Source organism: Streptomyces sp. ISL-43, assembly GCF_018614195.1.
Classification (GTDB): Bacteria; Actinomycetota; Actinomycetes; order Streptomycetales; family Streptomycetaceae; genus Streptomyces.
Map to the genome: position 1 here is coordinate 1 of NZ_JAGGOT010000031.1, position 57671 is coordinate 57671.

The 57671-nt window shown below is 73.3% G+C and carries 46 protein-coding genes (1 of these 46 running past the window's edge); 27 read left to right on the top strand and 19 right to left on the bottom strand.

All coding sequences use genetic code 11. The annotated features are described in order from the left end of the window. Nucleotides 1–425: 425 nt before the first annotated feature. Both J7F03_RS18000 and J7F03_RS18005 read left to right on the top strand, forming a co-directional pair. On the top strand, nucleotides 426–1034 hold the full coding sequence (locus tag J7F03_RS18000) for a cysteine hydrolase family protein (protein WP_251072105.1): 609 nt from the start codon (nucleotides 426–428) through the stop codon (nucleotides 1032–1034). 162 nt (nucleotides 1035–1196) lie between these two features. Beyond that, nucleotides 1197–3839 carry a helix-turn-helix transcriptional regulator gene (locus tag J7F03_RS18005; protein WP_214950586.1) on the top strand — a complete coding sequence of 881 codons (2643 nt, stop codon included), beginning with the start codon at nucleotides 1197–1199 and terminating at the stop codon, nucleotides 3837–3839. An 86-nt stretch (nucleotides 3840–3925) separates the two neighbouring features. On the opposite strand, the gene J7F03_RS18010 is transcribed toward J7F03_RS18005, so the two are convergent. Continuing rightward, nucleotides 3926–5206 carry a hypothetical protein gene (locus tag J7F03_RS18010; RefSeq protein ID WP_214950587.1) on the bottom strand — a complete coding sequence of 427 codons (1281 nt, stop codon included), beginning with the start codon at nucleotides 5204–5206 and terminating at the stop codon, nucleotides 3926–3928. 170 nt (nucleotides 5207–5376) lie between these two features. Here J7F03_RS18010 and J7F03_RS18015 point away from each other — a divergent pair, with 170 nt between their 5' ends. From J7F03_RS18015 to J7F03_RS18095, 17 genes are all read left to right on the top strand, one after another. Then, the gene (locus J7F03_RS18015; protein WP_214950588.1) at nucleotides 5377–6075 is read left to right on the top strand and encodes a response regulator transcription factor; all 699 of its coding nucleotides are present in this window, start codon (nucleotides 5377–5379) and stop codon (nucleotides 6073–6075) included. A 186-nt stretch (nucleotides 6076–6261) separates the two neighbouring features. Then, nucleotides 6262–10299, top strand: a complete 4038-nt coding sequence (locus J7F03_RS42360) for a DUF11 domain-containing protein (RefSeq protein ID WP_214950589.1) — start codon at nucleotides 6262–6264, stop codon at nucleotides 10297–10299. Between the two features lie 7 nt (nucleotides 10300–10306). Further along, on the top strand, nucleotides 10307–10990 hold the full coding sequence (locus tag J7F03_RS18025; protein ID WP_214950590.1) for a DUF4255 domain-containing protein: 684 nt from the start codon (nucleotides 10307–10309) through the stop codon (nucleotides 10988–10990). Then, the gene (locus J7F03_RS18030) at nucleotides 10990–12981 is read left to right on the top strand and encodes an ATP-binding protein (protein ID WP_214950592.1); all 1992 of its coding nucleotides are present in this window, start codon (nucleotides 10990–10992) and stop codon (nucleotides 12979–12981) included. The genes J7F03_RS18025 and J7F03_RS18030 overlap by 1 nt, the downstream gene beginning before the upstream one ends. A 312-nt stretch (nucleotides 12982–13293) precedes the next feature. After that, nucleotides 13294–14880, top strand: a complete 1587-nt coding sequence (locus J7F03_RS18035; protein ID WP_214950594.1) for a phage tail sheath subtilisin-like domain-containing protein — start codon at nucleotides 13294–13296, stop codon at nucleotides 14878–14880. 36 nt (nucleotides 14881–14916) lie between these two features. After that, entirely contained in the window at nucleotides 14917–15360 is a 444-nt protein-coding gene (locus tag J7F03_RS18040) for a phage tail protein (RefSeq protein ID WP_214950596.1), read from the top strand. A gap of 7 nt (nucleotides 15361–15367) precedes the next feature. After that, nucleotides 15368–15823, top strand: coding sequence for a hypothetical protein (locus tag J7F03_RS18045; RefSeq protein ID WP_214950597.1), 456 nt, complete (start codon nucleotides 15368–15370; stop codon nucleotides 15821–15823). Further along, entirely contained in the window at nucleotides 15820–15975 is a 156-nt protein-coding gene (locus J7F03_RS18050; RefSeq protein ID WP_214950598.1) for a DUF6760 family protein, read from the top strand. Before J7F03_RS18045 ends, J7F03_RS18050 begins: the two co-directional genes overlap by 4 nt. Nucleotides 15976–16125: 150 nt before the next feature. Continuing rightward, a complete protein-coding gene (locus tag J7F03_RS18055; RefSeq protein ID WP_214950599.1) occupies nucleotides 16126–18798 on the top strand; it encodes a hypothetical protein in 2673 nt (890 codons plus the stop codon). Nucleotides 18799–18824: 26 nt separating this feature from the next. Further along, nucleotides 18825–19259: a phage tail protein gene (locus J7F03_RS18060; protein WP_214950600.1), complete on the top strand. Its 435-nt coding sequence runs from the start codon at nucleotides 18825–18827 to the stop codon at nucleotides 19257–19259. Nucleotides 19260–19274: 15 nt separating this feature from the next. Beyond that, on the top strand, nucleotides 19275–20036 hold the full coding sequence (locus J7F03_RS18065) for a LysM peptidoglycan-binding domain-containing protein (RefSeq protein ID WP_214950601.1): 762 nt from the start codon (nucleotides 19275–19277) through the stop codon (nucleotides 20034–20036). A 3-nt stretch (nucleotides 20037–20039) separates the two neighbouring features. Then, complete coding sequence (locus J7F03_RS18070) at nucleotides 20040–21899, top strand: VgrG-related protein (RefSeq protein WP_214950602.1); 1860 nt, start codon at nucleotides 20040–20042, stop codon at nucleotides 21897–21899. A 50-nt stretch (nucleotides 21900–21949) separates the two neighbouring features. After that, the gene (locus tag J7F03_RS18075) at nucleotides 21950–22231 is read left to right on the top strand and encodes a PAAR domain-containing protein (RefSeq protein ID WP_214950604.1); all 282 of its coding nucleotides are present in this window, start codon (nucleotides 21950–21952) and stop codon (nucleotides 22229–22231) included. 7 nt (nucleotides 22232–22238) lie between these two features. Beyond that, nucleotides 22239–22667, top strand: a complete 429-nt coding sequence (locus tag J7F03_RS18080; RefSeq protein ID WP_214950607.1) for a GPW/gp25 family protein — start codon at nucleotides 22239–22241, stop codon at nucleotides 22665–22667. After that, nucleotides 22667–24673: a putative baseplate assembly protein gene (locus J7F03_RS18085; RefSeq protein ID WP_214950609.1), complete on the top strand. Its 2007-nt coding sequence runs from the start codon at nucleotides 22667–22669 to the stop codon at nucleotides 24671–24673. The genes J7F03_RS18080 and J7F03_RS18085 overlap by 1 nt, the downstream gene beginning before the upstream one ends. Further along, entirely contained in the window at nucleotides 24670–25182 is a 513-nt protein-coding gene (locus J7F03_RS18090; RefSeq protein ID WP_214950611.1) for a phage tail protein, read from the top strand. Before J7F03_RS18085 ends, J7F03_RS18090 begins: the two co-directional genes overlap by 4 nt. Nucleotides 25183–25254: 72 nt before the next feature. Further along, complete coding sequence (locus tag J7F03_RS18095; RefSeq protein WP_214950613.1) at nucleotides 25255–26955, top strand: BTAD domain-containing putative transcriptional regulator; 1701 nt, start codon at nucleotides 25255–25257, stop codon at nucleotides 26953–26955. A 36-nt stretch (nucleotides 26956–26991) separates the two neighbouring features. Here the strand turns inward: J7F03_RS18095 and J7F03_RS18100 are convergent, their stop codons facing one another. Beyond that, on the bottom strand, nucleotides 26992–27816 hold the full coding sequence (locus J7F03_RS18100) for a hypothetical protein (protein WP_214950614.1): 825 nt from the start codon (nucleotides 27814–27816) through the stop codon (nucleotides 26992–26994). A gap of 449 nt (nucleotides 27817–28265) precedes the next feature. Further along, nucleotides 28266–29414, bottom strand: a complete 1149-nt coding sequence (locus tag J7F03_RS18105; RefSeq protein WP_214950615.1) for a glycerate kinase — start codon at nucleotides 29412–29414, stop codon at nucleotides 28266–28268. 144 nt (nucleotides 29415–29558) lie between these two features. On the opposite strand from J7F03_RS18105, the gene J7F03_RS18110 reads away from it, so the two are divergent. After that, on the top strand, nucleotides 29559–31283 hold the full coding sequence (locus J7F03_RS18110; protein ID WP_214950616.1) for a BCCT family transporter: 1725 nt from the start codon (nucleotides 29559–29561) through the stop codon (nucleotides 31281–31283). Between the two features lie 83 nt (nucleotides 31284–31366). Here J7F03_RS18110 and J7F03_RS18115 read toward each other — a convergent pair whose 3' ends face one another. Together J7F03_RS18115 and J7F03_RS18120 are read right to left on the bottom strand one after the other, a co-directional pair. Further along, nucleotides 31367–33775, bottom strand: coding sequence for a hypothetical protein (locus J7F03_RS18115; RefSeq protein ID WP_214950617.1), 2409 nt, complete (start codon nucleotides 33773–33775; stop codon nucleotides 31367–31369). 45 nt (nucleotides 33776–33820) lie between these two features. Continuing rightward, nucleotides 33821–34837, bottom strand: a complete 1017-nt coding sequence (locus tag J7F03_RS18120) for a glycosyltransferase family 2 protein (protein ID WP_214950618.1) — start codon at nucleotides 34835–34837, stop codon at nucleotides 33821–33823. 250 nt (nucleotides 34838–35087) lie between these two features. Between J7F03_RS18120 and J7F03_RS18125 the strand changes: the two genes are divergently transcribed. Next, the gene (locus J7F03_RS18125) at nucleotides 35088–35585 is read left to right on the top strand and encodes an NUDIX hydrolase (RefSeq protein ID WP_214950619.1); all 498 of its coding nucleotides are present in this window, start codon (nucleotides 35088–35090) and stop codon (nucleotides 35583–35585) included. Between the two features lie 54 nt (nucleotides 35586–35639). Continuing rightward, nucleotides 35640–36068, top strand: coding sequence for a hypothetical protein (locus J7F03_RS18130; protein ID WP_214950620.1), 429 nt, complete (start codon nucleotides 35640–35642; stop codon nucleotides 36066–36068). Nucleotides 36069–36095: 27 nt separating this feature from the next. Here J7F03_RS18130 and J7F03_RS18135 read toward each other — a convergent pair whose 3' ends face one another. From J7F03_RS18135 to J7F03_RS18185, 11 genes are all read right to left on the bottom strand, one after another. Beyond that, on the bottom strand, nucleotides 36096–36602 hold the full coding sequence (locus J7F03_RS18135; RefSeq protein ID WP_214950622.1) for a methylated-DNA--[protein]-cysteine S-methyltransferase: 507 nt from the start codon (nucleotides 36600–36602) through the stop codon (nucleotides 36096–36098). Nucleotides 36603–36624: 22 nt separating this feature from the next. Continuing rightward, on the bottom strand, nucleotides 36625–38109 hold the full coding sequence (locus J7F03_RS18140; RefSeq protein ID WP_214950624.1) for an AlkA N-terminal domain-containing protein: 1485 nt from the start codon (nucleotides 38107–38109) through the stop codon (nucleotides 36625–36627). 207 nt (nucleotides 38110–38316) lie between these two features. After that, nucleotides 38317–39138 carry a CDP-diacylglycerol--serine O-phosphatidyltransferase gene (pssA, locus tag J7F03_RS18145; protein WP_214950734.1) on the bottom strand — a complete coding sequence of 274 codons (822 nt, stop codon included), beginning with the start codon at nucleotides 39136–39138 and terminating at the stop codon, nucleotides 38317–38319. 25 nt (nucleotides 39139–39163) lie between these two features. Next, on the bottom strand, nucleotides 39164–39820 hold the full coding sequence (locus J7F03_RS18150) for a phosphatidylserine decarboxylase (RefSeq protein ID WP_214950626.1): 657 nt from the start codon (nucleotides 39818–39820) through the stop codon (nucleotides 39164–39166). Between the two features lie 185 nt (nucleotides 39821–40005). Next, nucleotides 40006–41211 (bottom strand): acyl-CoA dehydrogenase family protein, encoded by a 1206-nt coding sequence (locus J7F03_RS18155; protein ID WP_214950628.1) that lies wholly within the window; start codon nucleotides 41209–41211, stop codon nucleotides 40006–40008. A 4-nt stretch (nucleotides 41212–41215) separates the two neighbouring features. After that, on the bottom strand, nucleotides 41216–41728 hold the full coding sequence (locus tag J7F03_RS18160; protein WP_053681718.1) for a MaoC family dehydratase: 513 nt from the start codon (nucleotides 41726–41728) through the stop codon (nucleotides 41216–41218). 5 nt (nucleotides 41729–41733) lie between these two features. Then, nucleotides 41734–42708, bottom strand: a complete 975-nt coding sequence (locus J7F03_RS18165; protein ID WP_214950631.1) for a CoA ester lyase — start codon at nucleotides 42706–42708, stop codon at nucleotides 41734–41736. Then, nucleotides 42705–44816, bottom strand: coding sequence for a protein meaA (locus J7F03_RS18170; RefSeq protein WP_251072106.1), 2112 nt, complete (start codon nucleotides 44814–44816; stop codon nucleotides 42705–42707). The genes J7F03_RS18165 and J7F03_RS18170 overlap by 4 nt, the downstream gene beginning before the upstream one ends. Before the next feature lie 84 nt (nucleotides 44817–44900). Then, a complete protein-coding gene (gene ccrA, locus J7F03_RS18175; RefSeq protein WP_214950633.1) occupies nucleotides 44901–46238 on the bottom strand; it encodes a crotonyl-CoA carboxylase/reductase in 1338 nt (445 codons plus the stop codon). A 398-nt stretch (nucleotides 46239–46636) separates the two neighbouring features. Continuing rightward, nucleotides 46637–47467 carry a TetR family transcriptional regulator gene (locus J7F03_RS18180; protein WP_214950635.1) on the bottom strand — a complete coding sequence of 277 codons (831 nt, stop codon included), beginning with the start codon at nucleotides 47465–47467 and terminating at the stop codon, nucleotides 46637–46639. Nucleotides 47468–47633: 166 nt separating this feature from the next. Further along, a complete protein-coding gene (locus tag J7F03_RS18185; RefSeq protein WP_214950637.1) occupies nucleotides 47634–49457 on the bottom strand; it encodes a 3-hydroxyacyl-CoA dehydrogenase family protein in 1824 nt (607 codons plus the stop codon). Nucleotides 49458–49870: 413 nt separating this feature from the next. Between J7F03_RS18185 and J7F03_RS18190 the strand changes: the two genes are divergently transcribed. Beyond that, complete coding sequence (locus J7F03_RS18190) at nucleotides 49871–50431, top strand: HEAT repeat domain-containing protein (RefSeq protein ID WP_214950639.1); 561 nt, start codon at nucleotides 49871–49873, stop codon at nucleotides 50429–50431. Here J7F03_RS18190 and J7F03_RS18195 read toward each other — a convergent pair. The 3 genes from J7F03_RS18195 to J7F03_RS18205 all read right to left on the bottom strand — a co-directional run bounded on the left by J7F03_RS18195 (nucleotide 50428) and on the right by J7F03_RS18205 (nucleotide 53661). Beyond that, nucleotides 50428–50847, bottom strand: coding sequence for a RidA family protein (locus tag J7F03_RS18195; RefSeq protein ID WP_214950640.1), 420 nt, complete (start codon nucleotides 50845–50847; stop codon nucleotides 50428–50430). The two genes, J7F03_RS18190 and J7F03_RS18195, sit on opposite strands and share 4 nt — an antisense overlap. 38 nt (nucleotides 50848–50885) lie before the next feature. After that, nucleotides 50886–52472, bottom strand: coding sequence for an alpha/beta hydrolase (locus tag J7F03_RS18200; RefSeq protein WP_214950641.1), 1587 nt, complete (start codon nucleotides 52470–52472; stop codon nucleotides 50886–50888). A gap of 124 nt (nucleotides 52473–52596) precedes the next feature. Next, on the bottom strand, nucleotides 52597–53661 hold the full coding sequence (locus tag J7F03_RS18205; RefSeq protein WP_214950642.1) for an Rv2578c family radical SAM protein: 1065 nt from the start codon (nucleotides 53659–53661) through the stop codon (nucleotides 52597–52599). Nucleotides 53662–53845: 184 nt separating this feature from the next. On the opposite strand from J7F03_RS18205, the gene J7F03_RS18210 reads away from it, so the two are divergent. From J7F03_RS18210 to J7F03_RS18225, 4 genes are all read left to right on the top strand, one after another. Continuing rightward, a complete protein-coding gene (locus J7F03_RS18210) occupies nucleotides 53846–54289 on the top strand; it encodes an SRPBCC family protein (protein ID WP_214950643.1) in 444 nt (147 codons plus the stop codon). 260 nt (nucleotides 54290–54549) lie between these two features. After that, nucleotides 54550–55383 carry a M55 family metallopeptidase gene (locus tag J7F03_RS18215; protein WP_214950644.1) on the top strand — a complete coding sequence of 278 codons (834 nt, stop codon included), beginning with the start codon at nucleotides 54550–54552 and terminating at the stop codon, nucleotides 55381–55383. 1 nt (nucleotide 55384) lies between these two features. After that, nucleotides 55385–56725 (top strand): M20/M25/M40 family metallo-hydrolase, encoded by a 1341-nt coding sequence (locus J7F03_RS18220; protein WP_374104360.1) that lies wholly within the window; start codon nucleotides 55385–55387, stop codon nucleotides 56723–56725. Next, nucleotides 56725–57671, top strand: the 5' end (the start) of a protein-coding gene (locus tag J7F03_RS18225; protein WP_214950648.1) for a prolyl oligopeptidase family serine peptidase. The gene runs 1114 nt beyond the window's last position; 947 of the gene's 2061 nt are visible here — the first part of the coding sequence; it begins with the start codon at nucleotides 56725–56727; its stop codon lies off the right edge, out of view. Before J7F03_RS18220 ends, J7F03_RS18225 begins: the two co-directional genes overlap by 1 nt.

Genomic DNA, 57671 nt, shown 5'->3' on the forward strand with positions numbered 1-57671 from the left:
CCCCAGACCTCGGTGATGACGGCGAGGTCGAAGGCGCGGATGCCGGGCTGTACGACGATCGCGACGCGGTGCATGGCGGTGAGTCTGCCACGGCCGTCCCGGCGGTCAAGGGGGCTGTGGGGGGCTGTGGGACGGCGGCGGGGGTTCCGGCGGAGGAGGCTTCGGGGGTACGTCCGGGGTCTGTGGGGGGCTTGTGGGGGCTCCTGGGGGTTGCGCGTGGCCCGCGGGGCTGCCGGGAGGGTGGGGAGCGGGGTTCGGCGGGGGTGTGCGAAGGGTCTTCGCCGCGGGTGTGCGCGGGGCTCCGCCGGGGGTGCGCGAGGGGTGTGCGGCGGGGGCTTGCGAGGACTGCCGGATCGGCAGGATCCCATCGGTTCGGGTCCCGGCCGCCGCTGTCGCGAAGGCCTCGCGTCGCAGAGGATCGAGTCATGACGAACACGATCGAGATCACCCCGAACAGTGCCCTGCTGGTCATCGACGTCCAGAAGGGCTTCGACGACGCGGCCCTCTGGGGACCGCGCGACAACCCGGCCGCCGAAGCCAACATTGCGGCGCTGATGGACACTTGGCAGGAGTCGGGCCGCCCGGTAGTGGTGGTCCGGCACGTCTCCCGGGCCGGTATGGTCTTCGCGCCGGACCAGCCCGGACACGCCCTCAAGGAGTTCGTCGCCGAGCGGTCGGAGCGGGCGGCCCTGCACATCACCAAGTCCGTGAACTCCGCCTTCTACGGAACCCCGGACCTCGCCGACTGGCTCACCGCCCAGGACATCGGGCAGCTCGTGGTCGCCGGGATCCAGACCAACATGTGCGTCGAGACCACGGCCCGGATGGCGGGCAACCTGGGCTACGACGTCCTCGTACCGCTCGACGCCACGCACACCTTCGACCTGGCCGCCGGACCCGGCCCGGACGCGCCGCGGCTGACGGCCGAGCAGCTCGTCACCGCCACCGCCGTCAACCTCCAGGGCGGCCGCTTCGCCCGGGTCGTCACCACCGCTCAGCTCGTCGACGCGGCCCGGGCCCAGGTCACCGCGTAGTACCGCGGCCGGTCGGTGAGGATCGGTTCGCTGGTGAGGGGGGTCGTGGGTGCGGTCTGCCCCGGCGGACTCCTCGTACACCTGGCCGACGAGTCCCACTGGGGCGGCGGGATTCGGTCGTCGGGGTCTCGGGAGCGGGGGCGGCGGTCCTACCATCGACGCATGGTGGTCTCCTGGCCCTTCCACGGGCGAGCCGCGGAACTGGACCGGGCGCACCGGGCGTTGACCGGGCGCGAGGCGGCGGTTCATAGCGCCACGAACCGCGCTCCCGGCGGGTGGGCGGCGGCGGGCCCGCGCGGAGTGCTGCTGGTCGGTGCGGCCGGGGCCGGGAAGTCCTGGCTCATCGCCGAAGTGCGCCGCACCCTGCCCGAACTGCTCGTCGCCGAGGGCTCGGAGGCAGCCCGGAGCACACCCTTCGGGGCGCTCGCACCGCTCCTGCCGGAGCGGATGGCCCCCGACGGCAACCGGTGGCGCTGGGCGGCCGACGCCCTGGCCGGCGCGGCGATCTGCGTGGACGACGCCCACCTGCTCGACCCCCTGTCCGCCACACTGCTGCGACGCCTCGTGCACGACGGCGAGGTGCGGCTGCTGGCCGCCGTACGCACCGGATCCGGGACGCCCGAAGGGCTGCGCAGGCTCACCGAGGACCGGCTGCTGGGACGCCTGGAACTGCCGTCCTTCACCTCGGCCGAGACGGCGGCCCTGCTCACGGCAGCCCTCGGCCCGGTGGCCGAGCGGACGGCCGCCCGGCTGCACGAACGGACCCGGGGAAACCCGCTGCTCTTACGGGAGTTGGTGCTCGCGTCCATCGACAGCGGCGAACTGCGCCTGGAGGACGGAACGTGGGGGGCGGCGCCCGGGCAGCTCCCCGGCCCGCCCCCCGACCGCGTCGCCGACCTCGTCGAGAACCGCGTCGGCGGCTACGGCCAGGACCGGCCCGAGCTGCGCGAGGTAATCGAACTGGTCTCTTTCGGCCAGCCGTTGGAGATCTCCCTGCTGCTCGGCATGGCGGACCCGGCGCTCGTGGAAGAGGCCGAGGCGCGCGGACTGCTCGCCGTCGCCGACGAAGGGCGGCGCACCTACGTCCGCACCGCCCACCCGCTGTACGCCGAAGTGGCCGCCGCGCGGTGCCCCCGGGTCCGTGCCCGGCGCCACCACCGGGCGCTGGTACGGGCGGTGGAGGCCGCCGGCGCCCGCCGCGGCGGGGACACGCTGCGGCTCGCGCAGTGGCGGCTGGCCGCCGGGATGACCGAGGACCCGGCCCCGCTGCTGGCCGGGGCCCGGGACGCCTGGGCGGCGTACGACACCGCGGCGGCCGTACGGCTCGCCGAGGCGGCCCGCGACTGCGGCGGCGGCACGGAGGCGGCGCTGCTCCTCGCCGAGGCCCTGAGCTGGGCGGAACGCTATGACGAAGCCGAGCGGGTGCTCGGCGAATGCGCCGGTTCGCCGATGAGCGACCTCCAGCGCGTCCGGCACGCCGTGCTGCGCGCCCACGGGCTCAGCTGGGGGCTGCGCAGTTTCGCCGCGGCCGAGCGGGTGCTGATCGAAGCCGAGTCGGCGGTCGCCGAGCCCGCGCTGCGGTGGGAGGCCGGCGCCCGCCGGGTCGCACTGGTCGGCGCCCAGGGCGACTTCGGGGCCGCGCTGGAGCTGGCCGCGGGACTCCTCGCGGAACGCGCGGACACGCGGCGGACCGGAGCGCTGCTGACGACGACCGCCGTGGCGCACGCCTACACGGGCCGGCCCGAGGAGGCCCGGAGCGAGGTCCGGCGGGCCGCGGAACTCCTCGGCCGGGAACCGGCGGAGGTGCTGCCCCTGCGACTGGCCGAATTCGCCGCCGAGTTCTGGGCGGGCCGGCTCGACGGCGCCGACCGGGCCGCCGACGCCTTCGCGGAGCTGCTGCTGCGGTGCGGCGACTGGCCGGTGGCGGAGCGCTCCGTGGACGCCCTGTACGGGGCGGTCCTGCTCTGGCGCGGCCGGCCGGGCCCCGCCCTGACCCGCTTCCGGGCGGGCATCGCCGCACGCGGCCCCGGGTACTACGACACCTCCCACCTCGGCGGCGCCGCGCACGCGGCCGCGCTCGCCGGGGACGCGGCCCGGGCAGAGGCCTACCTCGCGGCCGCCGACCGGGGCGCGGCCGCCGCCCCCGTGGTCTTCGACCACTGGACGGAACTCGCCCGGCCCTGGGTGGCGGCGGCCGGGGGCCGCCTGACGCAGGCGGTGGAGCTGGCGCGGAGCGTCGCCGAAGGGGCGCGGGCGGGGGGCCTCGCGGGCTTCGAGCTGCTCGCCCTGCATGACGTGGCCCGCCTCGGCGGGGTCGCCGGGGCCCGTGCGGTCGCGGACCGGATGCGGGAGGCGGCCTCGGCGCACGAGGGCGCGCTGGCCACGGCGTGCGCCGCGCACGTGGCGGCGCTCGCCTCCCGCTCGGGGCCGGGACTGTGGGAAGCGGCAAGGGAGTTCGAGGTCCTGGGCTACGGGCTCTTCGCGGCCGAGGCGGCGGCCGGCGCGGCGCAGGTCGCCGTGGACGCCGTCGCCGCCCGGGCCGCGGCGGCCCGGGCGCACGCGCTGGCCGCGCGCTGCACGGGGCTCTCGGCGGGTGCCGTCCCGGCCCTGGCGGGTCTGGCGGTCCCCGCGCTCACTCCGAGGGAGCGTGAGATCGCGGCGCTGGCGGCGCAGGGACTGGCCTCGCGGGCGATCGCGGGCCGGCTGAGCGTGTCGCCACGGACCGTGGACAACCACCTGACCAGCATCTACGCGAAGCTGGGCATCCCCGGACGCTCGAACTTGGCGGCGGTCCTGGCGCCGTAGGGGCCGTCGTGCCGGTCAGGCCGGGCTCGCGGCGCCCCGCCGCGTTCCCTTCGGTCGACGGGGCGGGGCGCCGCGCCGGCCCCGCGCTACTCCAGCGTGCCGCTCAGCAGCGCGGACGCCGAGCACTTCGTCGGGGCCGCCGCCGCCGGGGGCTTGCCGATCGTGCGGCAGGCCAGGGTGATCGTGATCTCCTGCTTCGGGCCCGCCAGGAGGGCCGACGCCCAGTGGAAGTCCTGTTCGCGGAAGTTCTCCAGCGCGGGGGCCAGCAAGGGCTTCCCGCCCACCGAGAAGGTCACCGTGCCCGCGTCGCCCTGGGGGTTCTCCAGGATCAGGTCGGTCAGACGCAGCACCTTGTCGTCCGGGACGGTGTACGTCGCCGACTTGGTGGCGCCGGCGCCCGCCTCCGCCGTCAGGCGGGTCGAGAACAGGTTCGCCTGGGCCTGGGGGGCCGGGCCCGTGCCCGGGGAGGCGCCCGGGGAGGCGCCCGGATCGGGGGACGGTTTCGCGGCGCCCCCGGCGCCCCCGCCCGCCGCGGCCTTTTCCGCCGCCTCCTTCGCCTCGGCCGCCTTCGACTCCGCCGCCTGAACCGGGCCCTTCACCGCTTCCTTGGCCGCGCCGCGCACCGCCGGGCGCAGCAGGGTGAACCAGATCACCGCCAGCGCGGCCAGCAGGGCGAGCACCGCCAGCAGGGCCCGCAGGGCCGTCGCCGAAAGGACCGGGCGGTGCAGCAGGGTGCCGTCCAGGACCGCCGGGGCCACGCCGTCCTCGGCGGGCGCGGCCGTCACCTGGAAGGGGTGCGGGGTGGGCATCCCGCGCCACATCCGCCGCCGCGCGCGCACGGGAATCCGTACGAACGCGGCCTGGCCGGCGCCGACCACGGTCGCGGTGGAGGGAAGCGTGAAACGCAGCGCGTCCGACTGGTCCTTGGCGGACAGCGACACCGTCAGGGGGTGGTTCCCCCTGTTGTCCAGGGCGAGCTGGAAGCGGGCCCCGCCGCTGCCCTGGCTCAGCCTCGGCGTCAGCTCGGCGCTGAAGTCCGCGTACGCGCCGATGTCGAGCAGGCCTTCCGGCACCGTCGCGTGCTCCGGCTGCTCCTGGGGCAGTACCCGGACGCCGTAGGCCAGTTCACCGGGCGGGACGGCCGAGTCCCGGGGCGGCCGGACCACGAGGTGGACCGTGCCCGCCGTGTCCGGGTAGAGGGACAGCGTCGATGGTTCGACCACCGTCCAGGCCGCGGCCGGTCCCAGCACCTCGAAACCGTAGGCCTCGACGACATTGCCGCTGTTGCGCAGCTCCAGCGGGATCCGGACCTCGTCCCCGGGCATGACGGCGGCCGGGGAGGCGTCCAGATGAGCGGAAGTGGTCATGAGGGGACGGTAGGGAGGGGTGCGAAGGCGGGTCCGCACCCGTACGGACACATCCGGGGGCACTGCGCGTTGCCCGTTGAGTCCGTGTGGAGTGCCTGCTGACTGCCCGGGTGTTCACTGGGTGGACACGCGGCAGGTGGGGCTGCCGCGGTGAGCTGGGGGAGAGCGTCATGCGCTATCAAGGGGAGAGCGGGGCCGAACGGATCCCGGTACGGCTGACGGCCCAGGACCCGATCTCGCGGGCCGGCCTCGCGGGGCAGTTGCGCAACTGCCCCGAGGTGCGGCTGCTGGGGGACGAGGAGTCCTACGAGGCGTACGGGAACTCGTGCGTGGCCGTCGTGGCCGCGGACCGGGTCGGGGAGAACGAGACGCAGACGCTGCGGCGTGCCCAGCGCGGCGCGCCGGACGGCGGCGGAGGGGCGGGGGGCGGCGCGGGCGGCGAGGCGCGGATCGTGCTCGTGGTGACGGAGATCGACGACGCCGGGCTGGTGGCCGCCGTGGAGTGCGGGGTCGTCGGGGTGGTGCGGCGCTCCGAGGCCTCGGGGGAGCGGCTGGTCCAGGTGATCACGGCCGCCTCGCGCGGCGAGGGCAGCGTGCCGGCCGACCTGCTCGGGCGGCTGCTGGACCAGGTGGGACGGTTGCAGCGGCAGGTCCTCGACCCGCGCGGGCTGGCCTTCACCGGGCTCGCGCCCCGGGAAGTGGATGTGCTGCGGCTGGTCGCCGAGGGCAGCGACACGGCGGAGATCGCCCGTGCGCTGGCCTTCTCGGAGCGGACCGTGAAGAACATCCTGCACGACGTGACCACCCGCCTCCAGCTCCGCAACCGCTCGCACGCCGTGGCCTACGCGATGCGGCAGGGGTTCATCTGAGCCGCCCGTCCCGGCGTCCGGCCGGACTCCTGCCCCGGCGTCCGGCCGAGCCTCGAATGCCCCTTGGGGCAAGGTGAGTTACCCGCAACGGTGCCCCGCCCTGGGCTACGGGCGGGGCACCCGGCGGGCCACGGTTGCGGTGAGGCCCGCCCCGGGGGCGGGCGGGGACACGTCCGGGAGACGCGCGTGCGACGAGGTGGCTTCAGGCGGTTCGGGCGGTCCATGGTGCTGGTGGTGTCCCTGGGGCTGATGGGTGTCGTGCCCCCGGTGACGCCGGTCCGCGCGCCGGCCGCGCCCGTGGCCGCGGCGGCGGACGCCCCGGACCCCGGGCGGCTCGCGTACATCGGCGACGGCGCGCACCACACCGTCAACACCGTCGGCGGGAACGGCGAGTTGGCCCCTCTGCTGCCCGTCGGCGTCGCGGGCAACGACTGCCAGCCGGCCGCGCGCGGCGACGACCTCGTCTGGGTCAGCGACCGCAGCGGCGAGGGCGAGGGGATCTACCGGCGCACCGGCGACGGACCCGCCACCCGGGTCTTCTGGCGCAAGGGCTGGCGGATCGCCGACCCCGTGCTGTCCCCGGACCGGCAGTGGATCGCGTTCGCCTCCTGGGAGAACGATCCCGGCGACGGCTACTCCGCCACCGGCTACCGCTGCGACGACATGGAGGGCCGGAGCGAGTACCCGATCGGCGTCTGGGTCGTCCGCACCGACGGCAGCGGACTGCGCCGGGTCGCCGAGGACGCGGACTGGCCCGACTGGTCGCCCGACTCCTCCGAGCTGGTCTACGCGCACGACGGCGAGGCCCTGCGGGTTCCGCTGGCCGGAGGGCCGGCCGTCCGCGTCTCGCCGGCCGGGGACGACGCGCGGGTGCCCGTCTGGGAGCCCGGCGGCAAGAACCGCATCGCCTACATCTCCTCGGACGGCGACGGCGGGTACGACCTCGAAACGGTCCCCGCCGACGGGCGCGGCGAGACCGCGCCCCAGATCCTCGCCCAGGGCGAGCGAGGCGAAAGCGGCCGGCTGGACCTGGCCTGGCGGCCCGACGCGGGGCAGCTGCTCGTGCTGTTCGGGGAGCCCTACTACGTCGACCCCGCGCGGCCGTGCGACGGCTGCCCGGGCACCCCGCTGTTCGACCCCGACACGGTGGTGCCGCTGAGCTCGCACAACGTCGCCTGGTACACGCCCGCCGGGGCCGGCGCCGGGCCGCGGCCGCTGGTCGCCGGGGAAGACTGGGAGTCGGAGAACATCGAGCGGCAGCGGGCCGCGATGCCCGTGGACCGCGTACAGCTGCGGGCCGCGCGGGGGGCGGAGTACGCCTTCGCGGATCCCGCGTACGCGCCCGACGCGCGCCGGCTGGCCTTCGTACGGGTCCTCGGCGGGTCCGATCGGGCAGTGGCGCGGTACGTCCGGCCCACGCAGATCATGATCGGGGAGCCGGAGGCGCTCGCGGCCGCGCGGCCGCTGGCCTACCAGGGGATGAACCGCGACGAGACGCAGACCCGTCCAGCCTGGTCCCCGGACGGCACCCGGCTCGCCCTCGCCCGCCGGCCCGACCCCACCGAGGCCAACCCGAACCCGCGCACCGAGATCGCGGTCGTCGACGTGTCCTCCGCGCAGCCCGAGGACTGGAAGCTCGTGGCCACCGTGCCCCGGCGGACCCGATCCGGCTACGACTGCCGCTCGGACGACCTGGAGCCGAGCTGGTCCCCGGACGGCACCCGGCTCGCCTTCTCGCGCTGGAGCGAGTGCGTCCTGACGCCGAGGCCGCACATCGCGGCGGAGCCGCCGGACGAGGGAGCGCCCGACCGGTACCCGGACCGGCACGTCTGGACCGCGAACGCGGCGGACGGGAACGGGCAGCTCGACGTCACGGGCGCGCAGTGCGGGCCGGACTGCGCGGTGATCGACGCGCGCCCCGCCTACGATCCGCGGGGCGCGGGGCTGGCCTTCGTCCGGCACGAGCACTACATCGACAACACGGTCAACACGGTCGACACGGTCGACAAGATCAACAGGGTCGACACGGGCCGCTCGGGCAGCCCAGGCGCGAAGATCGGTACGGCCGACGCGGCCAGGCCCGCGGCCGAGCCCGCGCCCAGTGCGGCCAAACCCGCCGCCATCGCGACCGGCGGGCCGGCCCCCGAGACGCGGATGGTGGTACTGGCCTCCGAGGACGGCAAGAGGTGCCGGGCCATCGTGCCCCGGCAGGACTCCTGCCCGGTGGACGTGCCCGTCCCGTCCTCGGGCGCGGCGTACTACGAGGCCGACAACCCCGCGTGGTCGCCGGGCGGCGGCCGGCTCGCCATGGACGTCGTGCGGATGTCCGACAGCAGGTACGACACCCGCATCCTGGTCCTCGACCCGGACAACGACGGCGGCGCGGACGACTACGCGCAGATGTTCCCGGGCACCACGGACGTCGGCCAGCACCAGCCCACGTGGGAGCCGAGCGCCGACCTGTCCGTCGAGTTCACCGGCGGCGACGCCACCGTGCTCCTCGGCGACCCGGTCGAGCTGGTGGTGGTGCTGCGCAACCGGGGCATCGCCCCCTCGCCGGGCACCGAGGTACGCATCACCCTGCCGCCGGGCCTGGAGCCGGCGGGGTCCGCCGTCCCGTCGGCGGGCACCTGCACCGCGCAACTGGTCTGTGAGCTCGGCACGGTGGAAGCGGACGACCGGCGCCAGGTCTCGATCAGGATGACCGTGAAGGGAGCCGCACTCGGGGTGCACCGGGTCGAGGCCGTGGCCGAGGCAGGGCTGCCCGACCACGTCCCGGCCGACAACCGGGCCGGGGCCGCGGTCGCCGTCGTCGTCCCCGACCTCGCCGTGACGGCGACCGCCGTCCCGGCCGTGCTGAAGATCGGCGAGCGGACGAAGGTCGAGTTCACCGTCCGCAACGCCGGCACCGCGACCGCCGAGGACGTCCGGCTGAAGATGGTCCTCCCGCCCGGACTGGCCCTGGTCACCGGCACCGCCTGCCCAGCCGACGGCTGCGCGCTCGGCGCGCTGAAAGCGGGCGCCGAGAAGAAGCTCACCTGGGAGTACAGCTCACCCGAAGGGCTCTCCGGGACCGTCGAGGGCACCGCCTCGACCACCACCCGGCGCGGCGTCGACGGCAACCCCGACAACGACCGCGCCGCCGTCGACCTGACCTTCGTCGACCCGCGCCGCCCCGACGCCGCCGTCACCGTCACGGCGACCCCCGGCCGCCTCGCCACCGGGGAGCAGTCCACGGTCGTGTACAAGGTGACCAACCTCGGCGACGCCACCGCCAAGGCGGTCCTGCTGACCCCGGTGCTGCCGGCCGGCATGACCGTGCTCTCCGCCGTCCCCGCCTGCCCGCCCGCCGGCTGCGCGCTCGGCGATCTGGCCCCCGGCGCCACGGCGACGGTGACCCGCGTGGTGACCTCGCCGACCCCGCTCAGCGGCAACGCCACCGGGACCGTGGTCACGGCCGGGGTGGACAGCAACCCCACCAACAACACCGCCTCGGCGCCGATCGTGGTCGAGGCGGCCCCGCCGCCGGTCCCGGGCCGCTACGCCGACCCGGCCGTCTCGGTGACCGCCACCCCGCGCACCGCCTACACCGGGGGCGTGGTCGCCGCGGAGGTGACGCTCTCCAACCCCGGGTCGCTGCCGGCCACCGGGCTGACCCTCGTCCTCACGGTCCCGCCCGGTCTGGGCGTGACCTCCGTGACCCGGCCCGGGTGCGTGGGCGCGGGCGCGGGCGCGGGCGCGGGCGGCTGCCCCGTCCCGGACCTGGCCCCGGGCGCGCGGCTGACCGTACGGCTGGAGCTGGCGGCCGGGCAGCCGCTGACCGGTGCGATCACGGCCACCGTCACCACCACCGGGACCGACGCCCAGCCCGCCAACGACACGGGATCCGCGCAAGTGACCGTACGGCAGCCCGTGCTGGAGCTCAGCCCTGTCCTCGGGCCGCCCGGCTCGGTGACGCAGGCGCACGGAGCCGATTTCCCGCCCGGCGCGACCGTGGACCTCCGCTGGGACCGGGGGGTGACGGTCGCCTCCACGCCCGTCGTGGTCGGGGCCGACGGCAGTTTCACGGCGCCGGTGCTGATCCTCGTACAGGACACCCTGGGCGACCGGAAGTTGACCGCGACGCACGCCGACGTGACCCCGCCGCTCTTCACGGAGGTGTCGGCGCCGTTCCTGGTGGTGCCCGGTGTGCTCCAGCCCGACAACTTCCAGTGGCGCAGGTGATCCGGCCGTGATCCACGAGGTGGACGACGCGCTGCGCGAGCTCGTACGGGCCGAGGCGCTCGGCGGCGGCGCGGGCGTCGACGTGGTCTTCGACGCGCCGACCCGCGACTGGGCGGCCCGGCGCAACACGCCGACCGTCAACCTGTACCTCTACGACATCCGGGAGGACCTCGGGCTGCGCTCGCGCGGGCGGCGCAACGTGTACGACGAACAGGGCAGGGTGATCTCCCGGACCCTGCCGCCGCGGTACTTCAAGCTGTCCTACCTGATCAGCGCCTGGACACAGCGACCCGAGGACGAACACCGGCTGCTGGCCTCCCTGTTGGGCTGCTTCCTGCGGTACTCGGCACTGCCGGGCGAGCGGCTCGGTGCCGAACTGGGCCTGACCGGGCTCCCCGTGCCGGTGTCGATCGCGCTGCCGCCGCCGGAGAACAAGGCCTTCACGGACGTGTGGAGCGCGCTGGGAGGGGAGTTGAAGCCCTCGCTCGACGTCGTGGTCAGCGCCCCCGTGGTGGCGGCCCCGGTGTACCCCGCGGGTCCGCCGGTGGAGGAGGGGCTTTCCGTCGACCTGTCGGACCTCTCGAAGCCCGTGCCGCCGCCGTCGGGGGTGCCCGCGCCCGCGCCGCCGCCGGGGGCCGCCGCGGTGCCCCGCCCGCGGGCCGCCCGCGCCCGCCGCCGGAGCGAGGGCTGATGGACTACCTGCTGACACGGCTGGCCACGGTCGAGGCCCGGGTGCGTGCCGCCGTCGAGGCGCGGCGCGGGAGCGACCCGGAGGCCGACGACCCGTTCCGCGGGCTCTACCTGTCCGACGACACCGTCCGCAGGATCCTCGACGCACCCGACCAGGTGCCCTGGCCCGATCCCTCGCCCCCGGACGCGCCCGGCGACGGCGGCTCCCGGCTGGAGCGCCTCGAAGCCGGCTTCGGGCTGCTGCCGCTGGACGTGGAGCTGCTGCTGATCGCCCTCGCGCCCGACCTCGACCGGCGCTTCGAGCAGCTCTACGGCTACCTCAACGACGACGTCACGCGCCGCCGCCCGACCGCCGGGCTCGCACTGGGGCTGTGCGGGGTGCCCGCCGCCTCGGCGCCGGCCCGGGCCCGGCTGTCGGCCGACGGGCCACTGTGCGTACGCGGCCTCCTGCTGGTGGAGGAACAGGAACGGCCCTTCCTCGGCAGGTCGTTGCGGGTGCCCGACCGGGTCGCGGCACACCTGCTCGGCGATGACGCGGTGGCGCCCGAACTCGCCGACCTGCTGCGCCCGGCGGAGGCGGCGGGAGACACCGGACTGCCCAGCGCACCGCTGGCGGGCGCGCTGCGGTCGGGCGTCTCGCCGGTGTACCTGCGCGAACCCGCCGGAGGGGCCGCCGCGGAACTGGCCGCCGAGGCACTGGGCGGCGCCGGACGCGGGGCCTTCGTACTGGACCTGGACCGACTCGCCCGGCACTCCGACCCGGCCCCACTGGTGCGCGCCGCCGGCCGGGAGGCCGCCATGGCCGGGGCCGGCCTGATCGCCGCCCCCGTGGAGGCCCTCGCACAGCGCACCGAACTGCTGCGCGCGCTCGCCGCGCTGCCCGTCCCGGTCCTGCTGGCCGGGCAGGCGGGCTGGGACCCCGAATGGTCGGACCGCACCCCGCTGCTGGTGGACGCAGGACGCCTCGGGGCGGCCGCGCGGACCGCCCTGTGGGCCTCGGTGCTCGGCTCCGCGCCGGGCGAAGCGGTGGCCGCCTTCGTGCTGAGCCCGCGCCAGATGCGACGGGCGGCCGCCACCGCGCGGCAGCAGGCGGCGCTGGCGGGCGGTGGCGTACCGGGCGACGCGGAACTCCTGCACGGGGTACGGGCCCAGAACACCTCCGGGCTCGAACGCCTCGCCCGCCGCATCCAGCCGGGCGTCGGCTGGGGCGACCTGGTGCTCCCGCCCGCCGTACTGGGGCAGTTGGGGGAGCTGGCCGCGCGCGCCCGGCACCGCGACCTCGTGCTCGGGGACTGGGCGATGCGGCCCGGCGGCGGGCGCGGGCGGGGCGTGATGGCGCTGTTCGCGGGGGACTCCGGGACCGGCAAGACCATGTCGGCCGAGGTCATCGCGGGCGAACTGGGGCTGGACCTCTACACGGTGGACCTGGCCACGGTGGTGGACAAGTACGTCGGCGAGACCGAGAAGAACCTGGAACGGATCTTCACGGAGGCGGCCGGCGTCAACGGCGTGCTGCTCTTCGACGAGGCGGACGCGGTCTTCGGCAAGCGCTCGGAGGTCAAGGACGCGCACGACCGGTACGCGAACGTCGAGAGCGCGTACCTGCTCCAGCGCATGGAGACCTTCGACGGCCTCGCCGTCCTCGCCACCAACCTGCGGGCCAACCTCGACGAGGCCTTCACCCGCCGCCTCGACCTGGTCGTCGACTTCCCGCTGCCGGACGCCGAGCAGCGGCTCGCGCTGTGGGACCGCTGCCTGGGGCCGCGGCTGCCCCGCGGCGACGACCTCGATCTGCCCTTCTGCGCACGGTCGTTCGAGCTCGCGGGCGGCGACATCCGCTCGGCGGCGGTCACGGCGGCCTACCTCGCGGCCGACGCGGGCCGGCCCGTGACGATGGCCGACCTGGTCGCGGCGGTGGCCCGCGAGTACCGCAAGCTCGGACGGCTCTGTCTGGAGAGCGAGTTCGGGCCGTACCTGCGCCTCGCCTGGTGAACGGCTGCCCGAAGGGGCAGCCCGCGCCGCAGCCCCGGCCCGGGGCGCGAAGGGCCGCCGTACCGGCCTCCTCGGTGGCCTCTTCGGTGGCCTCGGCGGTGTCCTGCGGCTGCTTCGCGGTCCGGCTCACGGCGGCAGGGTCGTCTCGGGCCATCGCGGAGTGAAGTGCCCGGGGCCTGGGGGGATGCGCAGCCGGGTCTGCCCGTCCGGGCACTTCAGGGTTCCCCCGAAGGCGCACGACCGGTCATGACCATCAAGGGGTGCGGGGCGGGAGGGTGAGATCAACCGTCACACCCCAGGGGGAGGACCCGGATGCCGTCGTACCTGTCACCAGGCGTCTACGTCGAAGAGGTCGAGGCCGGCTCGCGCCCGATCGAGGGTGTGGGTACCGCCGTCGCCGCCTTCGTCGGGCTGGCAGCGGCAGGACCGTACAACGCGCCCACCCTGGTGACCAATTGGAGCCAGTTCACGGCCACCTTCGGGGACTTCACGGAGGGGGCCTACCTCGCCCACTCCGTCTACGCCTACTTCCTCAACGGCGGCGGCACCTGCTACGTCGTACGGGTCGGCGGCGAACCGGCCGACGGCGCGTCCCCGGCGACGCCCGCCGCCGTGCCCGCATCCGTCGCGGGCAAGCGGGGCAAGCCCGGCGCGCTGCCCGCGGGCGCCCGTACGGCGCTCGGCGGATTCCAGGTCGCCGCGCTGGAAGGGACCGGCGAGGGGATCAGCGTCGAGATCGCCGACGCGGGCGGCGAATCGCCGGCCGAGGACGCCTTCACCCTCAATGTCAAGCGCGGGGACCGGACGGAGGAGACCTGGGAGGTCTCCAGCAAGCGCGGCAACCGCAACTACGTCGTCACCGTCGTGCGGGACCGTTCGCGGCTGGTCACCGTGGAGGACGCCGGCCCGACCCAGGTGCTGGCCCGGCCCGAGAACCAGACGGTTGCGGTGGCCCCGGCGCCCGTACCGGTACCCGCCGTACCCGTGAGCGTCACCCCGGCCTCGTACGTGGGCAGTTCGGACGACCGGACCGGCTTCGGCGGCCTGGAGACGGTGGACGAGATCACCATGCTCGCCGTACCGGATGTGATGAGCGCGTACGAGCAGGGCGCGATCGACGCCGAGGGCGTCAAGGCCGTGCAGCTCGCGATGATCGCGCACTGCGAGCTGATGGGGAACCGGGTGGCGATCATCGACCCGCTGCCGGACCTGTCGCCGCAGCGCGTCAAGGACTGGCGGATGACGGGCGCGGGATACGACTCCAAGTACGCGGCCCTGTACTACCCGTGGGTCAAGGTCGCCGATCCGTCGTCCGGACAGACCCGCTATATCCCGCCGAGCGGGGCGATGGCGGGCGTGTGGGCGCGCAACGACGAGAGCCGCGGCGTGCACAAGGCGCCGGCCAACGAAGTCGTGCGCGGGGCCGTGGACTTGGCGGTCCACTTGACCAAGGGCGAGCAGGACCTGCTCAACCCGATCGGCGTCAACTGCATCCGCTCCTTCGCCGGCCGGGGCATCCGGGTGTGGGGCGCGCGGACCCTGTCCTCCGACCCGGCCTGGCGGTACCTGAACGTGCGCCGGCTCTTCAACTACATAGAGGAGTCAATCCTCATCGGCACCCAGTGGGTGGTCTTCGAACCCAACGACGACGCGCTCTGGGCCCGGATCCGGCGGACGATCTCGGCGTTCCTGGTGAACGAGTGGCGGCGCGGCGCCCTCTTCGGGCTGACACCCGACGAAGCCTTCTACGTGAAGTGCGACCGCGAGACGAATCCGGCCGAGGGGATCGACGCGGGCCAGGTGGTCTGCGAGATCGGCATCGCCCCCGTGAAGCCCGCCGAGTTCGTGATCTTCCGGCTGGCCCAGTTCTCGGGCGGCACCAGTCTCGTCAACGAGTAGCAGCGGGTATCCGCTATCCGCTAGGGGGTTTACGGCATGGCACTTCCCGATATGGACACCTCGGTCGGTCACTCCTTCGGGCTGGAGATCGACGGGGTCGTCATCAAGCAGATCAACGAGGTGACGGGCCTGAAGATGGAGCAGGACGTCATCGAGCTCAAGCAGAACACGGCGGACGGCAAGTACGTCATCAAGAAGCTGCCCGGGCGCCCGAAGGCGGGCGAGGTCACGCTCACGCGCGGTCTGACGGCCGACAACAACTTCGAAAAGTGGATCAAGGACGCGCGGTTCGGGAAGATGAGCTCGGCCCGCAAGGGCGGCGCGATCATCGTCTTCGACTACGAGGGCCAGGCGATCAAGCGCTACACGCTGGTCAACGCGTGGCCGAAGAGCCTGGAGATCAGCTCGCTGAAGGCGGGCGACACCAGCGTCCTGACCGAGAAACTCGTCATCACGTACGAGCAGATGGACGTGGCGTGATCTGCTGATGCGACGACAGATGACACCACCCGGCGGGGCGGAGGACACGGCCGCACCGCTGCCCGCCGCCGAACCGGCGCGGGGCGGCTCGATGCGGACGGAGTTCGCCTTCGAGCTGCCGCGCGGGTACGTGGACGGCGCGGGCCAGGTGCACCGTACGGGCGTGATGCGGCTCGCCACCGCGCGCGACGAGCTGGTGCCGTTGCGGGACGACCGGGTGCGGGAGAACCCGGCCTACCTGTCAGTGGTGCTGCTGGGGCGGGTCGTGGAGCGGATCGGCGCCGTGACGGACGTCCACGCCGGGGTGATCGAGGACCTGTTCGCCTCCGACCTGGCCTTCCTGCAGGACTTCTACCGCCGGATCAACGCCGAGGGCCACACCCGGGCACAGGTGACGTGCCCGTCGTGCGGCACGGACATCGCGGTGGACCTCTCGGGTGGTGGGCGCCTGGGGGAATCGTGACGTACGCGGCAGATGACCTGTACGGCGAAGTCGCGTACATCGCCTACCACTTCCACTGGCCGATGGACTCGCTGCTCGACCTGGAGCACGCGGACCGGCGGCGGTACGTGGACCAGATCGCGCGGTTGAACCGGCTGGCCGGGGGGCGGTGAACGGTGGTGTTCGACGCGTTGCGCGCGCGGCTGCGGGGCCGTGCTGCCGAGGAGCCGGCTGCTGCCCCGGGTGCTGCTGCCCCGGCGGCGGACGGCCCCGCTTCCGGGGGCCCTGCTTCCTCCGGTCCTGCTCCCGTGGGACCTGCTCCTGTGCGTCCCGCCCCGGCCTGGCCCGGACTCCCGGTCCAGCGGAGCACGTTCGGCGCGGCCCCGCTGCTCACCGACCCGCAGCGCTTCGGAGCGGGCCTCGCCGCGTGGCACGACCCCTCCCTGACCGGAACCCTGGGCCACGCGGTGACCCCGGACGCCCCGTCGGGCACGATCCACCTCGGGGCGGAGCCGGCCGCGACCGGCTCCGCCGCCTTGCCGTCGAACCCGGCGCCCGGTCCGGCCCCGGCCGTGGCCGCGCAGGCTTCGGCGCCGGGCGCAACCGCGGCTCCGCCGGAGCCCGTCCCGGTGGTGCGGCCCGACCTCGTACGGAGTCTGACGGTGGCTCCGCCGCCGGACCTCCCGCCGCGCGTCCTCCCGGCCCAGCGACTGCCCGACCCCCCGGCCGCCGCCCCGCGGCCGGGCCTTTCGCCGCAAGCACCGGCGGTGCGCGGGCCGGAGGCCCCGATGACAGACCTGCCCGTGCGGGGGCTGCCCGTACAGCGGTTGGACGCCGCTGCCCCTCCCGTGGAGCCGGCGCGGGCCGCCGAGGAGGCCCAGGCGTCGGCCGGCCCGGCCCGGCCCGAGTCGGCGGACCTGCCCGTGGCGGGGCCGCAGCGCCCGACCGCTGCTCCGGGGGGCGCGGATTCCCCTGGGGCGGAGTCCGCTTCGCCGATGGCCCCCGCGCCGAGCGGGCTGCCGGTGCAACGCCTGGACGCGCCGCCGTCCCCGTCGGCGACGACGCGGGACCTGTCCGCCGCCTCGGGGGCTGCCCTTCCGCCCCGGGAGGCCCCGGCCTCCCCGGCGGAGTCGCAGGGCCTGACCGCCGCTTCGGCGGATGGCGGTCCGGACCGGGGGACATCGACCCGGGCGGTGGAACAGCTGCCGGTGGTACAGCGGCTGGATGCTCCGGTTGCCGCTCCCGCAGAGTCTCCGCGTCCGCCCTCCGTGACTCCGGTGTGGGCGGACGCCTCCGTCGGGCCGGCGGAACTGCCCGTGCAACGGCCGGCGCAGGACCCGGCCGTTGCCTCGGGAGATGCCGTCGCGCCCCGGGCGTCGTCGGCTTCGCCGGTGGACCCTACGGCGAGTGGGCTTCCCGTGCAGCGGCTGGACGCTCCGGCGCCGGCGCAGGGCCCGGCCGCCGCGTTGGGGTCGGCCGTTCCGCCCAGGGAGGCGTCCGCTTCCTCGGCGGACGGTGATTCGGCTCGGGCGGCGTCGACCCGGTCGGTGGATCTGCCCGTGCGGGGGCCGGCGGTGCAGCGGCTGGACGTTGCGGCTGCCGCTCCCGTGGAGCCCGCGAGTCCGTCCTCCGTGGCTCCGGCGTGGGCGGACGACTCCGCCGGTCAAGCGGCCCCGGCCGGGCCGGAGGAGCTGCCCGCCGCCCCGTCGGAGCTCGGGGCAGCCCTGCCGTCGGCGGACGCACCGGCCGCCACCGTGCAGCGGCTGGAGGCCGCTTCGGGCCCGACACCGATGCCGATCGTGGGCCGGTGGCCCCTGGACGGGGGCGGCCCGGCCGCCGCCGGGCCCCCGCACCTGCCGGTCCAGCGGCTGGAGGCGCCGGCCGGCTCCTCGGCGCCCTGGCCTTCGCCCGGTGCCGAGCCGGCGGTTCCACTCGCCGCACCGCCCGCACCCCCCGGGCCGGCCGCAGCGCCGCCGAGGCGGCTGGGGCTGGGCGCCCCACTCCCGGCACGCTCCGAGACCCCGGCCCCGTCGCCCGCGCCCGCCCCGCCGGATCCGCCTGCCCGCCGCGTCGGCCTTGGCGCCCCGATCCCGCCGGTCCAGCGCACCCCGACCGGCTCCGCGCCGCCCGCGCCACCGCCCGTACGTCCCGACGCAACCGTCCCCCTGGCCCAGCGGCGGACCGCTGCTGAGGACTCCGCACCTCCGGACGTGCTCGGGCTCCCGGCTCAGCGGTGGGCCGCCGCCGAGGACTCCGTACGCCCCGACGTGCTCGGGCTCCCTGCCGCGCGGCCGACCCCGGCCGAGGACTCCGTACGCCCCGACGGGTTCAGCCCCGCGCCCGCGCCCGCCCGCCCGCCGCTGCCCGCCGTACCGCTCACCCCGCTCCAGCGGGCCGTGGAACCGGGTCCCCTCGCCGCGCTGGTGGGGGAGCGGGGGCTCCGGCTCCGGTCCGCGCCCTCACCCCCGCCGCCGGAGGCGGGCGCGCCGCCTGGGCCACCGGATCCGCCGCAGGCCGTCGTGGTGCCGCTGACCTGGGCGTCGTCCTCGTCCGTGCATCCGGCGGCCGCCATCGGGGCCCCCGCTGCCGCGCTCGCCCCAGGCCCGGAGGGCGAGGCCTTCGCCGGCCCGGCCGCCGGGGCCGCGGCCTCCAGGCTCTCGACGGTCCAGCGTTCGACGTGGCAGCCCCCGCCGGGGCCGCCACCGCCCCCGGTGGCGCAGCGGGACGTGGAGGAGGCCCCGCCCGCCGCCGAGGCGCGCGAGGCCGTACCCGCGCCGCCTCCACCGGCGCAGCCACCCGTCCCACCCGAACCCCCACCCGAATCCCCACCTGCACCCGCACCCGCAGCCGCTCCACCCGCCCCACCCGCCCCACCCGCGGAACCCAACACCGACGAGCTCGTCCGCCGCCTCATCGGCCCCCTCGGCCGGCTGCTCCGCGCGGAACTGCGGCTCGACCGCGAGCGGGCCGGCGTACGGCTCGATCCCAGGCACTGAGAGACGGAAGGAGAGCGGACAGCGACATGGCCCGGCAACAGGACCCCGCCGTCAGCGTGTGCTTCATGGTCGAGATCGACAACATCAGCCTCGGCTCCTTCAACAGCTGCGAGGGCCTCGGCTGCGAGGTCGTCATGGAGCAGCGCGAAGAGGGCGGCAACAACGGATACGTCTGGCAACTCCCCACCCGGATCAAGTACTCCAACATCAAGCTCACCCGCCCCGTGACCCGCGACACCGAACAGGTCACCCGGTGGCTGGCCGGCATGCTCGGCGGGATACCCCGCAAGACCGCTCACATCAGCGCCATGACCCTCGACGGCACGGTGGTCGCCCGCTGGAGCCTGATGGACGTGGTCCCCGTGCGCTGGACCGGGCCCATCCTCAATCCCGAGACCGTCAAGGTCGCCACCGAGACGCTGGAGATCGCCCACCACGGTTTCCTCAACGCGGGCCGATAGGGGAGGACTTCGGACATGTCCCTGCAGCAGCCCGTCGCCTTCATCGCCTCCGCTTCCCCCGCCTCGCCCTCCGGCGGTTCCGGGCCGCGCCCCAAACTGGAGCGTGCCTGGCTGGAGTTGCGCGAGCCGCCCGCGGACGGCGGGTCCGGGCCGGCCGGGCCGCGGATGGGGCGGATCGACTTCCAGTTCAATCCCAAGGAGCTGACCCTCGCCAAGTCCGCCCAGTGGGAGCGCAAGCCCGCCAAGGGCGCGGCCACCGCCGGCCCCGCCGAGTTCAAGGGACCCGGCGCCGCCAAGCTGACCCTGGAGATGTTCTTCGACGCCACCGCCGACCAGGACGGCCGGGTGGTGGCGGCGGTCGAGAAGCTGCTCGCCTGCTGCGTGGCCACCCAGGAGACGCACCAGCAGAAGCAGGGGGTCCCGCCCTGGGTGATCCTGCGCTGGGGCGGACTCACCGGGTTCGTCGGCTACGTCAGCCAAGTGCAGGCGAAGTACACGCTGTTCACCCCCGGCGGGATCCCGATCCGCGCCGTCTGCCAGGTCACGCTGGAGGAGCTCAGCGGACCCATGCCCGGCCAGAACCCCACCTCCGGGGCGCTCGCCGCGCGCCGCGTGCACCACGTGGTCACGGGGGACACCCTCGCGCTGCTCGCTTGGCGGGAGTACGGGGACGCGACCGCCTGGCGCCACATCGCCGAGGCCAACGGCATCGACGACCCGATGCGGCTGGCGCCCGGCACCGAACTGCTGCTGCCGGGCGCCGAGGAGCTGGACTGACCCATGGCCGGAGAGAGTTTCGTCAACAGCCTCGCCGTCGAGGTCGCCGGGCAGCCGCTGCCCGAGCCGGTCGCGCAGACGCTGGTGTCGGCGTACGTGGACGACAGCACCGAACTGCCCGACCTGTTCGTACTGCGCTTTCGCGATCCCCACCATCTCGCCCTGCGCGCCGCCGGCTTCACCCTCGGCAGCCCCGTCAGGCTCTTCGCGCGGGCCGCCGACGACCCGCAGCGCCAACTCCTCGTGTCCGGTGAGGTCACGGCGGTCGAGATCGACCTCGACGCCACGGGCACCTTCACCGTGGTACGCGGCCTCGACCACGCGCACCGCTTCTTCCGGGGCCGCCGGGTCACCGGATACCGCCAGATGACCGCCTCCGACGTGGCCGTGCAGGTCGCCCGGCGGGCCGGACTGCCCGTCGGCTCCGTCGACAGCACCACCACCGTCTACGAGCACCTGGCGCAGCCGGGCATCACCGACTGGGAGTTCCTGCACCGGCTGGCCGACCTCGCGGGAGCCGAGGTCGGCGTACTGGAGGGCCGCTTCTTCTTCCGGGTGCCGGCCAAGGCCGACGGTGCGCCCGCCGCGTCCACCCGGCCCCAAGCGAGCCCGTACGTCCTGGAGTTCGGCCGCAACCTGCTGAGCTGCCACGCTTCGGTGACCGCCGCCGACCAGGTCCAGCAGGTGGAGGTGCGCGGCTGGGACGTCCAGGCGAAGGCCGCCGTCGTCGGTCGGGCACCCGCCGGGCGCAGCGACCGGCTCGACCTCGGCCTGACCCCGCAGCAGGCCGCCGACGCCTTCGGCGACGCGCTGTTCCTGGCCACGGACACCCCGTACCGCACCCAGGCCGAAGCCGACCAGGCCGCGAAGTCCCTGGCCGCCGACCTCGCCGGATCCCTCGCGGAACTCGACGCCGTCGCGATGGGCATGCCGAGGCTGCGCGCGGGCACCGCCGTCACCCTCACCAACGTCGGGTCGCCCTTCGAGGGCAAGTACACGATCTCCGCGAGCCGCCACGTCTTCGACCCGCAGACCGGCTACCAGACCTGGCTCACGGTCGGCGGCCGCTCCAACCGCTCGCTCCACGGCCTCGCCTCCGGCGGCGGGTCCGGCCCGGGCGGCGACCGGGGGCGGATCGGAGGCCTGGTCAACGCGACCGTGACCGACACCCGGGACCCCGAGGACCGGGGGCGGGTCAAACTGGCCTTCCCCTGGCTGGACGGGGAGTACGTGAGCGACTGGGCCCGGACCGCCGATTTCGGGGGCAAGGGCGGCGGCGGCATCTTCGGGCCCGAGGTGGGCGACGAGGTGCTCGTCGGCTTCGAACAGGGGCGCGTGGACCACCCGTACGTCATCGGCGGGCTCTACAACGGCCAGGACAAGCCCTCCGACCACGAGGCCCCGCTCGTCGACTCCACCAGCGGATCCACCAACCGCCGCTCCCTGGTGTCCCGTTCGGGCAACCGGCTGGAACTGCTGGACTGCGCGCGCGGCCCCAAGGGCGTGCGCCTGGCCACCGGCGACGGCAAACTCACCCTCCACCTCGACCAGCAGAACACCTCCGTCACCGTGCACAGCGACGGAACCGTCGAGATCGAGGCCAAGGACAAGGTGACGGTGAAGGCGCGGCAGGGCATCGCCATGGACGCGGGCACCGGGAAGCTCGAACTCAAGGGCCAGTCGGTGGAGATCACCTCCCAGGCGGGAGTGGAGGTCGACGGCGGCGCGGGCGCGCTGAAGCTCCAGACCAACGGCCAGGTGGACGTCAAGGGCACCACCGTCAGTGTCAACGGCCAGGCCAGTACCGAACTCAAGGGCGGCGCCAGCCTGTCGATCACCGCCGCGCTCGTCCGCATCAATTAGCCGCGGTACCCCCGAAGACGAAGACCCGCAGGATCGAGGAGAACAGCGATATGCCGCCAGCCGCACGCGTCGGGGACCCCACCGGCCACCCCGGGGTGATCGGGCCGCCCGGAGTGCCCACCGTCCTGATCGGCGGCATGCCGGCGGCCGTCGTGTCCACCCCGCACATCTGCTCCTTCCCGCCCCCCGCCGTCCACCCGCCGTCGGTCATCGCCCCTCCCGGGTGCCCCACCGTCCTCATCGGCGGTCTGCCCGCCGCACGCATGGGCGACATGGCCGCCTGCGGCGCGCCGGTCATCATGGGCGCCCCCACCGTCCTGATCGGCGGGTGAACCGGCCGTGGGGGAGCAGTTCATCGGCGCCGGCTGGGCCTTCCCGCTGCGCACCGACGCGACCGGAGCCATCGCGCTGGTGCGCCGCGAGCAGGAGATCGAGGAGAGCATGCGGCTGATCCTGGGCACGGCGCCGGGGGAGCGCCCCATGCGCCCGCAGTTCGGCTGCGCCATCCACGACCACGTCTTCGCCCCGGCCGACGCGGCGACCGCCGCCCAGATCGGCTACGAGGTGCGCACCTCGCTGGAGCGGTGGGAACCCAGGATCCGGCTCGTCGACGTGAGCGTCAGCTTCGACGCCGTGGAGGCCGGCACCCTCTACATCGACATCAGCTACGCCCCGCGCGGCTCCAACACCCCCCGCAACCTGGTCTTCCCGTTCTACGTGATCCCCGCCCACGGCTCGCCCGACGCCACCGAAGGGAGCGGCGGCTGATGGCGCTGCCCCGTCCCAACCTCGACGACCGCCGCTTCCAGGACCTCGTGGACGAGGCCAAGCGGATGGTCCAGCAGCGCTGCCCGCAATGGAGCGACCACAACGTCTCCGACCCCGGCGTCACGCTCATCGAGGCCTTCGCCCACATGACCGACCAGCTGATCTACCGGCTCAACCGGGTCCCCGACAAGAACCACGTGGCCTTCCTCGACCTGATCGGCCTGACCCTCAACCCGCCCTCGGCGGCCCGCACCGACGTCACGTTCTGGCTGTCCGCGCCCCAGCCCGAGACCGTCCGCATCCGCGAGGGCAGCGAGGTCGCCACCACCCGCACCGAGACCGACGAGGCGGTGATCTTCTCGACCGTACGGGAACTCGCGCTGGTCCCGGTCGAGTTGTCGGTCCTCGCCACCGGCTCCGCCGAACCGGGCGCGGCCCCCGCCGGCGCCCCGCCCGGCGCCGCAGCTGCTCCCGCCGCCCCCGCCGCCCTGACCGACCGGGGTCCAGAGCTCGCCACCGGGCGCGGAGTACCCTGCTTCTCGCCGGTGCCCCGCCCCGGCGACGCCCTCTACTTCGGGCTCTCCGAGGCCGCGCCCTCCTGCGTGGTCGCGCTCCGCCTGGACTTCCCCGTCGCCGGCCACGGCATCGACCCCGAACGGCCCCCGCTCGCCTGGGAGGCCTGGACCGGCGAGGGCTGGACCCGCTGCGAGGTCGACCGCGACGGCACCGGCGGCTTCAACCGGCCCGGCGACGTGCTGATCCAGCTCCCCGACACCCACCTCGCCTCCGCCGAGGCCCGCCACCGCGCCGGCTGGCTGCGCTGCGTCGTCGTCGCCCCCGCCGAAGGGCAGCGGACGTACTCGGCGGCCCCCTCCCTGCTCTCCGCCGAGGCGTTCACCATCGGCGGTACCGCCCCCGCCGTCCACGCCGAACGGGTCGGCGAGCACCTCCTCGGTGTCTCCGAGGGCGTCCCCGGCCAGAGTTTCACCCTCGACCGGGCCCCGGTGATCGCGGGCGGGCTGCCCTTCACCGTGGAGACGCACAGCACCGCCGAGGGCTGGGTGGACTGGACCGAGGTCCCCCACTTCGGCGAATCGGGCCCCAGGGACCGGCACATCGGCGTCGACCGCGCCACCGGCGAGATCACTTTCGGCCCCGCCGTGCGCGAGGCCGACGGCTCCCTGCGCCAGTACGGGGCCGTGCCCGCCAAGGGTGTCCCGGTCCGCGCCCGCCCCTACCTCACCGGCGGCGGCCGGCGCGGCAACGTGGCCCGCCGCACCCTGGGCGTCCTGCGCAGCTCCATCCCGTACATCGCGCGCGTCGAGAACCGCCGCGCCGCCGGCGGCGGGGTCGATGGCGAGGACGTGGCCAACGCCCGCCTGCGCGGCGCGATGGAACTGCGCACACGCGAACGGGCCGTCACCGCCGAGGACTTCGAGTACCTCACCCGGCAGGCCGCCCCCGAGGTCGCCCGCGTCCGCTGCGTCGAAGCCCCCGAGGCGGGCCCCGGCGGGGTGCGCGTACTCCTCGTACCGGCCGCCGAGGACGACGGCGAAGGGCGCCTGGAATTCTCCCGGATGGCCTGCCGGCCCGAGCTTCTCGCCTCCGTGGCCGCCCATTTGGACGCCCGCCGCATGCTCGGCACCCGGCTCGTCGTCGAACCGCCGTACTACCAGGGCGTCACCGTCGTCGCCGTCCTGCGCGCCGCCGACGGCATCCCCGCCGCCCGCGTCCAGCGTGCCGCGCTCGCCGCCCTCTACCGGCAGCTCAACCCGCTCACCGGTGGACCCGACGGCGCCGGCTGGCCGTTCGGCCGGGCCGTGCACACCGGAGCCCTCTGGGCCGTCCTCGAACAGGTCCCCGGCGTCGAGTCGGTGGAGAGCGTACGGCTCTTCCCCGCGGACCTGGAGACCCGCCGGCGCAGCGAGCCCGCCGACCGGATCGTGCTCGGCCCCGGCTCCCTCGCCTTCAGCTACGACCACCAGGTCAGGGTGGACCACCGGTGAGCCGGCGGCTGGTCCCCGGACTGACCTCCCGGCATCCGCTCGGCGCCCAACTGCCCGCCGTGTATGCCGAGGACGACCTCGCCCAGCGGATCACCGAGAGCCTGGACGAGGTGCTCGCACCCGTACTGGCGGTCCTCGACTGCCTGCCCGCCTACTTCGATCCCGGCCTGGCCCCCGCCGACTTCACCGCTCTCCTCGGCGCCTGGGTGGGCGCCGACGGCGACGTCCCGGGAGCGGTGTCCGCCCACGCCCGGCGCGGCACCGGGGCCGGCCTCGCCGAACAGGTCCGCCAGGTCTTCGGGGTCACCCCGGAGATCGAGGAGAGCGGCGCCGCCACCTGGTCCGCGACCCCGGGGGCGCCGCTGCCGGGCTCCGGCCGCCCGTACCTGGTGGTGCGGCTGCGCGTGCCCGACCCGGACGCGGTGGACACCGCCGCGCTGACGGCGTTCGTGGCGCGCGGCCGGCCGGTGCACCTGCCCTTCCGGGTCGAGGTGGTGGCGATTGGGTAGTGGGTTACTCATGCAGTACGGAGAGTGAGCGGCCATCCTTGACCTGCCGTGCGCGGGGGAGGAGGCCGGGAATTGTCCGACCGCACAGTGTTTCCGCCCGTCGTCGTGCCGACCGCACCGATCCAGTGGGCCACACCGGCCGCACCGGCGTTTCCGGCCGCTCCGGTCCACCCGGCGCCGCCGGCCGCACTCGCCTCCGCGAGCGCTTCGGCCGTCCCGCTCGTCGGCCCGGGCGCCCTGACGCTCGTGATCGCGCCCGCCGGGTACGGCAAGACCACCCTGCTGGCCGAGGCGGCAGCCGCCTTCCCCGGGCCGGTCGTCCACTGGCGCCCCTGCCGGGACACCCGGGACGCCTCCACCGTGCTGGCCCGGCTGGCCCGGACGCGTGAAGACCCGCCGTCCTCGGCGGCGCCCACGGTGGAATCCGTACTGCTGGACATCGAGCAGGGCCCCGCCCCGGTCCTGCTGCTGGTGGACGATGTCCACCTGGTGCACGGCAACCCGGCCGAGGCCGCCCTGGAAGAGCTCGCCCGGCTCGCGCCGCCCGGCCGGCTCCGGGTGGTCCTGGCCGGCCGCAGGATGCCCGCGGTGAACCTCACCCGGCTCGAACTCGCCGACACCCGCCTGCTCACCGCCCGCGACCTGCGCCTCGGCGAAGCCGCCGCAGCGGCTGCCTTCCCGGACGCGGACCCGGCCCTGCTCCGGCTCAGTCGCGGCTGGCCCGCCCTCATCCGCCTCGGCCGGGCCGCGGCGGCCGCCGGCCGGGACCCCCTCGACGCCCCCGCGCTGCGCACCTACCTGGACCGCGAGGTGCTCGCCACCTTCCCCGACCGGGCGGTACGGGCCCTGCGGCGCGGGGCGCAGGAGCCGCCGGAACTGGCGGACGAGTACGGGGCGGAGGACTGCCTGCCCCTGCTGCGCACCTACCTCGCGCGCCACCGTCCCGCTCCGGCCCGCAACCGCTCCGCACGGGCGGCCCAGGCGGCCCGCCCTCCGGGCTCCACCGACTCCGCCGGCTCCACCGACTCCCCGGACGCCGCCGCGGCCGTCGACCGCGCCCCCGAACGCCCGCTCACGCTCCGCTGTTTCCGCCGCTTCGAGGCCACCCTCGACGGCCGTCCCCTGGACTGGGGCGCCACGCGGCCGCGGGTACGGGCCCTGGCCCGGCTGCTCGCCGTCCACGCCGGCCGCCCGGTCCACCGCGAGCAGTTGATGGCCGCCCTGTGGCCGGAGAGCCCCGCCCGTACGGCCGGCCACGGCCTCCAGACGGCCGTCTCCGCCCTGCGCTCCGTCCTGGAACCGGGCCAGGACCGGGGCAGGGCCCGCGTCCTGGTCCGCACCGGCGAGGCCTACATGCTCGACCTCGTCCCCGGCGGCAGCTGCGACGTCCAGCACTTCGAGGCCGCCACCGCACAGGGTCTGGCCGATGCCGCCCGCGGCCGCGCCGACCGGGCCGCCGAGGCACTGGCCCGGGCGCTGCGCCTGTACACCGGCGAGCTGCTGCCGGAGGACGGACCGGCGGAGTGGGTGGTCCCGCTGCGGGAGCGCTGCCGGGACCAGGCGGTCCGGGCCGCGCACACCCTGGCCGAAGTGGAGCTGGCTCGCGGCCGCGCCGAGGCGGCGGTGACGGCGGCCGGCCACGCGCTGTCGCTGGACCCCTTCCGGGACGCGGTGTGGCGCCTGCTGATCGAAGCCCACCGCAGGGCGGGCGACCCGGCGGCCGCCCGCCAGGCGGAACGCCGCCACGCAAGGATCCTGGCGGCCCTGAGCTGACTGCTCAGCGCCGCTTGACGTCAGCGCCGCTTGAAGTCAGCGCCGCTTGAAAAACTCGACCTCGCCCAGGGCGACGGCCCGACCGCCGTCGGCCCCGTAAGCCCCCTGCACGGTGATCCTCAGCCGCACCACGTCGCTCACCGCGAAGTGGAAGCGCTGCTGGCCGGGTACGTCGGCGAGGCGGACCGTCTTGTCCGTCGTCCGCCCGTCCTTGCCCACGGCGGTCAGCAGCAGGGTGCTGGGCCGCCCCTGCAGGAGGAACTTCTCCGCGACCGGCGAGGCCCCGGGATGCACGACGAGGTCCAGCAGCCGCAGCGGCCTGTCGAAGGAGGCCTCAAGGAACTCCCCCTGCCCCGCCGCGGCGGGGGCCCAGTACCGGTCGGTGGTCCCGTCCACGGCGAGGGCGGCCTCGTGCTCCGGGGCGGCACTGGACGCGGTCACCGCCGAGGCGTGCGTCTGCTCGGGCTTGGACACCCGGTCGCGTACGGATTCCAGCGCGCGCGAGGCCTCGGCCCGGAAGGCGTATCCGGCGGCGGCCAGGGCCAGGATCAGCACGAGCGGAACCACGGGGCGCGGCACGCGCCACCGGCGGCGGCGCACGGGCCGCTCTCCGGCGGCCGGCGCGCGGCGGGTCCGCCGTCTGCGCCACCAGGGTGGCTTCGGCGCGACGGGCGCGTCCGCGAGGCCGGCTCCGCAGCGGCGGCAGTACCGGCGCGCGGGCACGTTCCCGGCGCCGCACTGCCCGCAGATCAGCTCCCCGGGCCGTGGCGCGTCCTCCTCGGCCTCCGCCCGCCGCCGCACGGGCGCGGCGGCCTCACCCCTGCCGGGCTGCACGGCCCGGGTGGGCGGCCGGGTGGGCATGGGCGGTACGGCGGGCCCCGCGGCGGCGGGACCTCCGGCAGGCCGCGGGGCGGCTGGAGGACCGGGCGGCTCCGCCCGCAGGCCGGAAGGGCCGGAGGGGCCGGAAGGGCCGGCAGCAGCAGGGCCGGGAGAAGCGGCAGGGCCGGCAGGGGCCGCCGGGGCGGCGGGGCCGTCTCCCCACTCCAGGAACGCCCCGCAGTTCCCGCAGAACTGTTCCCCGGGCTCACAGCGCGTCCCACACACCGTGCAGTTGGTCACCCGACCATGCTCGCCACCACCCCCGCACCCCCCAACCCCCGCCGGGGCACCCCCACGGCACCCACCGCTGCCCTTTCGGGCACGCCCCGTCCCGCTGCGCTGGAAGACCCGGCCTCCCCGGCGTGCCGCAAACGCCGGCGGCCCGGACCCCCGTCAGGGGATCCGGGCCGCCGGGCGGGGCAGACGCCGGGTCAGAGGACGTCGGCCGCGATGTTCGCCGCCACCCGCTCCAGCAGCGGCCCCGCGTTGGCGATGCACACCGCCGGGTCGGGCTCGATCTCCGTGAGCGGGTAGGCCCGCCGGATCCCGGCCGCCTGGAGCGCCTCCTGCGTGAGCAGCAGGCGGCCGCAGACCGCGACGACCTCCTTGCCCGCCGCGCGGGCCGCCGCCGCGACACCGGCCGGAGCCTTGCCGTGCAGGGTCTGCTCGTCGAGCGAGCCCTCGCCGGTGATGACCAGCGTCGCCCGCTCCAGCGCCGGCGCGAAGCCGAGCACCTCGAGCATCAGCTCGATGCCGGGTCGGAAGGAGGCGCCGAGCAGCAGGGCCCCGTAGCCGATGCCGCCCGCGCCGCCCGCGCCGGGCGAGACCGCGGCCTCGGCGGCCAGGGAGCCGATCGACTTCTCCAGGACCACCGCGAAGTGCGCCAGCGCCGCGTCGAGCGTCGCCACGTCCTCGGGCGACGCCCCCTTCTGCGGGCCGTAGACCGCCGGAGCGCCCTTCGGACCCGTCAGCGGGTTGTCCACGTCGCTCGCCAGGACGAAGTCGACCTCCTTGATGCGGGGGTCGATGCCCGACAGGTCGGCCGAGGCCAGAGCCGCCAGCGCGCCGCCGCCCGGACCGACCGGTTCACCGTTCGCATCCAGGAACACCGCGCCCAGAGCGGCCAGCATGCCCGCGCCGCCGTCGGTGGTGGCGCTGCCGCCCACACCGAAGACGATCGAGCGCGCTCCCGCGTCGAGTGCGGCCTTCAGCAGTTCGCCGGAGCCGTAGGTGGTCGCCGTCAGCGGGGCGAAGACACCCGCCGGCAGCAGCTGGAGGCCGGAGGCCTCCGCCATCTCGACCACCGCGGTGCCCTCGCGCAGCGCGAAGGCGGCCGTGACCTGGTCACCGAGCGGTCCGGTGACCCGTACCTCCCGGCGCTCGAAACCGGCCGCCACAGCGGCCGCGACCGTACCGTCGCCGCCGTCCGCGACGGGGAGGGTCTCGATCTCCACGCCCGGTACGGCCTTGCGAAGTCCGGCCGTCACCCGCTCCGCGACCTGAACGGCTGTGAGCGAGCCCTTGAATTTGTCCGCGGCGATGAGCACGCGCGCGGTCTCAGTTACTGCTCCGTCCGTCACCTTGCTAATCCCTTGCTATCGAACAGTGCAGTCGCGCCACCCATGAGCCTATCCGGAGGATCCTCCTATGCCCATGCGTGGCCTGGGCCACACCCGGCGCGGCATGCCCCTAAATCGGGATATACGCCTGAATAGTGTGGCCGCATGAGCACGGATTCACTGGAACAGCCACGTCCGGATTCCCCAGGCGGCGGGTCGGCGGGCCCGGATGACGGCACTCCCGACCGCACCGTCGTCACCATCGGAGTGATCTCCGTCCTGGCCGTCGTCGCGTGGGCGGCACTCGGCAAGAGCTCCTTCGACTCGGCGTCCAGCACCGCCCTGGCCTGGGTGCTGAACAACTTCGCGTGGCTGTTCGTGATCGCCGCCGACGTGTTCCTCGTCATGTGCGTCGTGCTCGCGATCAGCCGGTTCGGGCGGATCCGCCTCGGCAAGGACGACTCGGAGCCCGAGTTCACGAACCTCGCGTGGATCGCGATGATGTTCAGCGCCGGCATGGGGATCGGCCTGATGTTCTACGGGGTGGGGGAGCCGCTCACCCACTACCTGAACCCGCCCCCGGCCTCCGGCGCGGCCCCCGGCACCGGCGACGCCGCCCGGGCCGCCCTCGACTACTCCTTCTTCCACTGGACCCTCACCCCGTGGGCGATCTACGGGATCGCCGGGCTCGCCCTCGCCTACGCGACCTTCCGCAAGGGCCGCGGCAACCGCCTCAGCTCCGCCTTCGTCCCCCTCATGGGCGAGGAGCGGGCCAACGGCCGGCCGGGCAAGGCCATCGACCTGCTCGCCGTCTTCGCGACCGTCTTCGGCACCGCCACCAGCCTCGGCCTCGGCGCGCTCCAGGTGGCCAAGGGGCTCGAGATCACCACCGGGATCGAGGACTCGACCACCGTCGAGCTGGTCATCATCGGGTCCCTCTCCGCAGCCTTCGTCCTCTCCGCCTTCTCCGGCCTGCACAAGGGCGTCAAATGGCTCAGCACGGTCAACATCGTGCTCGCCGCGGCCCTGATGCTCTTCGTCTTCGTCCTCGGCCCGACCGTCTACATCCTCGACGTGATCCCGGCGAGCGTCGGCAGCTACCTGCACGACCTGCTCCCGATGGCCACCCGTACCGGCGCCTTCACCGACAGCGCGTGGCTCGGCGCGTGGACGATCTTCTACTGGGCGTGGTGGCTCTCCTGGGCGCCGTTCGTCGGCACCTTCATCGCCCGGATCTCGCGCGGCCGCACCATCCGCGAGTTCCTCGTCGGCGTGCTGCTGGTCCCCAGCGGCGCCACCGTCGTCTGGTTCTGCGTCATGGGCGGCACCGCCATCCGCCTCGACTCCACCGGCGTCGCCGACATGGCCCCCAAGGTCAAGGAGGGCACCGAGGCGTCCCTCTTCGCGATGCTCGACGCGCTCCCGCTCGGCTCGCTCACCTCGTGGATCGCGATGGCCCTGGTGATGACGTACTTCGTCACCAGCGCCGACTCCGCCTCCCTCGTCATGGGCTCGCTCACCAGCCGCGGCTCGCTCCACCCGCCGACCTGGCTCGTCGTCACCTGGGGCGTGCTGATGGCCGCGGTGGCCGCCGTACTCCTCGTCGCGGGCGGCCTGAAGTCCCTCCAGACGGCCACCATCCTGGTCGCGCTGCCGTTCGTGATCGTGATGCTGCTGCTCTGCTGGGCCCTGGTGAAGGAACTGCGGGAGGACCCGGGCGCGGGCCCCGTCCGCCACCACGCCCTGCACGGCATGCGGGACGCGGTCAAGGCCATGGTCGGCGACGCCATCACCGAGCAGGGCCCGGCCCGCCACCTCAGACTGCGCCGCGTCGCGGAGTCGAAGAACCGCGACCGCGACGACTCCGACCCGGGGCCCGGCCAGGGCTGACCGGCCGTCCGCTCCGCCGACGACGAAGGCCCCTCGAATTCGCCGCGTGCCGGGGCCCTTCGCCGTACGCGTGCGTCAGCCGGTCACGGTATTCGGTAGACGGCGACCTGCTTGTTGTCGAACTCCTTCTGTGCGAGCTCCCCCAGGCGCGGAGACTCGGCGCCCGCCGTACGGAGCACCACCACGTAGCGCACGCGGTACTCGTCGTGCAGCCGGCGCAGGATCGCCTGCGTGGGGCGGTACACGGCGTCCTCGTTGAGCTTGAACAGCGCCTGGTCCCAGAACGGACCGTCGTACCCGATGCCGTCGCCTCGGGTCAGCGCCATCATCCGGGGCGCGTACGCCCAGCCCTCGATCAGCACCGACCGCTCGGAGTAGGCGCCGAGCCACCAGGAACGGGTGTTCTCGAAGCCGGGGCCGTGGGCGTCGTTCAACTCCCAGCCGTGGCTGTTGGTGACCAGCACGTCCCCGGGGTCGCTGTGCGCGCGGACCCAGCGCGCCGCGTCGACCTGCGAGGCGGGCAACGTCCACGATCCCATCCATGTGTGCTTCCGGGCCTGGAGGGCGTCGTGGAAGACGCCCGGCGCGCCCGTCGCGAGGACCGCGGTCATCAGTACGACGGCGCCCCGGCCGCGCAGCGCGGGCAGCACCCGGCCGCCGGCCCACCACAGGAGGCCGCAGACCAGCGCGATCGCGGCCAGCGCCGCACCCGCGAGCACGGAGGGCAGGAGGAGGTAGTACGTCTTGTGCGCGTCCCCGTCCGAGAACTCGCGCAGGACGTAGGCCTGCCACGCGGCCGAATAGCGGTAGATCACGTAGGTGAGCAGGGCGACGAAGGCCACCGTGCCCACGGCGAGCGCTACCTGGGCCCGGCGGGGCAGCGCGGCGCGTTCGAACGCCTCGCAGCAGCCCCAGGCCGAGAGGACGGCTCCGAAGGGCAGGGCGGCCATGGTGAAGTAGCTGGAGTTGTAGCCGCCGATGAGCAGGTATGCGCAGGGCCCCGCCACGGCGGAACCCAGCAGGAACCACTGGAGGGGGTCCAGTTTGGACCGCCGGCGCAGGATCAGCGGGATCATGCCGACCAGCTTGAGGTGGTGGTACAGCACGAAGGCGAACAGAGCCGACACGATCAGCAGGGCCTGGAGCGGCGCCGAACGCTTGTGGTCCGGGTCGGCCCAGAAGGGGGCGAGGTTGCCCAGCGGAACGATCTGGAGTCCGTAGGTCTCGAACTTGAAGATCACCGCCGTCGCGAAGAGCTGGGCGGAGGCGAGGATCGCGCCGAGCCCGACCACCGTCCACGGGATGCGGCGGGTCGCGATCAGCACCACGAGTCCGGCGAGGGCCAGTCCGGCGATGGTGACCGGCAGGGTGCTGGCTTTGGCCGCGCTGGAGGCCAGCGCGAACAGGGCGACCAGGACGAAGAGCCCGCGGCCGAACGCGGGGGCCGCATTCCCCGTGCCGTCGCCGTCGCCGGCCCCGCGCAGCCGGCGCAGGGCCTCGCCGACGGCGCCCATCAGCGCGATCAGCAGCGGCTGGCTGTACGTGTAGGACAGGCTCGACCAGTACATCAGCCGGACGGACGGGGCGCCGAGCGTCCAGGTGTCCACGTTGTTCGGGTAGATCGCCGTGAACTCGGTGACGACGAAGAGCAGGACGACGGCCGGCGGACCGGCCCAGGCGCGGCCGGTGAGCCGCCGGGCCACCACGGCGGTGAGCACCACGGCGAGCGCGGCGAGCGCCGGAACCATGAGCCGCGTCTGGATCACCGGCAGGTCTATGTGCCCGACCATGGAGCTCATCGCCATGTGGGCGAAGGAGAACCAGTGGTAGTGGAGCGGTTCACCGGAGGCCTGGGGGAGCGTCAGCGGTACGTGCTGCTTCGCGTTCGCGGCGAGCGACAGTAAGTACGGCAGGTCGGCGAAGATCCGCGAGGTCTCGCTGTCGGACAGGACCGGGTACTTCGACAAGGAGTCCTGGTAGAAGTACGCGCCGGTGAGCATGACCAGCCCGGAGACCGACCAGGACCAGCCGAGGGAGGTGCGGGCGTAGCCGCGTGGACACCAGTGCCGGCGCAGGCCCGGTACGGCGAGGAAGGGGACCACCACGGCGAGGGGCCAGGCGGTGGCGACCGACTGGGCCCCGAGGGAGACCAGCACGAACCAGGCGGCCAGTTCCAGGGCGAGGCCGGTGACGGCTCCGTACGCGAGGTCCTCGACCAGGGTGTGGGGCCGGCGGCGCAGCGCCCGGAACACCAGGGTGCCGGGGAGCACGACGCCCCAGAGCGCGTATCCGGTGTACCGGGCGACGTCGCTCGCCGAAGTGTCGGCGAGCAGCAGTAGCGCGGCCAGCACGAGGTAGGCGGCGATGCCCGGCAGGAACCGGAGGAACCGGTGTGTCTGGGGCCGCTCGGCCTCGCCTGCCGGGGTCGCGCCGTCGGATCGCTCCCCCGAGGAGCTCCGCCGCTCGGAGACGGCGTTTCCAGTCGTACCCATACGGTTGGCTTCTCCCTGCCTGCTGTGGGTCGGCCGGCTTCCGGATCAGGCCGGGTGATCGGAGGTCTTGGCACCTGGCGCGGCGCCGTCCCGCTCCGCGGAGTCGTAGCCGACGAAGTAGGCCGGCCGGGCCTGGACGGCCGAGTAGATCCGGCCGATGTACTCACCGAGCAGGCCCACGCAGACGAGTTGGACACCGCCGATGAAGAGCATGCCGATGAACAGCGAGGACCAGCCCGGCACGGTCGAGCCGAACGCGTACTGGAAGGTCGTGTAGACCGCCAGACCGAAGCAGACCAGGAAGCTCAGCAGCCCGAGCCAGGTGGCGAGCCGCAGCGGGGCCGCCGAGAAGTTGGTGATGCTGTCGAGCGCGAGGCGGACCATCTTGGACAGCGGGTAATGGGTGCTGCCGGCGACCCGCTCCTCGCGGACGTAGACGACCTCGCCGCTGTTGAAGCCGAGCCACGGCACGAGCAGCCGGTAGACCGGCTGGTGCTCGGGCAGGGACTTCAGCGCGTCGACGGCGGCCCGGCTCAGGAGGCGGAAGTCGCCGGCCTGGTTGGGCATGTTCTTGCCGACGAGCTTGCGCATCAGCCAGTAGTAGGCGCCGGCCGTGCGCCGCTTGAAGAAGGTGTCGGTGCCGCGGTCGCCGCGCACCCCGTAGACGATGTCCAGGTCCTTCTCGCGGGCGAGCGCGAACATCTCCGCGATCTTCTCCGGCGGGTCCTGCAGGTCGGCGTCGATGCTGACGACGTACTCGCCGAAGGCCCGGTGGATGCCCGCCGTCAGCGCCGCCTGGTGCCCGGAATTGCGGGCGAAGCGGATGATGCGCAGCTCGGGCCAGTCCTGGCGGATCTTCTGCATGATGACCGGAGTGGCATCGGTGCTGCCGTCGTCTATGCCGACGACCTCGTAGTCCACGCCGAGCCCGTCAAGGATCGGACGCAGGCGGGCCACGGTCAGCGGCAGCGCCTCCTGCTCGTTGTAGATCGGGATGACGACCGACAACACGGGAACGGGATGGTCGACCACGTTGCGCGTCGAGGCTGCTGCGTTGTGCATGGCTGGTCGCCCGTCCCCAATACCTGAGAGCGTGAAGAACTCGGCAATACCTGAGCAGTTGAAGAACTCGGCGAAAGCACCGACGGTCTGACCGGTGTGACGCGGCCGAATTCGGAAACCGTGCGGGCCGGGCCGAACGGTCGGCAAGAATATCATCTTGAATGAGCTGTCGTTCGACCGTCTGTACGCCTTCGGAGGGCCTCTGCGGCGGGTCCTCCCGCCTTCCCGGGCGCCTCGGTAGGGTTGCCGGGTGACCACCACGGATGACTACGCCACCTACATCGCGAGCCTGCCCCGGGTACTGGCCGGCGCGGCCGCCCTCTACCGGGACGCCGAGGGCCGGGTGCTCCTCGTCGAGCCCAACTACCGTGCGGGCTGGGCCCTGCCGGGCGGAACCATCGAGTCGGACCAGGGCGAGTCCCCGCGCGCGGCCGCCCGCCGCGAGAGCGCCGAGGAGATCGGCATCGACGTACCGCTCGGCCGGCTGCTCGCCGTCGACTGGACGCTCGGCGCGGACCGGCCGCCGCTCGTCGCCTACCTCTACGACGGCGGCGTCCTCGACGCCGATCAGCTCGCCTCCGTCCGGCTCCAGGAGGAGGAGCTGGTCTCCTGGCGGATGGTGCAGCCCGCGGAGCTGACGGACTATCTGCCGGGAGCGCTCGGCCTGCGCACCGAGGAGGCGTACCGGGTGCTGCGGTCCGGCGAGGGCGCCGCGGAGTTGGAGAACGGCCGCACGCCCACGGCTTAGCGGGGCCCCCGCTCGTTATTTCGCGCCTACACCGGGCAGGACAGAATTCAGCAGATGATCACGATGTACGCCTGGCCCAGCACCGCCGACGGGCCCGACGCCCTGCCCATGGTCCACTTCACCACCGATCAGCAGGCCGGCGGCGAGGTCACCCCCGACGGGGTGCCGGTCTGGATGTTCGACACCGCGATCCGCGACGGCGGCTGGGCCCTGTTCACCGACTTCGAGGCCTGGTCCGCGCCGGCCGCCGGCTGGCAGGCCTTCTACCGCCGGGAGGACGACGTCCTCGCCGTCACCGGTCCCGGCTCCTGCGAGGGCTGGTACGAGGGCGGCCTGGGCGCCGGCGCCGAGTGGGTGGGGGCGGCCACGGCCCAGCAGAGCGTGGTCCTGCTCGCGGCCCCCGTCCAGCACCCCTCCCTGTACGCCTACGCCGTCGAGGCAGGCGCCGCCTTCGCCCTGCTGGTCCCGCTCGTCGTGATCTAGACCGTCCCGTTCGGATCTAGGTCGTCTCTAGAGCTCGTCGGCTCCGGACTCGAAGGCGAGCAGGCGCACCTTGCGGTCGATGCCGCCTCCGTAGCCGGTCATGGAGCCGGACGCCCCGATCACGCGGTGGCAGGGCACGATGATGCCGACCGGGTTCTTCCCGTTGGCCAGGCCCACCGCGCGCGAGGCGTTCGGCTTGCCGAGCTTGGCCGCCAGCTCCCCGTACGACCAGGTCTGCCCGTAGGGGATCCGTACGAGCTGCTCCCACACGCTGCGCTGGAAGTCGGTGCCCTCCAGCCGGACCGGCAGGTCGAACTCGGTGAGCTCCCCGGCGAAGTACGCGGTCAGCTGCCGCACCACCTCGGGGAAGGGCTCCTCTCCGGCGTCGACGCGCTCGCCGAAGGACTCATCGGCCGGCCGGTGGCGCTGCCCGGTCATGTAGAGCCCGCTGAGGAGGCCGCCGGTGGCGACGAGGGTGAGCGGCTCGTACGGGCTCTCGACGACGGTGTGCTGCTTGCCGCTGCTGCTGGACATGGTGGTTCGTACTCCTCGGAAGTCAGGCGGGCAGGAAGTTGACGGCGTGGTCCTCGGTGGCCCACAGGTACTGGACGGCGTACGCGCGCCAGGGCCGCCAGTGCGCCGCGCGGGCCGTCAGCGCGGCGGGCGTGGACGGCAGCCCGAGCCCCTTCGCGGCCCGCCGGATCCCCAGGTCGGAGGGGATGAAGGCGTCGGGGTCGCCCAGCGCCCGCATCGCGATGATCTCGGTGGTCCACGGCCCGAAACCGGGCAGCGCGGCCAGCCGCGCACGGGCGCTCTCCCAGTCGCTGTCGGCGGCGAGCGGGAGCGAGCCGTCCGCCAGCGCCGAGACGAGCGTGGTCAGGGTGGTGCGCCGGCTGAGGGGCAGGGCCAGCGACTGCGGATCGAGCCCGGCCAGCGCCTGCGAGGACGGGAACAGGTGCGTCAGGCCGCCCTCGGGATCGGGGTCCGCCACCGGCTCGCCGAGGGCCCTGACCAGCCGGGCGGCGTGCGTACGGGCCGCCGCGGTGGACACCTGCTGGCCGAGGACCGCCCGTACGGCGAACTCCTCCGCGTCGACCGTACGGGGCACCCGGCGCCCGGGGGCCTTGTCCACGATCGGGGCCAGCAGCGGATCCGAGCGCAGCTGCTCGTCGACGGCCTCGGGGTCGGCGTCCAGGTCCAGGAGCCGGCGGCAGCGGTTGATGGCGATGGTCAGGTCGCGCAGGTCGGTCAGGGCGAGCCGGCAGCCGATGTGGTCGGGCTGCGGGGTGAGCGCGACGACGCCCGTGCCGTAGGGGAGCCGCAGGGTGCGGCGGTAGGCGCCCGCACGCCACTCCTCGACGCCGGGCACGGCGGTCGCGGCGAGGTGGCCGAAGAGGTTGTCGGGGTTGAGCGGGGCGCGGAAGGGGAGCCGCAGGCTTATGGTGCCGGGCACCTGGGCCCGGACCTGGCGGGGTCCCTTCCCCGCTCTGGTCCGCAGCTCGCCCGGCGCCAGCGCGAAGACCTCGCGGACGGTGTCGTTGAAGGTCCGGATGGAGGAGAACCCGGCGGCGAAGGCGATGTCGCCCATCGGGAGCTCCGAGGTCTCGATCAGCAGCCGGGCGGTCTGCGCGCGCTGTGCCCGGGCGAGCGCGAGCGGCCCGGCCCCGAGCTCGGCGTTGAGCTGGCGCTCCACCTGGCGGGAGGAGTACCCGAGCCTGGCGGCCAGTCCCGGAACGCCTTCCCGGTCGACCACACCGTCCTGGATGAGGCGCATGGCGCGGGCGACGGCGTCGGCGCGGGCGTTCCACTCGGGGGAGCCGGGGGAGGTGTCGGGCCGGCACCGCTTGCAGGCCCGGTACCCGCTCTGCTGGCAGGCGGCGGCGCTGGGCAGGAAGGTCATGTTCTCGACCTTGGGCGGTACGGCGGGGCAGCTGGGCCGGCAGTAGATGCCGGTGGTCCTGACAGCGGTGAAGAACCAGCCGTCGAAGCGAGCGTCCTTGGACTGGACGGCCCTCACGCAACGCTCGGTGTCGGTGTACATGCCGTCCATCCTCCCGGCCCCCTGTCCCCCGGGCTGGCGGTTTTCCGACATCAAGCCTATCCGCCGGCCGCGGTTCCACCGGTCCCCGCGCCCGTCCCGCCCGGGGAGGGGCGAGGCCCCGCGCGGGACCGGGCGGGACGCGCATACGAGAGGGCCCCCGGTCGCCTGCTGGCGGCCGGGGGCCCTCTCGTGCGCGTACAGCCGTGCTTACGGGGCCTGCGTGGCCCGCGCCTCACGGCGGTTGTGGCGGAACGTGTTCGCGCGACGGGTCGTCGCGAACAGCGGGATCGTCGCCGCCAGAGCGATCTGCAGCGCACAGCCGGTCTGGAGCAGCAGCCCGCCGCCCGGCGCGTCGAACGCCCACGCCGCCAGCAGGCCCATCGCCCCGACGATCCAGCTCAGCATCGCCACCGCGAGGACACCCCGCGGCTTGGGGTACTCGACCCGGCTCACCATCAGCCACGCCACCCCGATGATCGCCAGCAGCGTCGGGACGAACGGCAGCTCCAGCAGCACGATCGAGACGACCGTCAGCGCGCCGAAGGGGCTCGGCATGCCCTGGAACATGCCGTCCTTCATCGTCACGCAGCTGAATCTCGCGAGGCGCAGCACCACGGCCAGCAGCACCACGATCGCGGCCAGCGCGGACATCTTCTGGACCGCGTCCACGGCGACCATGCCGTAGACGAGCACGAAGTACGCGGGGGCCAGACCGAAGCTGATCAGGTCGGACAGGTTGTCCAGCTCGGCGCCCATCGGCGAGCTGCGCAGCTTGCGGGCCACGATGCCGTCGAAGAGGTCGAAGACCGCGGCGAGCAGCATCAGTATCACGGCCGTCGCGGCGCTGCTGCGGGCCATGCCCGACTCGCCGCTGCCGGTGAGGTGCGGAATGAGGATCCCGGTGGTGGTGAAGTACACCGCCATGAATCCGCACGTCGCGTTGCCGAGGGTGAGGGTGTCCGCTATCGACAGCCGCAGTGACAGCGGCATGTCGTCCTCGGCGGACTCCTCCTCGGGCGCCTCGGGCACCCAGCCTGCGGCCGGGGTCTCAGGGTCAGTCACGGTCAATTCGGGTCACCCCCGCGGTGGTGGCCTGCCCGACCTCGACCGCGACCTCGACGCCCTCCGGGAGGTAGATGTCGACGCGCGAGCCGAAGCGGATCAGACCGATGCGTTCGCCCTGCTCCACCTTGGAGCCGGCCGGCAGGTACGGGACGATGCGGCGCGCGACGGCGCCGGCGATCTGCACCATCTCGATGTCGCCGAGCTCGGTGTCGAAGTGCCAGACAACGCGCTCGTTGTTCTCGCTCTCCTTGTTGAACGCCGGAACGAATCCGCCGGGGATGTGCTCCACGGACGTCACCGTGCCCGCGAGGGGCGCGCGGTTGACGTGCACGTTCAGCGGGCTCATGAAGATCGCGACCCGGGTCCGCCCGTCCTTCCACGGCATGATGCTCTGCACCACACCGTCGGCGGGCGAGATGACCCGGCCCTGCGTGATCTCACGCTCGGGGTCGCGGAAGAACCACAGCATGCCCGCCGCGAGCGCGGTGGTGGGCACGGCTACTGCCGCCCAGCGTCCGGACTTGCGGGCCCTGGTGAGGCTGAGAGCGGCGGTGGCGACGGTCGGCAGAAGCCACGGCGATGCTCCGCGCGCGAGGCGTCCACCGAGGAGGCCGACGCGAGGTGCAGAGGTTTGGCTGTGGGGCATGGATGACCTTCGTAGCGGGTGGTGCCGCGCCGCAAATAGGGGGACGGGACGGCGGCTTTACTGGAATGCTATCGGTTGCACGCAACAACTGGGCAAGCCAGAAGCCGAGTCGATGACCGCCGGCCAGTGACTGGTAGTGACTCTTTTGCGGAAAACCACTGGATGATTCCCCGCAAAAGGGACTTTCAGCCCTGGAGTCGGTACTCCTCGAGCAGGCGTCGCCCGATGATCATTTTCTGGATCTCGGCGGTACCTTCACCGATGAGCAGCATCGGAGCCTCCCGGTAGAGACGCTCGATCTCGTACTCCTTCGAGAAGCCGTAGCCGCCGTGGATGCGGAACGCGTCCTCAACCACCTCCTTGCAGTACTCGGAGGCGAGGTACTTCGCCATCCCTGCTTCGAGGTCGTTTCGTTCCCCGGAGTCCTTTTTGCGTGCTGCATTGACCATCATCGCATGGGCGGCTTCGACCTTGGTAGCCATCTCGGCCAGCTTGAACTGGATCGCCTGGTGCTCGGCGATGGCCTTGCCGAAAGTGTGACGTTGCTGGGCATACGAGACACCCAGCTCGAACGCACGCTGTGCGACGCCGCAGCCACGGGCCGCCACGTTGACGCGGCCGACCTCGACCCCGTCCATCATTTGGTAAAACCCTCGGCCGGTCTGGCCGCCCAGCACCCGATTGGCCGGAATGCGCAGTCCGTCCATGATGAGCTCGGTCGTGTCGACGCCCTTGTAGCCCATCTTGTCGATCTTGCCGGGGATGGTCAGGCCGGGGCGCACCTCACCGAAGCCGGCCTCCTTCTCCACGAGGAAGGTCGTCATCGACTTGTGGGGCGCGGTGCCGTCCGGGTGTCCTTCGTCACTGCGGACCAGAACGGCCACCAGCGTGGACGTGCCGCCGTTCGTCAGCCACATCTTCTGGCCGTTCAGGACGTACTCGTCGCCGTCCTTGACCGCCTTGGACGTGATGGCCGACACATCGGAGCCGAGCCCCGGCTCGGACATCGAGAACGCGCCGCGCACCTCGCCCAGCGCCATGCGGGGCAGGAAGTAGTCCTTCTGCTCCTGGGTGCCGTGCTGCTTGAGCATGTACGCGACGATGAAGTGCGTGTTGATGATGCCCGAGACGGACATCCAGCCACGCGCGATCTCCTCGACGCACAGCGCGTAGGTGAGCAGCGACTCACCCAGGCCGCCGTACTCCTCCGGGATCATCAGGCCGAAGAGGCCGAGTTCCTTGAGGCCGTCGACGATCGCCTGCGGGTACTCGTCGCGGTGCTCCAGCTCGGTCGCGACCGGGATGATCTCCTTGTCGACGAACTCCCGGACGGTCTTGAGGATCTCCCTCTGGACGTCCGTCAGGCCGGCGGTCTGGGCAAGTCGGCTCATGGTTCTACTTCCCCTGTTCCTTCAGCGTGGGGCGGCCGGGCTGCTCGCCGCCGCGCTCCTTGATGTACGTCTCGGTCGGGACCATCACCTTGCGCCGGAAGACGCAGACGAGGGTGCCGTCCTGCTTGTAGCCCTTGGTCTCGACGTAGACGATGCCGCGGTCGTTCTTCGACTTCGACGGGGTCTTGTCGAGGACCGTGGTCTCGCCGTAGATCGTGTCGCCGTGGAAGGTCGGCGCCACGTGCCGCAGCGACTCGATCTCCAGGTTGGCGATCGCCTTGCCGGAGACGTCCGGCACGGACATGCCCAGCAGCAGCGAGTAGATGTAGTTGCCCACGACGACGTTCTTGCCGAAGTCGGTCGTGTTCTCGGCGTAGTTGCTGTCCATGTGCAGCGGGTGGTGGTTCATGGTCAGCAGGCAGAAGAGGTGGTCGTCGTACTCGGTGACCGTCTTTCCGGGCCAGTGCTTGTAGACCGCGCCGATCTCGAACTCTTCGTAGGTGCGTCCGAACTGCATCGGGATCAGGCCTCCGGGATCTCGAACTTGGTGGTGCGGCGCATGCCCGCGGCGCGGCCCTTGCCGGAGATGACCAGGGCCATCTTGCGGCTGGCCTCGTCGATCATCTCGTCGCCGAGCATCGCCGAGCCCTTCTTGCCGCCCGCCTCGGAGGTGCACCAGTCGTAGGCGTCGAGGATCAGCTCGGCGTGGTCGTAGTCCTCCTGCGAGGGGGAGAAGACCTCGTTGGCCGCGTCGACCTGGCCCGGGTGCAGCACCCACTTGCCGTCGAAGCCCAGCGCCGCCGCGCGCCCCGCGACCTCGCGGTAGCCGTCGACGTTCTTGATCTGCAGGAAGGGGCCGTCGATCGCCTGCAGGTCGTGCATGCGGGCCGCCATCAGGATCCGCATCAGGATGTAGTGGTAGGCGTCCGCGCCGTAGCCGGGCGGCTGCATGCCCACGACCAGGGACTTCATGTTGATCGAAGCCATGAAGTCGGCCGGCCCGAAGATGATGGTCTCCAGCCGCGGCGAGGCGGCGGCGATCTCGTCGACGTTGACCAGGCCCTTGGCGTTCTCGATCTGCGCCTCGATGCCGATCTTGCCGACCTCGAAGCCCATGGTCTTCTCGATCTGCGTCAGCAGGAGGTCGAGCGCCACGACCTGCTGGGCGTCCTGGACCTTCGGCAGCATGATGCAGTCGAGGTTCTGGCCGGCGCCCTCGACGACCGTGATCACGTCGCGGTACGTCCAGTGCGTGGTCCAGTCGTTGACGCGCACCACGCGGGTCTTGCCCGTCCAGTCGCCGTTGTTCAGCGCGTCCACGATGGTGTGGCGGGCGCCTTCCTTGGCGAGCGGGGCGCAGGCGTCCTCCAGGTCGAGGAAGACCTGGTCGGCCGGCAGGCCCTGGGCCTTCTCCAGGAACCGGGGGTTGGAACCCGGCACCGCGAGGCAGGAGCGGCGCGGCCGCAGCCGGTTGACCGGGGAAGAGGGCGTGGTCATGCGGGGACCTCCGTGCTTGCAGCGGTGTTCTTGGTGTCGCTGATGTCGGTAACGGTGTCGTCGGCGTCGACGAGCGGGTGGAGCTTGTTCGCCTTGCGGATCTCGTCGACGATACGGCCGATGATCTCCGTGATGCCGAAGTCCTTCGGGGTGAATACGGCGGCCACCCCGGCCGCCTTCAGCGCCACGGCGTCGGCATTCGGAATGATGCCTCCGAGGACGACGGGGATGTCACCCGCCCCCGCCGCACGCAGGCGTTCCAGCACGTCCGGGACGAGCGCGCTGTGCGAGCCGGACAGGATGGACAGTCCCACGCAGTGGACGTCCTCGGCCAGGGCCGCCGAGGAGATCTCCTCGGGCGTCAGCCGAATGCCCTGGTAGACCACCTCGAAACCGGCGTCGCGGGCCCGTACGGCGATCTGCTCGGCGCCGTTGGAGTGCCCGTCCAGGCCGGGCTTGCCGACCAGCAGGCGCAGCCGGCCGGAGCCCAGCTCGTCGGCCGTACGGGAGACCTTCGCGCGGACGAGGGCCATGGGGGTCCCCTCCTCGGCGGTCACGGCCACCGGGGCCGAGGAGACCCCGGTCGGCGCCCGGAACTCCCCGAAGACCTCGCGCAGGGCGCCGGACCACTCGCCGGTCGTGACGCCGGCGCGGGCGCACTCCAGGGTGGCGTCCATCAGGTTCTCGTCGCCCGCCGCGGCCTCCTTCAGCCGGACCAGGGCCTGCATGACCGTCGGGAAGACGAACGGATCGCCGCCGCCCTGCCGGTCCGAGGACTCCTGGCGCTCGGACTTCCAGCGGCCGATGCGCTCGACGGTCTGCGCCTCCAGGGCTCCGTCCACCGTCATGATGGCGCCGTCGAGGTCCGCGGTGAGCGGGTTCTCCTCGGTCTGCTGGAAGCAGTTGACGCCGACGATCTTGTCCTTGCCGTCCTCGATCCGGGCCCGGCGCTCGGCGTGCGAGGAGACCAGCTCGCCCTTCAGGTACCCGGACTCGACGGCCGCCATCGCGCCGCCCATCTCCTGGATCCGGTCGATTTCCGCCAGGCATTCGTCCACCAGGGACTCGACCTTGGCCTCGATGACGTGCGAGCCGGCGAAGATGTCCTCGTACTCGAGCAGGTCGCTCTCGTGGGCCAGGACCTGCTGGATGCGCAGCGACCACTGCTGGTCCCAGGGCCGGGGCAGGCCCAGCGCCTCGTTCCAGGCCGGCAGCTGCACGGCGCGGGCGCGGGCGTCCTTGGAGAGGGTGACCGCGAGCATTTCCAGCACGATGCGCTGGACGTTGTTCTCCGGCTGCGCCTCGGTCAGGCCGAGCGAGTTGACCTGGACGCCGTAGCGGAAGCGGCGCTGCTTGTCGTTCTCGATGCCGTAGCGCTCGCGGGTGACCTTGTCCCAGATGCGGCCGAAGGCGCGCATCTTGCACATCTCCTCGATGAAGCGGACGCCCGCGTTCACGAAGAAGGAGATGCGGGCGACGACCTCGCCGAAGCGCTCCTCGGGCACCTGGCCCGAGTCGCGCACCGAGTCCAGGACGGCGATGGCCGTGGCCATCGCGTAGGAGATCTCCTGGACGGGCGTGGCCCCGGCCTCCTGCAGGTGGTAGCTGCAGATGTTGATCGGGTTCCACTTCGGGATGTGGTTGACCGTGTACGCGATCATGTCCGTCGTCAGGCGGAGCGAGGGCCCGGGCGGGAAGACGTGCGTCCCGCGCGAGAGGTACTCCTTGACGATGTCGTTCTGGGTGGTGCCCTGGAGCTGGGAGATGTCCGCGCCCTGCTCCTCGGCGGCCACCTGATAGAGCGCCAGCAGCCACATGGCCGTGGCGTTGATCGTCATCGAGGTGTTCATCTGCTCCAGGGGGATGTCCTGGAACAGCCGCCGCATGTCGCCCAGATGGGAGACCGGGACCCCGACCCGGCCGACCTCGCCGCGGGCGAGGATGTGGTCGGGGTCGTATCCGGTCTGCGTCGGCAGGTCGAAGGCGACCGACAGGCCGGTCTGGCCCTTGGCGAGGTTGCGGCGGTACAGCTCGTTGGACGCCTCGGCCGTGGAGTGGCCGGCGTACGTCCGCATGAGCCACGGACGGTCTTTCTGGCGCTCTGTCATCTCAGGCTGTCCCTTTGGCCCTTGAACGATCTCAGACGGGTCGGGCGAATCGGATGGTGCGGCTGTGCTGGTCGGTCCGCTCCGCTACACGTCGCGGAACCGGTTGATCGCCTCGAGGTGCGTCGCGCGCATCTCGTGGTCCCGGACGCCCAGGCCCTCCTCGGGGGCCAGCGCGAGGACGCCGACCTTGCCCTGGTGGAGGTTGCGGTGGACGTCGTAGGCGGCCTGGCCGGTCTGCTCCAGGGAGTAGACCTTCGACAGGGTGGGGTGGATCTTGCCCTTGGCGACGAGGCGGTTGGCCTCCCAGGCCTCGCGGTAGTTCGCGAAGTGGGAGCCGACGATCTTCTTCAGCGACATCCACAGGTACCGGTTGTCGTACTCGTGGTTGTAGCCCGAGGTCGAGGCGCAGGTGACGATCGTGCCGCCCTTGCGGGTGACGTACACGGAGGCGCCGAAGGTCTCGCGGCCCGGGTGCTCGAAGACGATGTCCACGTCCTCGCCGCCGGTCAGCTCGCGGATGCGCTTGCCGAGGCGCTTCCACTCCTTGGGGTCCTGGGTGTGCTCGTCCTTCCAGAACTTGTAGCCCTCGGCGCTGCGGTCGATGATCGCGGTCGCGCCCATCGCCCGGCAGATGTCCGCCTTCTGCGCGCTGGAGACCACGCAGATCGGGTTGGCGCCGCCGGCCAGCGCGAACTGGGTCGCGTACGAGCCGAGGCCGCCGCTCGCGCCCCAGATCAGGACGTTGTCGCCCTGCTTCATACCGGCACCGTTGCGGGAGACCAGCTGGCGGTAGGCGGTGGAGTTGACCAGGCCGGGGGAGGCGGCCTCCTCCCAGCTGAGGTGGTCGGGCTTGGGCATCAGCTGGTTGGACTTGACGAGCGCGATCTCCGCCAGGCCGCCGAAGTTGGTCTCGAAGCCCCAGATGCGCTGCTCGGGGTCGAGCATCGTGTCGTTGTGGCCGTCCGAGGACTCCAGCTCGACCGACAGGCAGTGCGCGACGACCTCGTCGCCGGGCTTCCAGGCGTTCACGCCGGGACCGGTGCGCAGGACGACGCCCGCGAGGTCCGAGCCGATGACGTGGTACGGGAGGTCGTGGCGCTTGGTGAGCTCCGAGAGGCGCCCGTAGCGCTCCAGGAAGCTGAAGGTGGACACCGGCTCGAAGATCGAGGTCCACACGGAGTTGTAGTTGACCGAGGAGGCCATGACGGCCACCAGGGCCTCGCCCGGGCCGAGCTCCGGAACCGGGACCTGGTCCAGGTGCAGGGACTTGCGCGGGTCCTTCTCGCGGGTGGTGAGCCCGGCGAACATCTCCGCCTCGTCCTTGTGCACGGTGATCGCGCGGTACGAATCGGGTAGCGGCATGGCTGCGAAGTCGGCTGCCGTAGCGCTCTGCGACTGGATCGCGTCCAGGATGTCCTTCACGGTGTTGCCTCCGGCCGTGCGCTGATGAGGTGCGCTGAGGGAAACGGGTTGCGTGGAGCGGGCGAAGCGGTGTGTTCGGGGCGCCGTCGATTCGGCTGAGGGTGGAGCTGCGCGTTGCCTGTGGTGGGGCGGTGCGGGGTGCCTGGTGACGCAGGCGTCCGGGGCGCGTTCCGTGCCGAGTGGGCTGGGCCGCGGGGACATCCGGACGAGATTCAACGTATGGCACCCCGTGTCACTCAGCAAGGCACCGGGTGCCAAAACTTTCTCTCATTTGCCGATTGACCTGCACGGATGAGCGATGATCGATCAGAGTTACCCGCGAGTAGGGGCAACCCGGACAAACGAAAGCGGCCGCCCCCGGAACGGGAGCGGCCGCTGTGACGCGAGCTACACGTGAGTTACCGCTGCTTGTTTCTGAGTGCCTCTTCGATGGTCCGCATGACCTCGTCCAGCGGCGCGTCCGTACGCGCCACCGCCACCAGTACCTCGCCCTGCGTACGGACCGAGGCTGGGGGCGCGACCGGGGCCGCCGGCACCGCGCTCAGCGTGCGCCCCGCGCCGATCCCGCTGCCGAAGGTCTTGCGCACGATCGAGAAGGCGTGGTCGAGCTGTGCCTCCACGTCGCCCCGCCCGCCGGCCCGCAGCCAGCGCCGCAGCACGTGGTTGTGGGCCGTGACCACCGCCGAGGCGGCCACCTCCGCCAGCAGCGGGTCGTCGTTGTCGTCGTGGTGGTCCTGCTCGTCGAAATGGGCCAGCAGGTAGCGGGTGAAGAGCCGCTCGTAGCGGGCGACCGAGGCGATCTCCCGCTCCCGCAGCGCAGGCACCTCGCGGGTGAGCCGGTAGCGCTCCACCGACACCGCCGGCGAGGCGGCGTACATCTTCATGACTTCCTTGATCCCCCGGCACACCGTGTCGAGCGGGTGCTCGTGCGCCGGAGCCACGTCGAGGACGGCCTCGGCGCGGGTCAGGGTGTCGTCGTGGTCCGGGAAGATCGCCTCTTCCTTGGACCGGAAGTGCCGGAAGAAGGTCCGGCGCGCCACCCCGGCCACCGAGGCGATCTCGTCGACCGTCGTCGCCTCGTACCCCTTGGTCGCGAACAGCTCCATCGCGGCCGCCGCCAGCTCGCGGCGCATCTTGAGCCGCTGCGCGGCCGCCTTGGTGCCGGCCGGGCTCTCCGGGGTGTCGGTGGCCGAGGAGGCACGGGGCGAGGTCTTGGCGGGCTGGGACATAGAGCGAAAGTACTTCATTTGCACGGGAGAGCGCTCCCGAGGGGGGTGGGACGGGAATGGATGCGGGGGAGAGCCCGCACTGGGCTCGGAGGGTACGGCCTGCCGTGAGGGTCCGGCAGACCCGAGCAGCCCTCCCCACGCATCCGGCTCGTGTGCCTGCCGCCGGTTACCGGCGGGGGGCGTACTCACGGAATCCGCGGCCGGTCTTCCGGCCCAGGCAGCCAGCCGCCACCAGGTGCTCCAGCAGCGGGGACGGGGCCAGGCCCGGGTCGCGGAACTCCTTGTGCAGGACCTGCTCGATGGCCAGTGACACGTCCAGGCCGACCACGTCCAGGAGCTCGAAGGGCCCCATCGGGTAGCCGCCGCCCAGCTTCATCGCCGCGTCGATGTCGTCGATGCCGGCGTAGTGCTGCTCGACCATCTTGATCGCGTTGTTGAGGTACGGGAACAGCAGCGCGTTCACGATGAAGCCGGCCCGGTCCCCGCAGTCCACCGCGTGCTTGCGCACCTGACCGCAGATCCCGCGGACCGTGGCGTGGACGTCGTCGGCGGTCAGCACGGTGCGGACCACCTCGACGAGCTTCATCGCCGGAGCCGGGTTGAAGAAGTGCATGCCGATCACGTCCTGCGGACGCGCCGTCGCGCGGGCGATCGCGATCACCGGCAGCGAGGAGGTGGTGGTGGCCAGCACCGCGCCGGGCTTGCAGACCTTGTCCAGCGCCTGGAAGAGCTCCTGCTTGACCGCCAGGTCCTCGGCGACGGCCTCCACGGCCAGGTCCACCTCGGAGAAGGACTCCAGCGAGCCCGCCGGCGTGATCCGGCCCAGGGTGGCCGCGGCGGCGTCCGCGGACAGCCGGCCCCGGTCCACCGCGCGGCCGAGCGACTTGCCGATCGCGGCCTTGGCGGCGTCCGCCTTCTCCTGGCTGCGGGCAGCCAGCACCACCGGGAAGCCGGCCTGCGCGAAGACCTGCGCGATACCGCTCGCCATCGTGCCCGAACCGGCCACGCCGACCGAGTTCACCGGGCGGCTCGCCCGGACCAGGTCCCCGTCCGGCGGGGTCTGCAGGTCGCGGACGACGACCTTGCTGCCCGCGGCCTCGTACGTGTAGAACCCGCGCCCGGACTTCTGCCCGGTCAGGCCCGCCTCGGCGAGGTGGCCGAGGATCGGGGCCGGGGCGTGCAGCCGGTCGCCGGACGCCGTGTACATGGCCTCCAGGACGGTGCGGGCGGTGTCCACGCCGATCAGGTCGAGCAGGGCGAGCGGGCCCATCGGCATGCCGCAGCCCAGCTTCATCGCCGCGTCGATGTCCTCGCGGGAGGCGTACTTGGCCTCGTACATGGCGGCGGCCTGGTTGAGGTAGCCGAACAGCAGGCCGTCGGCGACGAAGCCCGGGCGGTCGCCGACCGCGACGGGCTCCTTGCCGAGCTCGCGGGCCAGCGTCGTGACCGCCTCGACGGCCGGCGGGGCCGTCAGCACGCTGGAGACGACCTCGACCAGCTTCATCGCCGGGGCGGGGTTGAAGAAGTGCAGGCCGACGACGCGCTCCGGGCGCTGCGACTCGGCGGCCATCCGCGTCACCGACAGGGCGTTGGTGCCCGTGGCCAGGATCGCGGTGGGCCGGACGATCGCGTCGAGCTCGCGGAAGATCCGCTGCTTCAGCTCGTAGGACTCGGGGACCACCTCGATGACGAGATCGGCGTCGGCGGCGGCGCCCAGCTCGGAGAAGGTGCGGAAGCGGGCGAGCACGCCCTCGCGCTCCTGCTCGGTGAGCAGTCCCTTGGTGACGGAGCGGGCGGTGGCCGCCGCGAGGGCCGCGGTGGCCCGGCGGGCGGCGGCCTCGCTGATGTCGATGCCGACGACCTCGCGGCCGGCCCGGGCGAGGACCTCGGCGATGCCGGTGCCCATCGTGCCGAGACCGACGATCGCGATGCTCTGCAGGGCGGGCTTGGAGGAGGGGGAGGACTGACTGGACGTGGACGGAAGGTCCATCGCGGGACTCCAGTGGAAGAGGGTGACGACTGAGGGGGGCGCGCGGCGCACAGCGCGCGCGGATGCCGTACGGAAAGCCGTGCGGAGAAGCCCAGGGGGTCCCGGAAGGGAGCGGCCCGGAGGGCGGAAGCGGCGGAGCCCTGTCCCGGGGTCACGCCGTGAGGTCGTGCAAGAGGTCGTACTGAACCGACTGGCACGAGGTGGCTGCGTCACCAGGCCGCCCTCGTACGTGTTGTAGGGACAATAACCCGCTGGTAACTGGTCCGCCAGGGCGCGCAGATGTGACCTGCGCCGCTCAAATGTACCGATCATCGATCATCGATCAACCGGCGCTCCAGCCAGGCTCCGGCGGCGCCCGTCACCAACTCCGGGAACCCGCCGTGGCGACCCTCGCGGGCACCTAGGGTGGCCGGGTGAACGACGTGTTGGAGCGCTTGCGGGCGGAAGCCGGGCAGGCGCCGGAGTACGAGGCACTGCTCGCGGCGGACGCGGACGGCCTGGCCGCGTCCCTGACCTCCGCCGGGCTGCCGCTGTGGGCCCGCGAACTGGCCGCGTACCGGCTGGGCCTGGCCGGGGACCGGCGGGCCTTCGAATCGCTGGTCCTGCTGCTCAACCACCGGGACCCGCCGCGCTGCGAGGCCGCAGCGCGGGCGCTGGCCGTCCTCGGGGACCCGCGCACCGCCCGCGCGGCGGCGGCGCTGGCGACGAACGAACTGCGCACGGCCTACGCCCTGCACCCGGTCCGGCTGCTGGCGGCGCTGCGCGCCCCGGAGTCCGCCCCGGCGCTGATCCGCACCCTGGGCCGGCTGCTCGCGCCGAACGACCCGTACTGGCGGGTGGCCCTGGCCTGCGTGGAGGGGCTGGGCGCGCTGGCGGACCGGCGCGCCCGCGAGGTCCTGATCCGGGCCCAGTCGCACCCCCGGCTGGCGGTGGCGGCGACAACGGCCCTGCGGGGATTACGGGACAGCCCTTAGGCGGCGGGATCGACGGGGACGATCGCGAACGCCTCGATCTCCAGCAGCAGTTCGGGCCGGAAGAGCGCCGCCACCTGGACCGCCGAGGAGGCCGGGAGGCGGTCCGGGGCGATCACCGCGTCACGGGCCGCCCGTACCGCCGGGAGGTGGGCGACGTCCGTGACGAAGTACGTCAGCTTGACCACGTCGTCGAAGGTCGCCCCGGCCGCCGCCAGGCACCGCCGCAGGTTCTCGAACACCTGCCGGGCCTGGGCGGCGGCGTCGCCCTCGCCGACGACCCCGCCCTTCTCGTCGAGGGAGCACTGCCCGGACACGGCGACGAACCGCCCGGTCCCCCAGACGACGTGGCTGTATCCGGTGCCCGCGCCGACACCCTCGGGAGCGGCGACACGGGTGAGGTGGCTGTTGGTTGTCATGCCCGCGATTGTGCCCGGCGGGGATCACCGGGCGCCGCTCACCCCCGGAAGCCGAGGAGCCCGTGCAGCGCCGCGCCGCCCGCCGACGGCGGCACCGCCCGCGTCGCCGGGACCGGCGTGGGGGCCGGCTGGGCCGGGCAGACGGCGTCCGAGGCCGTGCCCGTCAGCAGGTACGCCGACAGCTTCTCGTCCAGGCACTTGTTGCCGGCGAGCGAGACGCCGTGGTTGCCGCCGCCCTCCTCGACCACCAGCGCCGAACCGGCCAGCTTGCGCCGCATGCTCACCGCGCCCTCGTACGGGGTCGCCGCGTCCTCCGTCGCCTGGAAGAGGAGCGCCTGCGGGAGCGCGGTGTTGGTGACGTCCGGGGCCTGCAGCTGCTCGCCCGGCCAGAACGCGCAGGGGGCGTTGTACCAGGCGTTGTTCCAGGTCATGAAGGGCGCCTTGGCGTGCGTGCGCCACATGTCGGCCCGCCACTGGTTCCAGTCCTTGGGCCATGCCGAGTCCCGGCACTGCACCGCCGTGTACACGCTGTAGCTGTTGCCCGCCGACGGCTCCACCGCGCCGAACCGCTCGTACGCGGCGACCAGCGGCTTCGGGTCTCCCTCCACCGCGTACGCCGAGAAGGCCACCGCGAGGTGGGGCCAGTAGCCGTTGTAGTAGCCGCCCGGCATGAAGGTGTCCTCCAGCTCGGCCGCGCCCACCTTGGCGCCCGCCGGGCTCTCGCGCAGCGCGGAGCGCATCCGGTACCAGCGGGCCTCGATCACCGCGGGGTCGGTGCCCAGGTGGTAAGTGGCGTCGTACCGGGCCACCCATGCCAGGAAGGCCTTGTGGCGGGCGTCGAAGGCCTGGTCCTGGGCGAGGTTGTCCTCGTACCAGACCCCCGCCGGGTCCACGACCGAGTCGAGGACCAGGCGGTGCACCCGGTCGGGGTGGAGCTTGGCGTACACCGCGCCCAGGTAGGTCCCGTAGGAGTACCCGAGGTAGCTGAGCTTGTCCGCGCGCAGGGCGGCGCGCAGCGCCTCGATGTCGCGGGCCGCCGAGACCGTGCCGATGTACGGGAGGACGTCCGCGTGCTTGGTCTGGCAGGACTCGGCGAAGGACTTCACCCGCTCCAGGTTGGCCCGCTCGGTCGCCTCGTCGAGGGGTACGGAGTCGGGCCGTACGGGGGTGAAGTGGCCGGCGCCGCAGTCCAGGACGGGCTCGCTCTTGCCGACGCCGCGCGGGTCGAAGCCGATCACGTCGAACTGCGCGGCGATGTCCTTGGGCAGCGCGGAGGCGACGTACCCGGCCAGGGTGCGGCCGCTGCCCCCGGGGCCGCCCGGGTTGACCAGCAGCGGGCCCTGGGAGCGGGCGGCCGTGTGGGGGACCCGGGTCAGGGCGAGGGAGATCTGCCGGCCGGCGGGGTGGTCGTGGTCGAGGGGCACCGCGAGGGAGGCGCACTGCAGCGTCGGGTAGCGGGGGGTCGCGCAGTCGGCCCACTTCAGCGCGGCGGGCGCGGACACGGGCGCGGCCGGGGCGGCGGCCGTGACCGGAGCCGCGAACGCGGAGGCGGCGACGGTGGAGAGCGCCAGAAGGACGGCGGCGCGCTTCTTCGAGGTTCCGCGCTTGTTGATCGGATGCAGCATGAGGCCTCCCAGCCGAGGGTTCTGGGCGGAATCGTCCCGGAACCCGCGCCCGGAAAGCGGGATTGGACCGCTCATTGGCCCGATGTGATGACCTTCTGGCGGGTCGCACGGGCCGTACGGGTGCTCAGAGCAGGCTCAGCTGGGCCGGCCCGGCGGGTGCGGGGTCGGCCGGCCGCTCGGGTACGACGGTCCGCCGGGCCGCGCCGCGCCCGCCGGGGCCGATGCCGAATTCGGTGGCGAGCTCGTGGACTTGGCGGGTGATCGCGCGCTGGTACCAGGTCGGGGCGTAGGAGCCGCCCGCGTACATCCGTTCGTACCGCTCGACCAGGTGCGGGTGGTGCTCGCCGAGCCAGGACGTGAACCACTCGCGCGCCCCTGGCCGCAGATGGAGCACCAGGGGTGTCACGGAGGTCGCGCCCGACTCGGCGATGGCCCGGACGGTGGCCCGCAGCTGCTCCGGGGAGTCCCCGAGGAAGGGGACCACCGGGGCCATCAGCACCCCGCATTCGATGCCGGCGCCGGTGAGGGTGCGCACGGCCTGCAGCCGGGCGCCGGGGGAGGGGGTGCCGGGCTCGACCGTGCGCCACAGGGCGGTGTCGGTGAATCCGACCGAGACGGATATCCCGACGTCGGCGACGGCCGAGGCCTCCTGGAGGAGGGGCAGGTCGCGCAGGATCAGGGTGCCTTTGGTGAGGATCGAGAAGGGGTTGGCGCGCTCCCGCAGCGCCTCGATGATCCCCGGCATGAGGCGGTAGCGGCCCTCCGCGCGCTGGTAGCAGTCGACGTTGGTGCCCATCGCGACGTGCGCGCCGGTCCAGCGGCGGGAGGCGAGCTCGCGGCGCAGCAGGTCGGGGGCGTTGGTCTTGACGACGATCTGGGAGTCGAAGCCGATGCCGGTGTCGAGGTCGAGGTAGCTGTGCGTCTTGCGCGCGAAACAGTAGACGCAGGCGTGGCTGCAGCCCCGGTACGGGTTCACGGTCCATTCGAACGGCATGCGCGAGGCCCCGGGGACCCGGTTGAGGATCGAGCGGGCGCGGACCTCGTGGAAGGTGATGCCCCGGAACTCGGGGGTGTCGAACGTGCGGGTGACGACGGCGTCGGCGCCGAAGAGCGCGGCCGGGCCGTCGGCCGCGGCCCCGTTGGTGCCGCCGGCTCCGTCGGCCTTTCCGGTCAGATTGTCCCAGCGCATGGTGCGCCTCCCTCGGTAGCTCGCTCCGAGAATAGAACAAACGTTCCCATGATCGTGCGGGCCGTCGCCCGCGGCCACGCGCACCACCGGCCGTGCGCCCCGCCCCGGGACCCGGATTTGGGCGCCCGCCCCGGAGGTGGTTGGCTTGCGGCGACGAGAGATCACCACTGTTGGAGGAGTAGCCATGGCGCAGGTCGAGGCCACCACGGAGCGCATCATCACGGCGGACGCGGAGACCGTGTTCGACGCGCTGGCCGACTACACCGGGACCCGGGGCAAGCTGCTGCCCGAGCACTTCAGCGAGTACGAGGTGCGCGAGGGCGGCGACGGCGAGGGCACCCTCGTCCACTGGAAGCTCCAGGCCACCAGCAAGCGGGTCCGCGACTGCCTGCTCGAGGTCAGCGAGCCCACCGACGGGCAGCTCGTGGAGAAGGACCGCAACTCCTCCATGGTCACCACCTGGACGGTCACCCCGGCGGGCGAGGGCAAGTCCAAGGCCGTCGTCACCACCGTGTGGAACGGCGCCGGCGGCATCGGCGGCTTCTTCGAGCGCACCTTCGCGCCCAAGGGCCTGGCCCGCATCTACGACACCCTTCTCGCCAATCTGGCTGCCGAAGTCGAGGGCTGAACAAGGCCGTTGCCGGTGGGGCCGGGGGAGCGGCCTCACCGGATCGAGTGAAACCAGCGACCGGGGGCGATGCCGCGACAGGGTCGACCCGGTGGTCGCCACCGGACTCGGCGCGGCCTTCGGCATCGCCGGGGTCGCCCGTGGCGCGCGCCGGCCCCGCCGGGCCCCGGACGGCCGTGCGGCCGGGCGTGCCCCGGGGGCCTGCGGGGGCCGGGCGGTTAGGGTGGGGGCCTGAGCGCTACCGACCGCCCGGGGGCCCGATGAAGATTCTCATCTCCGCCGACATGGAAGGCGCCACCGGCGTCACCTGGCCCGCCGACGTGCTGCCCGGGACGCCGCAGTGGGAACGCTGCCGGACGATGTTCACCTCCGACGTGAACGCCGCCGTACTCGGCTTCTACGACGGCGGCGCCGAGCAGGTCCTCGTCAACGAAGCCCACTGGACCATGCGCAACCTGCTGCTGGAGCGGCTCGACGCGCGCGCCGAGATGCTCACCGGCCGCCACAAATCCCTCTCCATGGTCGAGGGCGTCCAGCACGGGGACGTCGACGGCATCGCCTTCGTCGGCTACCACACGGGCGCCGGCGCGGAGGGCGTGCTCGCCCACACCTACCTCGCCAACTCCATCACCGGGGTCTGGCTCAACGGGATCCGCGCCAGCGAGGGAGTGCTCAACGCGCACGTCGTCGCCGAGTACGGGGTCCCGGTCGTCCTGGTCACCGGAGACGACCTGACCTGCGTCGACGCAGCCGGCTACGCCCCGGACGCGCTGACCGTCGCCGTCAAGGACCACGTCTCGCGCTACGCCGCCGTCTGCCGCACCCCCGCCCGCACGGCCGCCGACATCCGGGCCGCCGCCAAGGCCGCCACAGCCCTGGCGATCCGTCACGAACCCGTGAGCGGCGGGCCGTTCACCGTCGAGGTGGAGTTCGACGCCGAGCACCTGGCGATGGCCGCCACGGTGGTGCCCGGGGTCGCCCGCTCGGGCGAGCGCAAGGTCGCGTACACCAGCGGGACGATGTACGAGGGGATCCGGACCTTCAAGGCGGTCACGACGATCGTCTCGGCAGCGGTGGAGGAGCAATATGGCTGACATGTCCGAACCGGGCGAGAGCACCCCGGTCGACCGGACGGCACTTGACGAGGCCGTCGAGTTCACCTCCGGCCTGATCCGGATCGACACGACGAACCGGGGCGGCGGCGACTGCCGGGAGCGCCCGGCCGCCGAGTACGTCGCCGAGCGGCTGGCGGCCGCCGGCCTGGAGCCGGTGCTGCTGGAACGCACCCCGGGCCGCACCAACGTGGTGGCCCGGATCGAGGGCGCCGACCGCGGCGCCCCCGCCCTCCTGGTCCACGGCCACCTCGACGTGGTCCCGGCGGAGGCCGCCGACTGGAGCGTGGACCCCTTCTCGGGGGAGGTCCGCGACGGGGTGGTCTGGGGTCGCGGTGCCGTCGACATGAAGAACATGGACGCGATGGTGCTGGCCGTCGTACGGGCCTGGGCGCGGGCAGGCGTGCGGCCGCGGCGGGACATCGTGATCGCCTACACCGCCGACGAGGAGGACAGCGCGATCGACGGAGCGGGCTTCCTCGCCGATCACCACCCCCACCTCTTCGAGGGCTGTACCGAGGGCATCAGCGAGTCCGGGGCCTTCACCGTGCACACCGGACCCCGTCAAGCCCTCTACCCCATCGCCGCCGGTGAACGCGGCACGGCCTGGCTCAAGTTGACCGCGACCGGCACCGCCGGGCACGGATCCAAGCCCAACCGGGCCAACGCGGTCAGCCGGCTCGCCGCCGCCGTGGCCCGCATCGGCGAGTACGACTGGCCCGTCCGCCTCACCGACACCGTCACCGCCTGCATCACCGAACTCGCCGCCCTCCAGGACATGTCGGTGGACCCCCGGGAGCCCGGCTTCGACCTCGAAGGCGTCCTCGGCAAGCTCGGACCGGCCGCCGCCCTCGTGGAGGCGACCGTCCGCAACAGCGCCAACCCCACGATGTTCAGCGCCGGTTACAAGCTCAACGTCATCCCGGGCAGCGCCACCGCATACGTCGACGGCAGGATGCTGCCCGGCGGCGAGGAGGAGTTCGCCGCCACCCTCGACGAGCTCACCGGACCCGACGTGCGCTGGGAGTTCCACCACCGGGAAGTGGCCCTCGAAGCCCCCGTGGACGGGCGCACGTACGGGATCCTGCGCGAGTCCGTCGAGGCGTTCGACCCCGCGGGCCGTGTGGTGCCCTTCTGCATGGCGGGCGGCACCGACGCCAAGCAGTTCTCCCGCCTCGGCATCACCGGCTACGGCTTCTCCCCGCTCAAGCTGCCGCCCGGCTTCGACTACTGGTCCCTCTTCCACGGCGTGGACGAGCGGGTCCCCGTCGACGCCCTGCACTTCGGCGTCCGCGTCCTCGACCGCGCACTGCGCACCCTGTGATGGAACTCCGCACGGCCCCCTACGGCAGCTGGCCCTCGCCCATCGACGCGGCGCTCGCCGCCGGCCTCGACGGACGGCCCGAGTACCTCGCCGCGGTCGGCCCCGAGGTGTGGTGGACCGAGCCCCGGCCGGCCGAGGGCGGCCGCCGCACCCTGGTCCGGCGGCCCGCCGACGGCGGGCCGGCCGCCTGCGTGCTGCCGGCGCCGTGGAACGTGCGCAGCCGGGTCACCGAGTACGGGGGACTGCCCTGGGCCGGCGCCGAACGCCCCGGCGGCGGCCCGCTGGTGGTGTTCGTCCACTTCGCCGACCAGCGGCTCCACGCCTACGAGCCCGACGCGCCGGGCAGCCCCGGCCCGCGCGCCCTGACCCCCGTCTCGGCGGTCGGCGGCGGGCTGCGCTGGGCCGACCCGGTGCTGCGCGGCGAGGAGGTCTGGTGCGTGCTGGAGGAGTTCACGGGACCCGCGCCGACCGACGTGCGCCGGGTCCTGGCCGCCGTACCGCTGGACGGGTCGGCGGCCGGTGACCGGTCCCGGGTACGGGAACTGACCGACGGGCGCCACCGGTTCAGCACCGGTCCCCGGCTCTCCCCGGACGGGCGGCAAGCGGCCTGGCTGGTGTGGGACCACCCCCGGATGCCGTGGGACGGCACCGAGCTGCGGCTCGCCGAGGTCACGCGGGACGGGCGGCTCGCGGAGCCCCGTACCGTGCTGGGCGGAGCGGACGAGGCCGTCGCGCAGGTCGAGTGGGCCGCCGACGGAACGCTCCTCGCGGTGAGCGACCGGGGCGGCTGGTGGAACCCGTACCGGGTGGACCCGCGGACCGGCTCGGCCGTCAACCTCTGCCCCCGGGAAGAGGAGTTCGGCGGACCGCTCTGGAAACCCGGACTGCGCTGGATCGCCGCGCTCCCGGCGGGCGCCTCCCGGGCCGGCGGCTCAGGGCACTCCGG

Bases quoted from the DNA above. Each gene is read 5' to 3' on its own strand.
- J7F03_RS18005 (WP_214950586.1), top strand. From the start codon at position 1,197: ATGGTGGTCTCCTGGCCCTTCCACGGGCGAGCCGCGGAACTGGACCGG.
- J7F03_RS18115 (WP_214950617.1), bottom strand. From the start codon at position 33,775: ATGGGTACGACTGGAAACGCCGTCTCCGAGCGGCGGAGCTCCTCGGGG.
- J7F03_RS18220 (WP_374104360.1), top strand. From the start codon at position 55,385: ATGTCCGAACCGGGCGAGAGCACCCCGGTCGACCGGACGGCACTTGAC.
- J7F03_RS18195 (WP_214950640.1), bottom strand. From the start codon at position 50,847: ATGACAACCAACAGCCACCTCACCCGTGTCGCCGCTCCCGAGGGTGTC.
- J7F03_RS18060 (WP_214950600.1), top strand. From the start codon at position 18,825: ATGGCCCGGCAACAGGACCCCGCCGTCAGCGTGTGCTTCATGGTCGAG.
- J7F03_RS18150 (WP_214950626.1), bottom strand. From the start codon at position 39,820: ATGCCCCACAGCCAAACCTCTGCACCTCGCGTCGGCCTCCTCGGTGGA.
- J7F03_RS18065 (WP_214950601.1), top strand. From the start codon at position 19,275: ATGTCCCTGCAGCAGCCCGTCGCCTTCATCGCCTCCGCTTCCCCCGCC.
- J7F03_RS18040 (WP_214950596.1), top strand. From the start codon at position 14,917: ATGGCACTTCCCGATATGGACACCTCGGTCGGTCACTCCTTCGGGCTG.
- J7F03_RS18160 (WP_053681718.1), bottom strand. From the start codon at position 41,728: ATGCAGTTCGGACGCACCTACGAAGAGTTCGAGATCGGCGCGGTCTAC.
- J7F03_RS18000 (WP_251072105.1), top strand. From the start codon at position 426: ATGACGAACACGATCGAGATCACCCCGAACAGTGCCCTGCTGGTCATC.
- J7F03_RS18045 (WP_214950597.1), top strand. From the start codon at position 15,368: ATGCGACGACAGATGACACCACCCGGCGGGGCGGAGGACACGGCCGCA.
- J7F03_RS18010 (WP_214950587.1), bottom strand. From the start codon at position 5,206: ATGACCACTTCCGCTCATCTGGACGCCTCCCCGGCCGCCGTCATGCCC.
- J7F03_RS18085 (WP_214950609.1), top strand. From the start codon at position 22,667: ATGGCGCTGCCCCGTCCCAACCTCGACGACCGCCGCTTCCAGGACCTC.
- J7F03_RS18155 (WP_214950628.1), bottom strand. From the start codon at position 41,211: ATGAGCCGACTTGCCCAGACCGCCGGCCTGACGGACGTCCAGAGGGAG.
- J7F03_RS18100 (WP_214950614.1), bottom strand. From the start codon at position 27,816: ATGCCCACCCGGCCGCCCACCCGGGCCGTGCAGCCCGGCAGGGGTGAG.
- J7F03_RS18135 (WP_214950622.1), bottom strand. From the start codon at position 36,602: ATGTCCAGCAGCAGCGGCAAGCAGCACACCGTCGTCGAGAGCCCGTAC.
- J7F03_RS18015 (WP_214950588.1), top strand. From the start codon at position 5,377: ATGCGCTATCAAGGGGAGAGCGGGGCCGAACGGATCCCGGTACGGCTG.
- J7F03_RS18205 (WP_214950642.1), bottom strand. From the start codon at position 53,661: ATGCGCTGGGACAATCTGACCGGAAAGGCCGACGGAGCCGGCGGCACC.
- J7F03_RS18215 (WP_214950644.1), top strand. From the start codon at position 54,550: ATGAAGATTCTCATCTCCGCCGACATGGAAGGCGCCACCGGCGTCACC.
- J7F03_RS18170 (WP_251072106.1), bottom strand. From the start codon at position 44,816: ATGACAGAGCGCCAGAAAGACCGTCCGTGGCTCATGCGGACGTACGCC.
- J7F03_RS18130 (WP_214950620.1), top strand. From the start codon at position 35,640: ATGATCACGATGTACGCCTGGCCCAGCACCGCCGACGGGCCCGACGCC.
- J7F03_RS18140 (WP_214950624.1), bottom strand. From the start codon at position 38,109: ATGTACACCGACACCGAGCGTTGCGTGAGGGCCGTCCAGTCCAAGGAC.
- J7F03_RS18070 (WP_214950602.1), top strand. From the start codon at position 20,040: ATGGCCGGAGAGAGTTTCGTCAACAGCCTCGCCGTCGAGGTCGCCGGG.
- J7F03_RS18110 (WP_214950616.1), top strand. From the start codon at position 29,559: ATGAGCACGGATTCACTGGAACAGCCACGTCCGGATTCCCCAGGCGGC.
- J7F03_RS18200 (WP_214950641.1), bottom strand. From the start codon at position 52,472: ATGCTGCATCCGATCAACAAGCGCGGAACCTCGAAGAAGCGCGCCGCC.
- J7F03_RS18030 (WP_214950592.1), top strand. From the start codon at position 10,990: ATGGACTACCTGCTGACACGGCTGGCCACGGTCGAGGCCCGGGTGCGT.
- J7F03_RS18075 (WP_214950604.1), top strand. From the start codon at position 21,950: ATGCCGCCAGCCGCACGCGTCGGGGACCCCACCGGCCACCCCGGGGTG.
- J7F03_RS18120 (WP_214950618.1), bottom strand. From the start codon at position 34,837: ATGCACAACGCAGCAGCCTCGACGCGCAACGTGGTCGACCATCCCGTT.
- J7F03_RS18185 (WP_214950637.1), bottom strand. From the start codon at position 49,457: ATGGACCTTCCGTCCACGTCCAGTCAGTCCTCCCCCTCCTCCAAGCCC.
- J7F03_RS18035 (WP_214950594.1), top strand. From the start codon at position 13,294: ATGCCGTCGTACCTGTCACCAGGCGTCTACGTCGAAGAGGTCGAGGCC.
- J7F03_RS18180 (WP_214950635.1), bottom strand. From the start codon at position 47,467: ATGTCCCAGCCCGCCAAGACCTCGCCCCGTGCCTCCTCGGCCACCGAC.
- J7F03_RS18165 (WP_214950631.1), bottom strand. From the start codon at position 42,708: ATGACCACGCCCTCTTCCCCGGTCAACCGGCTGCGGCCGCGCCGCTCC.
- J7F03_RS18210 (WP_214950643.1), top strand. From the start codon at position 53,846: ATGGCGCAGGTCGAGGCCACCACGGAGCGCATCATCACGGCGGACGCG.